The organism is Pseudomonas entomophila (genome assembly GCF_029478665.1).
Lineage (GTDB): Bacteria > Pseudomonadota > Gammaproteobacteria > Pseudomonadales > Pseudomonadaceae > Aquipseudomonas > Aquipseudomonas entomophila_F.
Window position 1 is genome coordinate 1 of record NZ_JARPQB010000046.1, and the last position, 43,420, is coordinate 43,420.

At 65.4% G+C, this 43,420-nt stretch carries 30 protein-coding genes; 19 read left to right on the top strand and 11 right to left on the bottom strand.

The window, feature by feature from the left end; translation table 11 throughout:
• Positions 1–153: 153 nt before the first annotated feature.
• From ccoP to ccoN, 4 genes are read right to left on the bottom strand one after another with little or no spacing between them, the layout of a single operon-like run.
• A complete protein-coding gene (gene ccoP, locus P5705_RS20670) occupies positions 154–1,095 on the bottom strand; it encodes a cytochrome-c oxidase, cbb3-type subunit III (RefSeq protein ID WP_277462773.1) in 942 nt (313 codons plus the stop codon).
• Positions 1,092–1,286, bottom strand: coding sequence for a cbb3-type cytochrome oxidase subunit 3 (locus tag P5705_RS20675; RefSeq protein ID WP_011533056.1), 195 nt, complete (start codon positions 1,284–1,286; stop codon positions 1,092–1,094). Before P5705_RS20675 ends, ccoP begins: the two co-directional genes overlap by 4 nt.
• Before the next feature lie 5 nt (positions 1,287–1,291).
• Entirely contained in the window at positions 1,292–1,900 is a 609-nt protein-coding gene (ccoO, locus tag P5705_RS20680) for a cytochrome-c oxidase, cbb3-type subunit II (protein WP_213660303.1), read from the bottom strand.
• Positions 1,901–1,913: 13 nt separating this feature from the next.
• The gene (gene ccoN, locus P5705_RS20685; RefSeq protein ID WP_011533058.1) at positions 1,914–3,338 is read right to left on the bottom strand and encodes a cytochrome-c oxidase, cbb3-type subunit I; all 1,425 of its coding nucleotides are present in this window, start codon (positions 3,336–3,338) and stop codon (positions 1,914–1,916) included.
• Positions 3,339–3,387: 49 nt separating this feature from the next.
• On the opposite strand from ccoN, the gene P5705_RS20690 reads away from it, so the two are divergent.
• A complete protein-coding gene (locus tag P5705_RS20690) occupies positions 3,388–4,077 on the top strand; it encodes an alpha/beta family hydrolase (protein ID WP_277462774.1) in 690 nt (229 codons plus the stop codon).
• 122 nt (positions 4,078–4,199) lie between these two features.
• Here the strand turns inward: P5705_RS20690 and P5705_RS20695 are convergent, their stop codons facing one another.
• Both P5705_RS20695 and P5705_RS20700 read right to left on the bottom strand, forming a co-directional pair.
• The gene (locus tag P5705_RS20695; RefSeq protein WP_011533060.1) at positions 4,200–4,484 is read right to left on the bottom strand and encodes a pyrimidine/purine nucleoside phosphorylase; all 285 of its coding nucleotides are present in this window, start codon (positions 4,482–4,484) and stop codon (positions 4,200–4,202) included.
• A 73-nt stretch (positions 4,485–4,557) separates the two neighbouring features.
• A complete protein-coding gene (locus P5705_RS20700; protein ID WP_277462775.1) occupies positions 4,558–5,109 on the bottom strand; it encodes an exonuclease domain-containing protein in 552 nt (183 codons plus the stop codon).
• Between the two features lie 191 nt (positions 5,110–5,300).
• On the opposite strand from P5705_RS20700, the gene P5705_RS20705 reads away from it, so the two are divergent.
• Positions 5,301–6,101, top strand: coding sequence for a substrate-binding periplasmic protein (locus P5705_RS20705; protein WP_277462776.1), 801 nt, complete (start codon positions 5,301–5,303; stop codon positions 6,099–6,101).
• 63 nt (positions 6,102–6,164) lie between these two features.
• Positions 6,165–7,178 carry a GNAT family N-acetyltransferase gene (locus P5705_RS20710; protein ID WP_277462777.1) on the top strand — a complete coding sequence of 338 codons (1,014 nt, stop codon included), beginning with the start codon at positions 6,165–6,167 and terminating at the stop codon, positions 7,176–7,178.
• A 90-nt stretch (positions 7,179–7,268) separates the two neighbouring features.
• On the opposite strand, the gene P5705_RS20715 is transcribed toward P5705_RS20710, so the two are convergent.
• A complete protein-coding gene (locus P5705_RS20715; protein ID WP_011533064.1) occupies positions 7,269–7,796 on the bottom strand; it encodes an RNA polymerase factor sigma-70 in 528 nt (175 codons plus the stop codon).
• Positions 7,797–8,115: 319 nt separating this feature from the next.
• Between P5705_RS20715 and P5705_RS20720 the strand changes: the two genes are divergently transcribed.
• Positions 8,116–21,063: a non-ribosomal peptide synthetase gene (locus P5705_RS20720; protein WP_277462778.1), complete on the top strand. Its 12,948-nt coding sequence runs from the start codon at positions 8,116–8,118 to the stop codon at positions 21,061–21,063.
• 79 nt (positions 21,064–21,142) lie between these two features.
• Here the strand turns inward: P5705_RS20720 and dsbG are convergent, their stop codons facing one another.
• Genes dsbG through dsbD form a run of 3 tightly spaced genes read right to left on the bottom strand, consistent with a single transcriptional unit; the run spans position 21,143 to position 24,448 of the window.
• Entirely contained in the window at positions 21,143–21,901 is a 759-nt protein-coding gene (dsbG, locus tag P5705_RS20725; protein ID WP_277462779.1) for a thiol:disulfide interchange protein DsbG, read from the bottom strand.
• A gap of 1 nt (position 21,902) precedes the next feature.
• Positions 21,903–22,733: a TlpA family protein disulfide reductase gene (locus tag P5705_RS20730; protein WP_277462780.1), complete on the bottom strand. Its 831-nt coding sequence runs from the start codon at positions 22,731–22,733 to the stop codon at positions 21,903–21,905.
• A complete protein-coding gene (gene dsbD / locus P5705_RS20735; RefSeq protein WP_277462781.1) occupies positions 22,733–24,448 on the bottom strand; it encodes a protein-disulfide reductase DsbD in 1,716 nt (571 codons plus the stop codon). Before dsbD ends, P5705_RS20730 begins: the two co-directional genes overlap by 1 nt.
• Before the next feature lie 415 nt (positions 24,449–24,863).
• Between dsbD and P5705_RS20740 the strand changes: the two genes are divergently transcribed.
• The 12 genes from P5705_RS20740 (at position 24,864) to P5705_RS20795 (ending at position 38,350) form a co-directional block, all read left to right on the top strand.
• Positions 24,864–25,478 (top strand): YjfI family protein, encoded by a 615-nt coding sequence (locus P5705_RS20740; protein WP_277462782.1) that lies wholly within the window; start codon positions 24,864–24,866, stop codon positions 25,476–25,478.
• Between the two features lie 17 nt (positions 25,479–25,495).
• Complete coding sequence (locus tag P5705_RS20745; RefSeq protein WP_277462783.1) at positions 25,496–26,194, top strand: PspA/IM30 family protein; 699 nt, start codon at positions 25,496–25,498, stop codon at positions 26,192–26,194.
• A gap of 338 nt (positions 26,195–26,532) precedes the next feature.
• Positions 26,533–27,192, top strand: coding sequence for a DUF2491 family protein (locus P5705_RS20750; RefSeq protein WP_277462784.1), 660 nt, complete (start codon positions 26,533–26,535; stop codon positions 27,190–27,192).
• 12 nt (positions 27,193–27,204) lie between these two features.
• The gene (locus P5705_RS20755) at positions 27,205–27,630 is read left to right on the top strand and encodes a DUF350 domain-containing protein (RefSeq protein WP_213660316.1); all 426 of its coding nucleotides are present in this window, start codon (positions 27,205–27,207) and stop codon (positions 27,628–27,630) included.
• 25 nt (positions 27,631–27,655) lie between these two features.
• Positions 27,656–28,405: a DUF1190 domain-containing protein gene (locus P5705_RS20760; RefSeq protein WP_277462785.1), complete on the top strand. Its 750-nt coding sequence runs from the start codon at positions 27,656–27,658 to the stop codon at positions 28,403–28,405.
• Positions 28,406–28,407: 2 nt separating this feature from the next.
• On the top strand, positions 28,408–29,565 hold the full coding sequence (locus tag P5705_RS20765; protein ID WP_277462786.1) for a glutathionylspermidine synthase family protein: 1,158 nt from the start codon (positions 28,408–28,410) through the stop codon (positions 29,563–29,565).
• Between the two features lie 84 nt (positions 29,566–29,649).
• Positions 29,650–30,312, top strand: a complete 663-nt coding sequence (locus P5705_RS20770) for a hypothetical protein (RefSeq protein WP_277462787.1) — start codon at positions 29,650–29,652, stop codon at positions 30,310–30,312.
• A gap of 1,466 nt (positions 30,313–31,778) precedes the next feature.
• Complete coding sequence (locus P5705_RS20775) at positions 31,779–32,930, top strand: JmjC domain-containing protein (RefSeq protein ID WP_277462788.1); 1,152 nt, start codon at positions 31,779–31,781, stop codon at positions 32,928–32,930.
• A 302-nt stretch (positions 32,931–33,232) separates the two neighbouring features.
• Entirely contained in the window at positions 33,233–33,718 is a 486-nt protein-coding gene (locus P5705_RS20780; RefSeq protein ID WP_277462789.1) for a formate dehydrogenase subunit gamma, read from the top strand.
• Entirely contained in the window at positions 33,712–35,265 is a 1,554-nt protein-coding gene (locus P5705_RS20785) for an NADH-ubiquinone oxidoreductase-F iron-sulfur binding region domain-containing protein (protein ID WP_277462790.1), read from the top strand. The genes P5705_RS20780 and P5705_RS20785 overlap by 7 nt, the downstream gene beginning before the upstream one ends.
• Entirely contained in the window at positions 35,262–38,141 is a 2,880-nt protein-coding gene (gene fdhF, locus P5705_RS20790; RefSeq protein WP_277462791.1) for a formate dehydrogenase subunit alpha, read from the top strand. The genes P5705_RS20785 and fdhF overlap by 4 nt, the downstream gene beginning before the upstream one ends.
• The gene (locus P5705_RS20795) at positions 38,138–38,350 is read left to right on the top strand and encodes a formate dehydrogenase subunit delta (RefSeq protein WP_277462792.1); all 213 of its coding nucleotides are present in this window, start codon (positions 38,138–38,140) and stop codon (positions 38,348–38,350) included. The genes fdhF and P5705_RS20795 overlap by 4 nt, the downstream gene beginning before the upstream one ends.
• A gap of 212 nt (positions 38,351–38,562) precedes the next feature.
• Here the strand turns inward: P5705_RS20795 and P5705_RS20800 are convergent, their stop codons facing one another.
• Positions 38,563–38,982, bottom strand: coding sequence for a GNAT family N-acetyltransferase (locus tag P5705_RS20800; RefSeq protein WP_277462793.1), 420 nt, complete (start codon positions 38,980–38,982; stop codon positions 38,563–38,565).
• 214 nt (positions 38,983–39,196) lie between these two features.
• Here P5705_RS20800 and P5705_RS20805 point away from each other — a divergent pair, with 214 nt between their 5' ends.
• The 3 genes from P5705_RS20805 to P5705_RS20815 all read left to right on the top strand — a co-directional run.
• On the top strand, positions 39,197–41,014 hold the full coding sequence (locus P5705_RS20805) for an ABC transporter ATP-binding protein/permease (RefSeq protein ID WP_277462794.1): 1,818 nt from the start codon (positions 39,197–39,199) through the stop codon (positions 41,012–41,014).
• Between the two features lie 458 nt (positions 41,015–41,472).
• Positions 41,473–42,180, top strand: a complete 708-nt coding sequence (locus P5705_RS20810) for a response regulator (RefSeq protein WP_277462796.1) — start codon at positions 41,473–41,475, stop codon at positions 42,178–42,180.
• The coding region (locus P5705_RS20815; RefSeq protein ID WP_277462795.1) for an ATP-binding protein at positions 42,181–43,420 on the top strand (1,240 nt) is incomplete at its 3' end.

Genomic DNA, 43,420 nt, shown 5'->3' on the forward strand with positions numbered 1-43,420 from the left:
AGGAGCGGCCTTGTGCCGCGAAAGGGCTGCGTAGCAGCCCCGGGATTTCAGTATTGAATGAAGATCGCCGGGGCCGCTTTGCGGCCCTTTCGCGGCACAAGGCCGCTCCTACAGGGTTCGCGCATGAAGTTAGTGCAGTCGCGTCACGAGGTGTTACTTGGCGGTTACGGTTTCCGCTGCTTGATCCTGCGACAGGCTATACACATAGGCCGCCAGCAGGTGGACCTTGTCGTTGCCCTGGATGTCATGCTGCGCCGGCATCTGGCCCTGACGGCCATAACGGATGGTCTGCTGCAGCTGGGCGAAGCTCGAACCGTAGATGAACGCCTGCGGGTGGGTCAGGTTGGGCGCGCCCATGGCTGGGGTGCCTTTGCCTTCAGGCCCATGGCAGGCCACGCAGTTGGTGGCGAACAGCTCCTTGCCCTTGGCCGGGTCGGCCTTGGCGTCCGCCGGCAGGGTGCGGCCGTCGAGGTTGGTCAGCACGAACGCTGCCACATCCGCCACGCCCTGCTCGCCGATCACCGTGGCCCAGCCGGGCATGATGCCGTGGCGGCCGTTCATGATCGAAGCCTTGATGGTCTCCGGCTCGCCGCCCCAGCGCCAGTCCTTGTCGGTCAGGTTGGGGAAACCGTAGGAGCCCTTGGCGTCCGAGCCGTGGCATACCGAGCAGTTGGAGGCGAACAGCCGGCTGCCCATCTTCAGCGCCTGCGGATCCTTGGCCACGTCCTCCACCGGCATGGCGGCGTACTTGGCGAAGATCGGCCCGAACTTGGCGTCGGCCTTGTCCATCTCCTTCTGCCACTCGTCCACCTGGGTCCAGCCATTCTCGTAGCCGGGCAGGATGCCTTTCCAGTTGCCCAGGCCCGGGTAGAGGATCAGGTAGCCCACCGAAAACACCAGGGTGCCGACGAACAGCCAGAACCACCATTTTGGCAACGGGTTGTCGTACTCCTCGATGCCATCGAAGCTGTGGCCCATGGTCTGGTCGGTGGTGTCGCTGCTCTGGCCCTTGCGGGTGGCGAGCAGCAGCCAGGTCAGGCCGATCAGGCTGCCGAGGGTCAGTACGCTGATGTACGTACTCCAGAAGGTGGTCATTGCCGAGTACTCCTCATGGCAGCAGGTTCCTGCCCGGCAGGGGGCAGGCGGTCGTCGACGAAGGGCAGCAGGCGCGCTTCGGCGAAATCACGGTCGCGGCGACGGTTGAACACCCAGAGCGAGAGGCCGATGAAGGCGATCATCACCACCAGGGTGCCCAGGCCGCGGATCATGCCGATGTCGATGTCCATCGCATTCACCTCTTGTTCTTGATCGCGGTGCCGAGCACCTGCAGGTAGGCCACGAGCGCGTCCATCTCGGTCTTGCCTTTGACCGCGTCCTTGGCACCGGCGATGTCGTCGTCGGTGTAAGGCACACCCAAGGTGCGCAGGGCGCGCATCTTGACGTCGGTGTGGCTGTTGTCGACCTGGCTGGCCACCAGCCACGGGTAGGACGGCATCTTCGACTCGGGCACCACGTTGCGCGGGTTGTACAGGTGCGCGCGGTGCCAGTCGTCCGAGTAGCGGCCGCCGACACGGGCCAGGTCCGGGCCGGTGCGCTTGGAGCCCCACAGGAACGGGTGGTCCCACACGCTCTCGCCGGCCACCGAGTAGTGGCCGTAGCGCTCGGTCTCGGCGCGGAATGGCCGGACCATCTGCGAGTGGCAGCCCACGCAGCCTTCGCGGATGTAGATGTCGCGGCCTTCGAGCTGCAGGGCGGTGTAGGGCTTCATGCCCTCGACCGGCTTGTTGGTGACGTCCTGGAAGAACAGCGGGACGATCTGCGTCAGGCCGCCGATGCTGACGGCGAACACCATCAGCAGGGCCATCAGGCCTATGTTTTTCTCAACGACTTCATGGTTCATCAGGCTCTACTCCTCAAGCCAGCTGGGCGTTGGCGGTGGCTTGCTCGGCGGCGGGGGCACGCACGGTGCGCCAGGTGTTCCAGGCCATCAGGAACATGCCGCTGAGGAAGATCGCGCCGCCGACGAAGCGCACGACGAAGCCGGGGTGGCTGGCCACCAGGGTTTCGACGAACGAGTAGGTCAGCGTGCCGTCGCTGTTGACCGCGCGCCACATCAGGCCCTGGGCGATACCGTTGACCCACATCGAGGCGATGTAGAGCACGGTGCCGATGGTGGCCAGCCAGAAGTGCGCGTTGATCAGCCCGAGGCTGTACATGCGCTCCTTGCCGAACACTTTCGGGATGGTGTGGTACAGCGCGCCGATCGAGATCATCGCCACCCAACCCAGGGCGCCGGCGTGGACGTGGCCGATGGTCCAGTCGGTGTAGTGGGACAGGGCGTTGACGGTCTTGATGGCCATCATCGGGCCTTCGAAGGTGGACATGCCGTAGAACGCCAGCGACACCACCAGGAAGCGCAGGATCGGGTCGCTGCGCAGCTTATGCCAGGCCCCCGACAGGGTCATCATGCCGTTGATCATGCCGCCCCAGCTCGGGGCCAGCAGCACCAGCGACATGATCATGCCCAGCGACTGCGCCCAGTCCGGCAGGGCGGTGTAGTGCAGGTGGTGGGGGCCGGCCCAGATGTACAGGGTGATCAGCGCCCAGAAGTGCACGATCGACAGGCGATACGAATACACCGGGCGTTCGGCCTGCTTGGGCACGTAGTAGTACATCATCCCCAGGAAGCCGGCGGTGAGGAAGAAGCCCACGGCGTTGTGGCCGTACCACCACTGCACCATGGCGTCGGTGGCACCGGCGTAGACCGAGTAGGACTTGGTCAGGCTGACCGGTATTTCCAGGTTGTTGACGATATGCAGGATCGCCACGGTCAGGATGAAGGCGCCAAAGAACCAGTTGCCCACATAGATGTGCTTGGTGTTGCGCTTCATCAGCGTGCCGAAGAACACCACGGCATAGGCCACCCAGACGATGGTGATCAGGATGTCGATCGGCCATTCCAGTTCGGCGTATTCCTTGGTGCTGGTGTAGCCCAGTGGCAGGCTGATCGCCGCCAGCAGGATCACCAGTTGCCAGCCCCAGAAGGTGAACGCGGCCAGGCGCGGCGCGAACAGGGTGGTCTGGCAGGTGCGTTGCACCGAATAATACGAGGTGGCGAACAGGGCACAGCCGCCGAAGGCGAAGATCACCGCGTTGGTGTGCAAGGGTCGCAGGCGGCCGAAGCTGGTCCACGGCAGGTCGAGGTTGAGGGCGGGCCAGGCGAGCTGGGCGGCAATGAAGACGCCGAGCCCCATCCCGACGATGCCCCACACCACCGTCATGATGGCGAATTGGCGGACCACCTGGTAGTTGTAGGCGGTACTGCTGGTTGTGTTCATGTATGGGTTCCCATCCACGGTTATAGGCAGGCTAAACAGCGAGGCAAGCATGAGTAATGGGCAAAGTGCCGGTATTGACGGGGATCAATGGGCGAAGATCGGAAATGTCCCAGGCTTGCGCTGCGATCCTCCACGAATCTCGGCCGATCGCGGTTACCGCGGTTGCCTGATCCTGGCCCACGGCGCGGGTGCGCCGATGGACAGCGGGTTCATGGAGGACATGGCGCAAAGGCTGGCGGGGCAAGGGGTAGGGGTGGTGCGCTTCGAGTTTCCGTACATGGCCCAGCGCCGTGTCGACGGCGGCAGGCGGCCGCCCAATCCGCAGAAGGTGTTGCTGGAATGCTGGCGCAATGTGTACGACCAGGTGCGACCATTGGTCGCAGGCCCGCTGGCCATTGGTGGCAAGTCCATGGGCGGGCGCATGGCCAGTCTTCTGGCCGATGAACTGGGGGCCGATGCCCTGGTGTGCCTGGGCTATCCGTTCTACGCGGTGGGCAAGCCGGAGAAACCGCGGGTCGAGCACCTGGCGGGGCTGCGCACGCGCACGCTGATCATCCAGGGGGAACGCGATGCCCTGGGCAATCGTGAGGCGGTGGAGGGGTACGTATTATCGCCAGCGATAGAGGTGAGCTGGCTGGCGGCGGCGGATCATGACCTGAAGCCGCTGAAGGTTTCCGGGTTCAGCCATGAGCAGCATCTGCAGGCCGCGGCGGAGCGGGTGGCGGGGTTCCTCTCATGAAGAGCACCGTATTGGCACCCCCCCTGTAGGAGCGGCTTCAGCCGCGATCACCCGCAAAGCGGGTGCCAGGCATCGTGTTGCCTGCATCGCGGCTAAAGCCTACCTGCCCGGAAATGGCTTGCTTAGTCGCGGTACTCGCACAGGTAGGCGGTATCCACAGCCACCTTCAGCTGGAACTTGCTGTCGGCCGGCACGTTGAACTGGCTGCCTGCCGCGAACTTCTCCCAGTTGTCGCTGCCCGGCAGCTTGACGGTCAGGGCACCGGAGACCACGTGCATGATCTCGCGCTTGGCGGTGCCGAACTCGTATTCGCCCGGGGCCATCACGCCCACGGTGGCCGGACCTTCCTGGCCTTCGAAGGCGATCGACTTGACGGTGCCATCGAAGTATTCATTGACCTTGAACATGGGGCGACTCCTGGAAAAGGGCTGAAAAAAGGGCTGGCCAGTATGCCCAAGGCCTGCCCGTGCGTCATCTGTTTCAGGCACCGCCCAGCGGCAGGCTCAGGGGCAGCAGGCGAGCCGTGTTGCGGGCATCCTCCAGGGCCCGATGCTGCTGCCCGGAGAACTGCAGCCCGGCCAGTTGCAGGGCGCTGTTCAGCCCCGCCGGGCGTTGCAGGTGGCGGGCCTTGGCGAAGCGCTGCTTGAGGTTGATGTGTGGCAGTTGCAGCAACAGGCTGTCGACATGGTGCAACTGCCATTCCTGCAGCAGTTGCTTGCGATCGTAGTCGCCCCAGCTCACCCAGGCTTGCAGTTGCGTCTGGTGGTTCTGCAACCAGCGCTCGAACTGCCCCCAGACCTCGCTGAACGGTGCGGCGTTGTCGACATCGGCCTGGCTGATATGGGTCAGCTCGCGGCAGAATGGCGTCAGCTGCGGCCGCCGCCTGGGCCGCACGAAGCGCTGGAAGTGGTCGACCTCGCGGCCTTCGCGGGTAACCAGGCTTGCGCCGATTTCTATGATTTCCATCTCCGTGACTGGCCAGCCGCCGTCATCGGTGGTGGCTTCCAGGTCGATCACCAACCAGTGGCCCATGCCAGGCTCCCTATCAATGCACAGTAGCCTGCGGCGTCTCGCAAGGACCCTTCACGCAGGCCCGTAGAGCGTAGCCAAAGTCGCGGTGAACGGCATCCCCTGGCACTTTGGCATATCCGGCGGTTGTGCCCGCCCGGGAAAACGCCTAGCTTAGGTGGATTAAGGCCACAACCCGTGATGAGTGTCTCGACTTGATCCCACTGCCCCGCCTCAAGGTGTCGTCCTCCCTGCTGCTGTTCGCCGCGTTGTTGCTCAGTGCCGTGGCCCGGGCCGACGAGGCGGTCGACGTGAAAATCGGCGCGGCGCATTTCCCGCCCTACACCGTGCGCCCGGAGCAGGGCGCCGACACGGGCCTGCTGCCGCAACTGGTCGAGGCACTGAACAAACTGCAACCCGGTTACCGCTTCGTGCTGGTGCCCACTTCGATTCCGCGGCGCTTCGGTGACTTCCAGCAGGGGCGCACCGACATGGCGATCTTCGAGAACCCACAGTGGGGCTGGCAGGGGATCGCCCACAAGGCGGTGGACATGGGGCTCGAGGATGCCGAGATCTTTGTCGCCCGGCCGCAGGCGGGGCGCGACCAGCACTATTTCGACGACCTGGAAGGCAAGCGCCTGGCGTTGTTCAACGGCTACCACTACGCCTTCGCCGATTTCAACGCCGACCCAGCGTATCTGAAGGAGCGCTACCGGGCGGCACTGACCTACTCCCACGACAGCAACCTGTCGATGGTCGAGCGTGGGCGTGCCGACATCGCCCTGGTCACCCGCTCGTATCTGAGCGACTTCCTCAAGCGCAACCCGCAGAGCAGCGGCCAGTTGATGGCCTCGCAGCGGGTCGACCAGGTCTACCATCACTACGCCTTGCTGCGCCCCGACGCGCCGATCAGCCCCGAAGCCTTTGCCGCGCTGATGCGTCGCCTGCGCGAGAACGGTGAATTGCTGCGCATCTTCCAGCCTTACCAGATCACCGTGGAAAAACCCCACGACTAAATTCCACGGGTGTGGCCACGTATTCAGGAGTGAGCCTTTATTTCATTCCCGTGAGCCATGACCATGCCGTTCGATGCCGCTTCGCAGCCTTCTTGTGCACCCCGCTGGCACAGCCTGCAGGCCGACGAGGGCGATTGCCGCCTGAGCCTGACCCTTGAAGGTCGCCCATTGATCCAGGTGCGTCTGGTGGCGGCAGCCCGACTTGAAGTCCACCTCGAGCAACTGTGCCCGGAACGCCCGGAGCAGGCATTGTGGGCCGCCTGCTACTGGTTGCTGTGCCGTGACCCGGCCTGCCCGCGACTGGCCTGGCAACTGCCGCAGCCGATACCGCAGGCGCTGGCCAGCGGGCTGTTGGTGGTCGGTGAACGGCCGGGCGAATATTTCTGTGAGCGTACCCTGTTCTGGCAATTGCCCCAGCCTTGGCTGGGCGAGTCCGTTGCCGGGGCCTACCCCCAGCTTATGCAGATCAGCAACGGCAAGCGCCACCCGCGGCGCGGGCCCAAGCCGCAGGGTGAGGTGTATCGGCGCTTCGATACGCGTCTCGGGGCCTGGGTGTCACTGCGTACCCTGGAAATCGACCAGGACCTTGAGCGGTTCAATCGCTGGCAGAACACCCCACGGGTCGCGCACTTCTGGCAGGAAGGCGGCTCCCTCGCCCAGCACCATGCGTACCTGGCCAAGCTGGAAGCCGATCCGCATACCCTGACCTTGATTGGCTGCTTCGATGACGAACCCTTTGCCTACTTCGAAGCCTACTGGGCCAAGGAGGACCGCATCGCGCCGTTCTATCCGGCCGACGATTACGACCGTGGCATTCACATGCTGGTGGGGGAGGAGGCGCACCGTGGCCCACACAAGGTGGCCAGCTGGTTGTCGGCGCTGGTTCACTACCTGTTCCTCGACGACCCGCGCACCCAGCGCGTGGTGGCCGAGCCGCGGGCCGACAACGGCAAGATGATCGGCTACATGCACGACCAGTGCTTCCACTGCGAGAAGGAGTTCGATTTCCCGCACAAGCGGGCGGCGCTGATGATTCTGGGGCGGGAGCGGTTCTTCGAACGCTGCAAATTGGTGTAAGACGCGTTCGCCAGCAAGGCTGGCTCCTACAGGTGGGTGAGATCCCTGTAGGAGCCAGCCTTGCTGGCGAAGCGATCGTGATGTTGGCAATCAGCCCAGGCGGCTGCTCTTGCGGCAATGGATCAGCGCATCGCGGATCATGAAGTTGACCAGCGTCGGCGACACCCCCAGCTCCTTGGCGATGTCCTTCTGCGGTACCCCGTGCAGGCGGTACATCTCGAAGGCGTAGCGGGTGCGCTGGGGCAGTTCGTTGAGGGCGTCGGCGATGTGCTCGAGGGTGGCGAGGTTGATATGGGTGGCTTCGGGCGAGGCATTCTGGATGACCACGTTCAGTCCTTCCTCTTCGCTGCCCGAGTACTTCAGCTCCATGGCCTGCTTGCGATAGTGATCGATGGCCAGGTTGCGCACGATCTGGAACAGGTAGCTGAGCTGGGCCTTGAACGACGAGGTGATCTGCGGGGCGGCGCTGAGCCGGAAGAAGGCGTCCTGCACCACATCCTCGGCGCGGGACCGGCAACCGGTGATGCGCGCGGCGATCTTGACCAGGATGCTGCGGTTGTCGACGAACGCCTGGAGCAGTGGTGAATCGCACTTACTTGTGGATAGTTGTTCCGCCATGGAAATCACCTTGTCTCTGTGGAAAAAGGGAGCACACCAAACTAGGAGGCTTCCTACGACGTGCGACAAGCTATTCAGAATGATAATGATTGTCAAATACGAAAGTTAATGATTTTGCATTGCGTTTGGTTCTAAGCCGCGGGCTGTGACGGCCTTCAACTTTTCCCGTCGGTCGCGTCCCGCCCTTCGGGCCGGCCAAGCTAATTTCTTCCCCGGGCCATCCGTTCCCCTGTGTACATCCGGCTGCCGAGCGCCGCCTGCCCTGATGGGCGGGGCGCCGCTCTGGCACGACTTACCCAGACACTGGCAGGAACATTCCATGACGGACGCCTTCGAACTCCCGCACTCGCTGGTCCAGGCCCTGGCGCAACGCGCCGCCCAGACCCCGGACCGGATCGCCTTGCGCTTCCTGGCCGACGCGCCCGGCGAGCAGGCCGTGCTCAGCTACCGGGACCTCGACCAGCGCGCACGGACCATCGCGGCCGCGTTGCAGGCCAGGGCAGGTTTCGGCGACCGTGCGGTGCTGCTGTTCCCCAGTGGGCCGGACTATGTCGCGGCGTTCTTCGGCTGCCTCTACGCCGGGGTCATCGCTGTGCCGGCCTATCCGCCGGAGTCGTCGCGCCAGCACCATCAGGAGCGGCTGCTGTCGATCATCGCCGACGCCGAACCGCGCCTGCTGCTGACAGTAGAAGCGCTGCGCGGCAGTTTGCAGGGGCTGGAAGCGCTCACCGGCAGCCAAGCCCCTGGCTTGCTGGCGGTGGACCGGCTGGACCCGGTGCTCGCGGACCAGTGGCGCGAGCCGGCGCTGGCGGGGGATGACATCGCCTTCCTGCAGTACACCTCCGGCTCCACCGCGCTACCCAAGGGCGTGCAGGTCAGCCACGGCAACCTGGTGGCCAACGAGCAGTTGATCCGTCACGGCTTCGGCATCGATGTGAACCCCGACGACGTCATCGTCAGCTGGTTGCCGCTGTATCACGACATGGGGCTGATCGGCGGCCTGCTGCAGCCGATCTTCAGTGGTGTGCCGTGCGTGCTGATGTCGCCGGGCTACTTCCTTGCCCGGCCGTTGCGCTGGTTGCAGGCGATCAGCGAGTACGGCGGCACCATCAGCGGCGGCCCGGACTTCGCCTACCGCCTGTGCAGCGAACGGGTCAGCGAGGCCGCGCTGGCCGGGCTCGACCTGAGCCGCTGGCGCGTGGCTTATTCCGGCTCCGAGCCGATCCGCCAGGACAGCCTCGAAACCTTTGCCGGGAAATTCGCCGCCTGTGGTTTCCAAGCCAGCAGCTTCTTCGCCAGCTACGGCCTGGCCGAGGCCACCCTGTTCGTCAGCGGCAGCCGTCGTGGCCAGGGCATCGGCGCCCTGGAACTGGATGCCGAGGCCTTCGCCGCCAACCGCGCCGAGCCAGGCCAGGGCAGTGTGCTGATGAGCTGCGGCTACCCGCAGCCGGGCCATGCGGTGCAAGTTGTCGAGCCTCAACGCCTGGAGGTGTTGGGCGACAACTGCGTCGGCGAGATCTGGGCCGGCGGCCCGAGCATCGCCCTTGGCTACTGGCGCAACCCCGAAGCCAGCGCCCGCACCTTCGTCGAGATGGACGGCCAGACCTGGCTGCGCACCGGCGACCTGGGCTTCATGCGTGACGGCGAAGTGTTCGTCACCGGGCGGCTGAAGGACATGCTCATCGTCCGTGGCCAGAACCTCTACCCGCAAGACCTGGAAAAGACCCTGGAGCGTGAGGTCGAGGTGCTGCGCAAGGGCCGTGTCGCGGTGTTCGCCGTCGACGATCAGGGCGAGGAGGGCATTGGCGTGGCGGTGGAGATCAGCCGCAACGTGCAGAAGTCGACACCGCCCGAGGCACTGATCAACACCCTGCGCCGGGTCATCGCCGATGCCTGCCGCCAGGCGCCGGCGGTGGTGCTGCTGCTCAACCCGGGCGCGTTGCCCAAGACCTCCAGCGGCAAACTGCAGCGCTCGGCCTGCCGCCTGCGCATGAACGACGGCGGCCTGGATTGCTATGCGCGCTTCCCGGCACAGGCCCAGGCATCGACCGGTGAAACCGAGGGTGACGACCTGCAGGCGTGCATCGCCGCAGTATGGCGCGACCTGCTCAAGGTCGAAGCCGTGGCGGCCGACGATCACTTCCTGCTGCTGGGCGGCAACTCCATCGCCGCGACCCAGGTGACCGCGCGCCTGTCCGATGAACTGGGCATGGCGCTGAGCCTGCGCACGCTGTTCGAGGCGCCGACCCTGGCCGAGTACTCGGCGGCGGTGGCGGCCATCCTCGCCGAAGGCGGCGAGGGTGTCGGGCGCATTGCCCTGCAAGGCCGCGGCCAGGCCTTGCCGCAATCGTTGGCACAGAATCGCCTGTGGCTGATGTGGCAACTGGAGCCGCAATCGGCCGCCTATAACATTCCTGCCGGCTTGCACCTGCGTGGCGAGTTGGACGAAGCCGCGCTTGAGGCGAGCTTCCAGGCCCTGGTTGCACGCCACGAGTCCCTGCGCACCGTGTTCGACGAGAGCGATGGCCAGGCACTGCAGCGTATCCTGCCGAGTTCGCCGCTCACCGTGACGAGGCTCGACCTGGAAGGGCTGGATGCCGAGGACGTGGCTGCCCGTCGCGAGCGTGAAGCGCAGCAACCGTTCGACCTGCGTGTCGGCCCGCTGCTGCGGGTCACCCTGGCGCGCCTGGACGACGAAACCCATCAACTGTGGGTGACCCTGCACCACATCGTCGCCGATGGCTGGTCGCTGAACATCCTGCTCGACGAGTTCGCCCGCCTGTATGCCGCGCAAGGCCAGGCCGCGAACCTGGCCGAGCTGCCCCTGGGCTACGCCGACTACGGCAACTGGCAGCGCCAGTGGCTGGCCGAGGGCGAGGCCGCCCGGCAACTGGCGTACTGGGCCGACACGCTGGGCGATGAACTGCCGGTGCTTGACCTGAGCACCGACCAGCCACGCGGCAACCAACGCAAGCACAGCGCGGCGCGCCTGAGCCTGAAGGTACCGGCCAAGCTCGGCGGCGCCCTGAAAGACCTGGCCCGCGACCAGCAGGCCAGCCTGTTCATGGTGCTGCTGGCCGGCTGGCAAGCGCTGCTGCACCGCTACACGGGCCAAGGCGATATCCGTGTCGGTGTGCCCAACGCCAACCGCCCGCGCCTGGAAACCCAGGGCCTGGTCGGCTTCTTCATCAACACCCAGGTACTGCGCGCCGAGCTCGAGGGGCGCCTGCCGTTCGAGCAGCTACTGGCCCAGGTGCGCCGAGCCACGCTCGAGGCCCAGGCCCACCAGGACCTGCCGTTCGAGCAATTGCTCGAAGCCTTGCCCCAGGCCCGTGAGCAGGGCCTGTTCCAGGTGATGTTCAACCACCAGCAACGTGACCTTTCGGCCCTGCGCCGCCTGCCCGGCCTGCTCGCCGAAGAGCTGCCGTGGCACAGCCGCGAGGCCAAGTTCGACCTGCAACTGCACAGCGAAGAGGATCATCAGGGCCGCCTGAGCCTGGCCTTCGACTATGCCGACGAACTGTTCGACGCCAGCACCATCAAGCGCCTGGCCAATCACCTGCTGGCCCTGCTGGAGCAAGTCTGCGCCCAGCCGGCGTTGGCCCTGGGCGACGTGCGCCTGCTGGACGAGGAGGGCCGCGCGCAGCTGCTGGCCTGGGGGCAGGCGCCGATGGCGGCCGCGCCACGCTTGCTGGTCGAGCAGCTCAACGAGCAGGCTCGCCTGACCCCTGAGCGCACCGCGCTGGTGTGGGAGGGTGGCCAGCTCGACTACGCCGAACTGCACCAGCAGGCCAACCGCCTGGCCCATTACCTGCGCGACAAGGGCGTCGGCCCGGACACCTGCGTGGCCATCGCCATCGAGCGTTCGCCGCAACTGCTGGTCGGTTTGCTGGCCATTCTCAAGGCCGGTGGCGCATACGTGCCGCTGGATGTCGACTACCCGGCCGAGCGCCTGGCGTACATGCTGGGCGACTGCCAGGCCAACCTGCTGCTCAGCCACAGCGGCCTGCTCGAGCGCCTGCCGCAGGTCGATGGTGTCAGCGCCATCGCCCTCGACCAGCTTCATCTGGACAGCTGGCCAAGCCAGGCCCCCGGCCTGCACCTGCACGGCGACAACCTCGCCTACGTGATCTACACCTCCGGCTCCACTGGCCAGCCCAAGGGCGTCGGCAATACCCATGCCGCATTGGCCGAGCGCCTGCACTGGATGCAGGCGACCTATGCGCTGGACACCACCGATGTGCTCATGCAGAAGGCGCCGATCAGCTTCGACGTCTCGGTGTGGGAATGCTTCTGGCCGCTGATCACTGGTTGCCAACTGGTGCTGGCCGGCCCCGGCGAGCACCGCGACCCGCAGCGCATCGCCCAGCTGATCCAGCAGCACCAGGTGACCACGCTGCACTTCGTGCCGCCGCTGTTGCAGGTGTTCGTCCAGGAACCGTTGGCCGCCGGCTGCACCAGCCTGCGCCGGCTGTTCTCTGGTGGCGAGGCACTGTCCGCCGCGCTGCGTGACCGTGTGCTGCAACTGTTGCCGCAGGCCCAGTTGCACAACCGCTATGGCCCGACCGAAACCGCGATCAACGTCACCCACTGGCATTGCCAGGGCAGCGATGGCGAACGTTCACCGATTGGCCGCCCACTGGGCAATGTGCTGTGCCGGGTGCTGGACGATGAATTCGAACTTGCCGCCCCCGGCGTGCCGGGTGAGCTGTGCCTGGGGGGCGTGGGCCTGGCCCGTGGCTACCTGGGCCGCCCAGGGCTGACCGCCGAGCGTTTCGTGCCCCAGCCCGACGGCGACGGCGCACGCCTGTACCGCAGTGGCGACCGTGCCCGCTGGCATGTGCCAGGTGAAGCCCTGGACTACCTCGGTCGTCTCGACCAGCAGGTCAAGGTGCGTGGCTTCCGCGTCGAACCGGAGGAGGTGCAGGCCGTGCTGCTGGCCCAGCCAGGGGTCGAGCAGGCCCTGGTGCTGATCCACCGGGACGCCGTTGGCGCCCAACTGGTTGGCTACTACAGCGGGGGCGCGCAGAACGACGGGTTGCTGGCTGCCCTGGCCGAGCGTCTGCCGGCGTACATGGTACCGGCACAACTGATCCACCTGGCGCGGATGCCCCTGGGCCCAAGTGGCAAGGTCGACCGCAAGGCTCTGCCGGCGCCGGTGTGGCAGCAGCGCGAGCATGTCGAGCCGCACAGTGAATTGCAGCGGCAGGTCGCGGCCATCTGGCGTGAGGTGCTGAACCTGCCGCAGGTCGGTTTGCAGGATGATTTCTTCGCCCTCGGCGGCCACTCGCTGCTGGCCACCCAGATCGTTTCGCGCACCCGTCAGGCGCTGGATGTCGAGCTGCCGCTCAAGGCGCTGTTCGAAACCCGCGAGCTGGGCGCCTTCTGCGCCGAGATCGCTCGCCTACAAGCCAGTGGCGAACGCAACCTGCAAGGCGCGATCGCCCGTGTCGACCGCCGCCAGGCCGTGCCACTTTCGTACTCGCAGCAGCGCATGTGGTTCCTCTGGCAGATGGAGCCGGGCAGCCCGGCGTACAACGTCGGCGGCATGGCACGGTTCAAGGGTGTGCTGCATGTGGACGCCTTCGAGCGCGCCCTGCAGGCCCTGATCGTGCGCCATGAAACCCTGCGCACCACCTTCCCGAGCATCGACGGCAAGCCTTACCAGTGCGTGGCGGGCGACAGCAATCTACAGCTGCACTGGCACGACTTCAGCAGCGACGCCGCCGAGGTTCGCCAGCAACGCCTGCAGCAATTGGCCGACGACCAGGCGCACCAGCCCTTCGACCTGGAGCGCGGCCCGCTGCTGCGCGCCTGCCTGGTCAAGGCCGACGAGCGCGAGCACTACTTCGTGCTCACCCTGCACCACATCGTCACCGAAGGCTGGGCCATGGACATCTTCGCCCGCGAGCTGGGCGAGCTGTACGAGGCCTTCGTCGACGAGCGCGAGTCGCCGCTGGCGCCGCTGCCGGTGCAGTACCTCGACTACAGCGTCTGGCAGCGCCAGTGGCTGGAGGGCGGCGAGGGCGCGCGCCAGCTGGCCTACTGGAAAGACCGCCTGGGCGACGAGCACCCCGTGCTGGCCTTGCCGGCCGACCGCCCGCGCCCAGTGGTGCAGAGCCACCGTGGCGAGCTGTACCGGTTCGACCTGGCCCCGGCACTGGTCGAACGCGTGCACGGGTTCAACAGCCAGCGCGGCCTGACCTTGTTCATGACCATGACCGCCACCCTGGCTGCGCTGCTGCACCGCTACAGCGGCCAGCGCGACCTGCGCATCGGCGCGCCGGTGGCCAACCGCATCCGCCCGGAAAGCGAAGGGCTGATCGGCGCCTTCCTCAACACCCAGGTACTGCGTTGCGAGGTGGATGGGCAGATGAGCGCCGACGCGCTGCTCGAACAGGTGCGCCAGGCCATCATCGACGGCCAGTCGCACCAGGACCTGCCGTTCGAACAACTGGTCGAAGCGCTGCAACCGCCGCGCTCCAGCGCTTACAACCCGCTGTTCCAGGTGATGTGCAACGTGCAGCGCTGGGCCTTCCAACAGAGCCGTGAGCTGGTGGGCATGCAGGTGGACTACCTGGTCAACGATGCCAGCGCCACCAAGTTCGACCTGTACCTGGAAGTCACCGACCTCGACGGCCGCCTGGGCTGCTGCTTCACCTACAGCCGCGACCTGTTCGACGAGCCGCGCATCGCGCGCATGGCCGAGCACTGGCAGCACTTGCTGGTGGCCTTGCTCGACAACCCTCGGCAGCGCCTGTGCGAGTTGCCAATGCTGGCCGAGGCCGAGCAGCAGGTGCTGGTCGGCCAGCTCCAGGGCGAGCAGGACTTCGAACTCACCCAGACGCTCCACGGCCTGTTCGCCGCCCAGGCCGAGCGCACGCCGCAGGCGCTGGCGCTGACCTTCGCCGGCACCCACCTGAGCTACGCCGAGCTCGACCAGCAGGCCAACCGCCTGGCCCGCGCCCTGCGCGAGCGCGGGGTCGGCCCGCAGGTGCGGGTGGGCCTGGCGCTGGAGCGTTCGCTGCAGATGGTGGTCGGCCTGCTGGCCATTCTCAAGGCCGGTGGCGCCTATGTGCCGCTGGACCCTGAGTACCCGCTCGATCGCCTGCGCTACATGATCGAGGACAGCCGCCTCGGGCTGTTGATCGGCCAGCGCGGGCTGCTCGACACTCTGGGCGAGCTGCCCGAGGGCGTCGCCCGCTGGAGCCTGGAGGACGATGCCGCCAGCCTGGCCGCCTACAGCGACGCGCCGCTGGACAACCTCAACCTGCCGCAGCACCAGGCCTACCTGATCTACACCTCCGGCTCCACCGGCAAGCCCAAGGGCGTGGTGGTCAGCCATGGCGAGATCGCCATGCACTGCCAGGCGGTCATCGCTGAATTCGGCATGCGCAGCGACGACTGCGAGCTGCACTTCTATTCGATCAACTTCGACGCCGCCAGCGAACGCTTGCTGACGCCGCTGCTGTGTGGCGCCCGTGTGGTGCTGCGGGCCCAGGGCCAGTGGGGCGCCGAAGAGATCTGCCAGCTGGTGCGCGAGCAGCAGGTGAGCATTCTCGGCTTCACCCCGAGCTACGGCAGCCAGCTGGCCCAGCATCTGGCCGGGCAGGGCGAGCAACTGCCGGTGCGTCTGGTGATCACCGGGGGCGAGGCGCTGACCGGCGAGCATCTGCAACGCATTCGCCAGGCCTTCGTGCCCCAGCAGTTCTTCAACGCCTACGGCCCGACCGAAACCGTGGTCATGCCGCTGGCGTGCCTGGCGCCGGACACGCTGCCCGTCGATGCCGGCAGCGTGCCGATCGGCCGGGTGATCGGTGCCCGCACCGCCTATATCCTCGACGAGGACCTGGCCCTGCTGCCGCAAGGTGGCATCGGTGAGCTGTATGTAGGCGGCGCGGGCCTGGCCCAGGGTTATCACGACCGCCCGGGGCTCAGCGCCGAGCGTTTCGTCGCCGACCCGTTCAGCCATGACGGTGGCCGCCTGTACCGCACTGGCGACCTGGTGCGCCTGCGCGCCGATGGCCTGGTGGAGTACGTCGGCCGTGCCGACCAGCAGGTGAAGATCCGCGGTTTCCGTATCGAGCTGGGCGAGATCGAAAGCCGCCTGCAGGAGCATGCCGATATCGAGGAGGCCGTGGTGCTGGCCCTCGACCTGCCAGGTGGCAAGCAACTGGTGGGTTACCTGGTCTGCCCGCAGGCCAGTGGCAACCCGGCTGCCCAGGCCGCGCTGCGCGAAGCGGTCAAGGCCGAGGCTCGCCTGCACCTGCCGGACTACATGGTGCCGGCGCACCTGGTGCTGCTCGAGCGCCTGCCGCTGATGGGCAACGGCAAGCTCGACCGCCGCGCGCTGCCGGCCCCGGACCTGGAGCAGGCGCGCCAGCACTACCAGGCCCCGGCCAACGAACTGGAAACCCAGCTGGCGCAGGTCTGGCGCGAAGTGCTCAACGTCTCGCGCATCGGTGTGCAGGACAACTTCTTCGAACTGGGCGGCGACTCGATCCTGTCGATCCAGGTGGTCAGCCGTGCTCGTCAGCTGGGGCTGCAGTTCACCCCGCGCGACCTGTTCCAGCACCAGACCATCCAGACCCTGGCCGCCGTGGTCACTCGCAGTGAGGCACCTGGCGATATCGAACAAGGCCAGCGCCAGGGGCGCACCGGCCTGACCCCGATCCAGCACTGGTTCTTCGACAGCGAAGTGCCGCAGCCGCAGCACTGGAACCAGGCTGTCTTGCTGCAGGTGCTTCAGCCCTTGCAAGCCGGGGTACTGGAGCAGGCCTTGAACGTGCTGGTGGCGCATCACGACAGCCTGCGCCTGCACTTCGAGCAGCACAATGGACGTTGGCTGGGCAGCTATGGCCAGCCGACGGCCCAACCGCTGTTGTGGACGGCCACGGTTGCCGACTTCGATGAGTGCCAGGCGCTCTGCACCGATGTGCAGCGCAGCCTCGACCTGGCACAGGGACCGCTGCTGCGCGCGCTGCTGGTGACCGACGGGCAGGGCGCGCAACGCCTGTTGCTGGCGATCCACCACCTGGTGGTCGACGGTGTGTCCTGGCGTGTGCTGCTGGAAGACTTGCAGGCGCTGTATCGCGGCGAAACCCTCGCGGCCAAGACCCACGCCATGGGCGACTGGGCCGCGCGCCTGGCCAGCTATGCTGGCAGCGACTCGCTGTGTGACGAGTTGGCTTGGTGGGAAGGCCAGTTGGGCTGTGCCCGCCATGAACTGCCGTGCGATCACCCGCAAGGCGAGAACCTGAATCGTCATGCGCGCAGCGTGGCCATCGATCTGGATGTAGAGCAGACCCGTCAGTTGCTGCAACAGGCCCCGGCGGCCTATCACACCCAGGTCAACGACCTGCTGCTGACCGCCCTGGCCCGTACGCTGTGCCGCTGGAGTGGCGATGAACAAGTGCTGGTGCAGTTGGAAGGCCATGGCCGTGACGGGCTGTTCGAGGACATGGACCTGACCCGCAGTGTCGGCTGGTTCACCAACGCCTACCCGCTGAGCCTGACCCCCGCCGTGGGCGAGGACGAGCCGGCCCGCGCGGCGTCGATCAAACGCATCAAGGAGCAACTGCGCCAGGTGCCGCACAAAGGGCAGGGCTACGGCGTGCTGCGCTACCTGGCCGATGACGCCGACCGTGAGCGCATGGCCGCGCTGCCCCAGGCGCGCATCACCTTCAACTACCTCGGTCAGTTCGACCAGCAGTTCGATACGGCCGCGCTGTTCCAGCCGCTCGACGCCCCGGCCGGCCTGGCCCATGACCTGGATGCGCCGCTGCCCAACTGGCTCAGTGTCGACGGCCAGGTCTACGGCGGCGCCCTGCAACTGCGCTGGAGCTTCAGCGCCGAGCGTTACGACGAGGCAACCATCGCCGCCCTGGCCGAGGCCTATCGCCAGGAACTGCTGGCCCTGATTGCTCACTGCCTGGTGGATGGCAATGGCAGCTTCACGCCATCGGACTTCCCGCTGGCGCAACTGAGCCAGGAGCAGATCGACGGGTTGCCGGTACCGGCCGCCGAGATCGAGGACGTCTACCCGCTGACGCCGATGCAGGAAGGCCTGCTGCTGCACACCCTGCTGGAGCCGGGCACCGGCCTGTACTACATGCAGGACCGCTATCGCATCAACAGCGCCCTGGACCCCGAGCGCTTCGCCCAGGCCTGGCAGGCCGTGGTGGCGCGCCACGAAGCCCTGCGCGCGTCGTTCAGCTGGAACGCCGGCGAAGCGATGCTGCAGATCATCCACAAGCCGGGCCACACGCCGGTGGACTACCAGGACTGGCGCGGCCTCGACGAGGCCACCCAGGAGGCGCGCCTGCAGGCCCTGCACAAGCAGGAGCGCGAGGCCGGCTTCGAGCTGCTGCGCGAGGCACCGTTCCACCTGCGCCTGGTGCGGGTGGGCGACGCGCGCTATTGGTTCATGATGAGCAACCACCACATCCTCATCGATGCCTGGTGCCGTTCGCTGCTGATGAACGACTTCTTCGAGCTCTACCAGGCCCTCGGCGAAGGCCGCCAGGCGCAACTGCCGGTGCCGCCGCGCTACCGCGACTATATCGGTTGGTTGCAGCGCCAGGACCTGGGCGAGGCGCGCCAGTGGTGGCAGGACAACCTGGCCGGTTTCGAACGCGCCACGGCAATCCCCAGCGACCGCCCGCTGCGCCATGACCATGCCGGCGATGGCATGGTGGTCGGCGATTGCTACACCCGCCTCGACGTTGCCGAGGGTGCCCGCCTGCGCGAGCTGGCCCAGGCCCACCAGTTGACCGTCAACACCTTCGCCCAGGCGGCCTGGGCCTTGACCCTGGCACGCTACAGCGGCGAGCGCGACGTGGTGTTCGGCGTCACCGTGGCCGGGCGCCCGGTGAGCCTGCCGCAGATGCAGCGCACGGTCGGCCTGTTCATCAACAGCATCGCCCTGCGCGTGCAGTTGCCGCAGCCCGGCGAGCGCGCCAGCGTGCGCCAGTGGCTGCAAGGTTTGCTGGACCGCAACATGCAGCTGCGCGAGTACGAGTACCTGCCGCTGGTGGCGATCCAGGAGTGCAGCGAGCTGCCCAAGGGCCAGCCGCTGTTCGACAGCCTGTTCGTGTTCGAGAACGCCCCGGTGGAAACCGCCGTGCTCGACCACGCCCAGCACCTGAACGCCAGCTCCGATTCGGGCCGCACCCACACCAATTTCCCGCTGACTGCGGTGTGCTACCCGGGCGACGACCTGGGCCTGCACCTGTCGTTCGACCAGCGCTACTTCGATTACCCGACTGTCGAGCGCCTGCTGGCCGAGTTCAAGCGCCTGTTGCTGGCGCTGGTCGAGGGCTTCGAAGGGGAGGTGGGCGAGCTGCCGCTGCTGGGTGCCGAAGAGCAGCGTTTCCTGCTCGACGACTGCAACCGCACCGAGCATGCCTATCAGCTGGAGCAGAGCTATGTCGAGCTGTTCGAGGCGCGGGTCGCCGCCCATCCGCAACGCACCGTTGCCCGTTGCCTGGACGCCGCGTTCGACTATGCCGGGCTTAACCTGGCGGCCAACCGCCTGGGCCATGCCCTGGTCGCGGCAGGTGTGGCCGTCGACCAGCCGGTGGCGCTGCTGGCCGAGCGGGGCTTGGCATTGCTGGGCATGATCGTCGGCAGCTTCAAGGCGGGCGCTGGCTACCTGCCGCTGGATCCAGGCTTGCCGTCGGCGCGCCTGCAACGCATCGTCGAGCTGAGCCGCACGCCGGTACTGGTGTGCAGCGCCGCCTGCGCCGAGCAGGCACGACTACTGCTCGATGAAGTGGCCGGGGCGGTGCGGCCCAAGCTGCTGGTGTGGGAAGAGGTGCAGGCGAGCAACGTCGCCAGCCACAACCCAGGCATTCACAGCGGCCCGGATAACCTCGCCTACGTGATCTACACCTCGGGCTCCACCGGCTTGCCCAAGGGCGTGATGGTCGAGCAGCGCGGCATGCTCAACAACCAGTTGAGCAAGGTGCCATACCTGGCCCTCGACGAGCAGGATGTGATCGCCCAGACCGCCTCGCAAAGCTTCGACATCTCGGTGTGGCAGTTCCTCGCCGCGCCGCTGTTCGGGGCCAAGGTGGAGATCGTGCCGAACGCCATCGCCCATGATCCGCAAGGCTTGCTGGCTCACGTACAGGCCACCGGCATCACTGTGCTGGAAAGCGTGCCGTCGCTGATCCAGGGCATGTTGGCCAACGACCACCAGGCCCTTGACGGCCTGCGCTGGATGCTGCCGACCGGCGAGGCGATGCCACCGGAACTGGCCGCGCAATGGCTGCAGCGGTATCCGGCCATCGGCCTGGTCAACGCCTATGGCCCGGCGGAGTGCTCGGACGATGTGGCGTTCTTCCGCGTGGACCTTGAGTCGACCCAGGGCAGCTACCTGCCGATCGGCATGCCGACCGACAACAATCGCCTTTACCTGCTGGGCGAGGATCAGGCCCTGGTACCGCTGGGCGCGGTGGGCGAGCTGTGCGTCGCCGGCACTGGCGTGGGCCGAGGTTATGTCGGCGACCCGGTGCGCACCGCGCAGGCCTTCATCCCGCATCCCTACGGTGCGCCGGGTGAGCGCCTGTACCGCACTGGCGACCTGGCCCGCCGCCGTCCGGATGGCGTGCTGGAGTATGTCGGCCGTATCGACCATCAGGTGAAGATTCGCGGCTACCGCATCGAGCTGGGCGAGATCGAGGCGCGCCTGCACGAACAGCCGGAACTGCGCGATGCCGCCGTGGGCGTGCAGGAGGGCGCCAACGGCAAGCACCTGGTCGGCTACCTGGTGGCGCACCAGGGGGTCGAGGCCGATGCTTCGTTGCTCGATCAGCTCAAGCAACGGCTGCGTGCCGAGTTGCCGGAATACATGGTGCCGCTGCACTGGGGCTGGTTCGACAGCCTGCCGCACAACGCCAACGGCAAGCTCGACCGCAAGGCGTTGCCGGCCATCGACATCGGTGGCCAGCACAGCCAGGCCTACCTGGCGCCGCGCAACGAACTGGAGGAGACCCTTGCCGGTATCTGGGCCGATGTGCTCAAGGCCGAGCGGGTAGGGGTGCGCGACAACTTCTTCGAGCTGGGCGGGCATTCGCTGCTGGCCACGCAGATCGCCTCGCGGGTGCAGAAGGCATTGAGTTTGAACGTGCCGTTGCGGGCGATGTTCGAGTGCAGCACGGTGGAAGAGTTGGCCGCCTATGTGCAGGGGCTGCAGGGCAGTGCGCTGGACGATGACAAGGTCGATCGCTTGAGTGACCTGATGGCGGAGCTGGAAGCGCTCTGACGGGTTCGCCGGCAAGCCGGCTCCTACGGGTATCGCATCCTGTAGGAGCCGGCTTGCCGGCGAAAGGGCCGGAACAGGCTCAGCGCTTGCCGAGAATCTTGCCCAGCATCTCCGGTCGCGGCGCCCCTTGCTGGCTCTGCAACTGGCCCTTCTCATCCTGGTAGAAGATCGCCGGCGTCGCCGCCAGCCCCAGCTCTTCCATCAGCGCCATGTTGCCTTCGAGCTTCTTCTGCACTGCCTCGGGCACCTTCTCCAGGGCTTTCAGGGTACTGGCCTTGCCAGCCTTCTCGTGGGTTTGCAACGCCTTGGCCGGGTCCTTGGCGGCCAGCAGGGCGGCGGACTTGCCCGGGCTGTCCTCGCGGATGATGCCGACCATGATGTGGCGCAACTGCACCTTGCCCGATTCCACCCACGGCCGCGCCTGCTCCCAGAACATGTTGCAGTACGGGCAGTTGGGGTCGCTGAACAGGTAGACGATACGCGGCGCATCGACCTTGCCGTCCTGGATCCAGGCGGCCTTTTCCATCTTCGCCCAGATCGCCTTGCTCATGGGCGCGTACACCAGCTTCTCCAGCGGCTCGGCGCTGAGGTCCTTGCCTTGCTCGTCGAACAGGCTGCCCACCAGCACATGCTTGCCGTCTGGCGTGAGGTACAGGGCGATGCCGTTGTTGTGGTACTCGGCGGCATAGCCGCGCAGGCCGTTGGGGGCGTCGAAGCTGCCCTTGATCACGGCGCCCTTGGCCTGCAGTTGCTGGATCGGCTTGGGCAGCTCTTCCGCTTGCAGCACGGGGGCGGCGAGCAGGGCGAGGGTCAGGGGCAGCAGCGCATTCAATCGCATGTCAGTTTCCTTGTGGGGCGGGCGCGTCGGCGCGTTCGAAGGGTTCCAGGGCGTGGCGCAGGCTGGCGCGCGACAGTTCGCCCAGGTGGCTGCCGACCAGCCGGCCATCGGCGTTGTAGAACAGGGTGGTGGGCAGGGCCATGGAGCCGACCCGGCGGGCCAGCTCGCCGGTGCCGTCGAACAGCACATGGGACAGCATCAGGCCGGTGGTGGCCATGAAGGTGCTGACGTTTTCCGGGGTTTCGCCCTGGTTGACGAACAGGAAGGTCACATGGGGGTAGTCGTCCTCGGCCTGTTGCAGCACCGGCATCTCGCGGCGGCAGGGTGGGCACCAGGTGGCCCAGATGTTGATCACCAGCGGCTTGCCACGGTAGTGGTGCAGGGCCACGGCCTGGCCGCGGCTGTCGCGCAGGGTCATCTGCGGCAGTTCGGTGCCCTTGCTGTAGAGGTGGCTGGCCAGGCTGCCAAGCCCCCAGAACAGCGCGCCGCTGAACAACGCCCAGCCCAGTGGCCTGCGCAGGCCCGGGCGGCGCCATGCCTGCCAGGCGGTGCCCAGCACCACGCCCAGCAGGCCGCCCCAGAGCAGGAAGCCGCCATCGCGGATGTCGATGATCTGCAGCGGGTCGTCGCGGTACATCGGCCAGTAGGCCAGCACGAAGCCCAGGCGGGCGAACAGCAGGCCCAGCAGGAACAGGTTGAACAGCGCCGACTCGGGGTTCTCGCCGCCGCGCCTGGCCACGCGCCAGCCCACCAGGCTGGCGATACCCAGGGCCGCGAGCAGCAGCAGGTGGTTCAGGGCCATGGTCAATGGCCCGAGAGTAACGGTCAGCATCAGCCTTGACTCCTGGTCTGGGCCCAGTGCTTCAGGAAACCGGCGGCGTCGACTTCGCCGGTGATGCGCTGGGCACGGCGTTCCTCGCCTTCGGGGCCGATCCAGATCAGGCTGGGCGGGCCGGGGACCTGGTAGCGCTGCAGCAGTTCGCGGCTGGCCGGTGTGTCGGCGGTCACGTCCAGGCGGACCAGGTGAACGCCGGCCAGGCTGGCGAGTACGTCAGGGCGGGCGAATACCTGCTTTTCCATCACCTTGCACGACACGCACCAGTCGGCATAGTAGTCCAGCATCACCCACTGGCCACGGGCCTCGGCGGCATCGAGTTCGCGTTGCAGGTCGGCGGGCGCGCTGACGGTGACGAAGGTATCGTGGGCATCGACCCTTGCCGGGCCGCCAGCTTGGCCGGTGAATGGCTGCAGCGGTTGCCACAGGTCATTGCCACCAGCCGCGGCACCGACCAGCAGCAGGCCCCCCCACAATGCACCCAGCAGCGGCACCGCGCGCAGGGCCGGTAATGCGTGCAGGGCCGGCCAGGTCGCCCAGCCCAGGGCGATCAGCCAGCCCCCGGCCAGGGCCAGCAGCAGCGGTTCGGGCAGCAGGGTGCGCACGGTGTACAGGGCCATGGCCAGGAACACGAAGCCGAACACCCCCTTGACCCGGTTCATCCAGGCGCCCGGGCGTGGCAGGTAGCGGTTGCCCAGGGTCACCAGCAACAGCAGCGGCACGCCCATGCCCAGCCCCAGGCTGAACAGCACCAGCGCGCCTTGCAGCATGTCGCCGCTCTGGGCGATGTAGAGCAGGGCGCCGGCCAGCGGGGCGGTCATGCAGGGGCCGAGCAACAGGCCCGACAGGGCGCCGAGCAGCGCCGCGCCATACAGGTTGCCGCCCCGGGTGCCTTGCCCGGCGCGGTCCAGGCGGTCGCGCAGGGCGGCGGGCAGTTGCAGTTCGAAGGCGCCGAACATCGGCAGGGCGAGCAGCACGAACAGCGCCGCCAGGCTGCCCAGCAGCCAGGGTTGCTGCAACCAGGCCTGCAGGCTGGCGCCCAGCAGTGCGGCGACCACCCCCAAGGCGGCGTACACCAGCGCCATGCTCAGTACGTAGACCCCGGCCAGCAGCCAGCCGCGCCGGGCGCTGGCGCCGTTGCCCAGGACCAGCCCGGCGAGGATCGGCAGCATGGGCAGCGAGCAGGGGGTGAAGGCCAGCAGCAGGCCCAGGCCGAAGAACGCCAGCAGGCTCCAGGCCAGGGTGGACTGTTGCAGGCCGCTGGCCAGGGCCTGGTCGCTGGCCTGCGCCGTGTCCGCTGCCGGCGTCGCGCCGCCAAGCGGGATGGGCGTGGTCTGCGGTGGGTAGCACAGGCCGGCGTCGGCGCAGCCCTGCCAGCCCAGGCGCAGTTCGCCGCTGGCGCTGGCCGGCAGCAGGAGTTCCAGCTGCTCGCGGTAGACCGCGCTGTCGCCGAAGAACTCGTCGTGGTGGTTGAGGGCCGGCGGCAGCGCGGGGTGCTGGTCGGCAGGCAGGCCATCGAACTTCAGGCGCTTTTGATAGAGGTAGTAGCCGTCCTTGATCTGGAAGTGCAGGCGCATCTGGCCGTCTGGCAGGCGGTCGTGGGTCAGCACGAAGGCCTGGTCGACCGGCAGGAAGTCCGGCTTGACGGCGAAGGGATTGGCCTGGAGCGGGCCGGCGAGCAGGAATGTCAGGAACAGCAGGAGCACACGCATGTCGAGGCCTTGGCAGCGCATTGAAGGGGACCATGCTGGCCGTGGTTCATTAACCCAGGGTTAACCCGGTCCTACGGGACGGTGTTTTCTGGGGCTTTGGGTGCCTGTCTCGGGATTTGCAGTGTTCTCGAGATCGAGCGCCGCCCGCGCGGCGCATCGCGGATGAATCCGCTCCTACATTTGTTGCAACGTGCCTATGCCTGATAGGCCATGGTTGTCCGCTTTGTTGGCACGACGCGATTTTTCGGGCTGCACCTGTGTAGGAGCGGATTCATCCGCGATGCGCCGCGCGGGCGGCGCTCGATCTCATGGGCACTGCAACTCCAACGACGAACACCTCGAAAGCGCAACCCCCACTTGATACCGTCACAAAGCAGGCGTACCGTTCCTCACATGTGAGAAAAGGATACCCTCGATGGCAGGCAAGAAAAGCTCCACCGACTATATGCGAGACATGCGTGCCCGGCTCAAGGCCGCAGGCTACGTCAAGCGCGAGTTGTGGATCCTGCCCGAGCACGCCGCCGCCTTGCGCGGCATCGAGAAGGCATTACGCCAGCCCCTCGCGGGCAAACAGGTCAGAACGGAGGATTTCATGACCGAGCACAGCAACTGGACGATCGATACGCTGCACAGCGCCCTGCGCGAGTTGGACGAAGTGCGTACAGGTGCGATCGGCCTGTCCCTGCAGCAGGGTGCCGAGCCCAGCCTGAAACTGGAGATACACGAGCTGGACGGCCTGCCGCTCTACATCGCCGTGGCCGGTGAGCAGATCCTGGTCGACACGCTGCTGGTGGCGGCGAGCCAGGTCAAGGACCGTGCCGCATTCAACGACGCGGTGCTGCGTACCCGCGACGTGTTCCCGCTGTCGTCGATCGGCCTGCACACGCTGCCTTCGGGCGAGTCGGTGTACACCATGTTCGGCGCCCTGAGCGCCGCCTCGTCGCTGGACAACATCGTCCAGGAAATCCAGACCCTGGCGGAAAATGTCATCACCGCCGCCGACGATTTCGACGTCTACTTCACCCACTGATTTTCCGGAGATTCCCCATGAGCCTGTTGAAAAAGATCGTCACCGCCCTGCGTGGCGGCGCTTCGGAAGTCGGTGAGGCAATTGTCGACTCCCAAGCCCTGCGCATCCTCGACCAGGAGATCCGCGACGCCGACAACAACCTGATCGATGCGCGCAACCAGCTGGTCAAGATCATGGCCAAGCACAAGACCGCGCAGCAGCGCATCGAAGAGTTCAACAAGACCATCGGCGACTGGGAGCAGAAAGCCATCGCCGCCCTGGACAAGGGCGAGGAAGGCCTGGCCCACGAATGCGCGGCGCGCATCGCCGACCTGACCAACCAGCGCGATTCCGAACAGGCGCTGGCCGACCAGTTCGGCGCTTCGGTGAAGACCCTGAGCGACACGGTCAACAAGACCGAAGGCCAGATCAAGGGCCTCAAGCAGCAGGTGGACCTGATCAAGGCCCGCGAAAGCGTGCAGCGCGCCCAAGTGAGCGCGGCCTCGGCCACCGGTGGCGCCAACGGCAGCCTGGAAACGGCGGTGGGTTCGCTGGATCGCATCAAGAAGCGCCAGAGCGAGCGCGCCGCCGAGCTGGAAGCGGCGGCGGAGCTGGCGGGCAAGGCCGATGGCAGTGACTTGGAAGCGCGCCTGAAGGCAGCCGGCATCGGGGCCAGCAACAGCGGCGCTGACGATGTGCTGGCGCGTTTGAAGGCCAAGGCGGCGAAGCCGGAGTGATCAAGGGTGCGTGAGGCCAGCAGTGTTGTGCTGGCCTCACTGGCCTGTTCGCTCAGTAGAAGCGGCTTTAGCCGCGATCACCCGCGAAGCGGGTGCCAGATACCGCGTTGCCTGCATCGCGGCTAAAGCCGCTCCTACAGTGCATGTTGTTCCCTGTATGTCAGTAAGCGCGCACCATTGGCGCGGCCAGTGAAAACCAGTATCGTGGCGCCCCCGCCAAAGGACTGCCGCGACCCCAAGGGATTTTCCATGTCGCCCTCATCACACAGGCCCTGCCTGTTCGCGTCACCTCTGGCCTGCGTCCACGCTCCGTCACAACTTCACCAAGGAGACACCCCGTGGGTTGGTTGAAACGCTTCATGGGCTTCGAGGCGCCCAAGCCCGCAGCCACTTCCGCCAAAGCCTCCGGCAACCTGCCGTTCGGCCTGGCCAGCGGCCGCCTGATCAAGCTCGACAGCTCGCTCAAGCTGCTGCTCGACGGCCACAGCGAACTGGACGTTCCCGACCAGGAAGTGGTCTGGGCCGTCGGCGAGGTTGACCTCGGCCAGTCGATGCGCCTGGCGCGCTTCTACATGGAGGACGAGGACTACTGGCTGCAGGTGGTGATGAATGGCGCGTCGACCGACGATGTGCGCGACATCATCCTGTTCGGCTACTACAGCGCGGTGCCCATCAATAGCGACGCCGAACTCAAGCGCCTGGTCGGCCCGGACTCGAGCATCGGCCTGCCGTACTACGAGCACGAAGGTTACGAATTCGTCCGCCAGTGGGGCAGCGAGGAAGGGCAGACCGAGCTGACGCCCATCAGCGAGTGGGTGACCAGCCCCGAAACCAGCTACCGCATCCAGCACCTGTCCATGCTGTATGCCCGCGAGACCGGCCTGACCGATCGCCGCGAATTCCTCCTGCTGTCGGTGGAGGAAGACGAAGAAGGGAATGTCAGCCTCACCACCTCGGTGGGCGTCACCCTGCAATCAACGGACTTTCACGTCATCTGACAAGGATCCACCATGCTCGAAGCACTTCGCATGTCGCTCAACGCCGAGGCGGTGATCGGCTTCATCCTCTATATCAGCGTGGCGCTGGTGCTGTTCTGGGTGTTCCAGTTCATCTACACCCACCTCACCCCGCACCGCGAGTTCGCGCTGATTCGCGACAACAACAGCGCCGCCGCCATCGCCCTGGGCGGCGCGTTGATCGGCTTCTCGCTGCCGGCCAGCAACATCATCGCCTACAGTGTCAGCCTGCTCGACTTCGTGGTCTGGGTGGTGATCGCCGCGGCGGTCCAACTGCTGGCCTTCGGCATCACCAGCCTGGTGCTCAAGGGCCTGGCCAACCGTATCGCCAAAGGCGAGATGGCTGCCGCGATCTACGCCGCCGCCGTGGCGATCAGCGTGGGCTTCCTCAACTCGGCCTGCATGACCCCGTCGGTCTGACTCGTTCGCGCGCAAGGAGCCCTTCATGAGACGCAGTTCCGTCAAGCTGGTATTGGCCAGCTCCCTGCCGCTGGCGCTCAGCGCGTGCAGCGCGCCAGAGGAAACCTACACGGTCAGCAAGCGCACCAACTACACCACCGTGCAGGCTTGTGTCGACGACAAGGTGCCGGTGGACGTGTGTTCCGACGCCTACATGCAGGCGTTGGCCGACCACCGCCGCATCGCCCCCACTTACGGCGACAAGGCCGCCTGCGAGGCCGACTTCGTGCCGGACTATTGCCAGGTGGCCAGCGATGGCCGCTACATGCCGCGCCTGGGTGGCTTCGAACTGGCGGTGTCGGGCGAAGTCAGTCAGTCGCAGGTCGACGCGGCCCGCGCCCAGATCGAGAACAGCGGCCAGGGCGGCAGCGGTGGCAGCAATGTCAACGGTCTGCTCACCGGCCTGCTGCTGGGCCAGGTGCTCAGCGGCGGCAATCGCCAGTACTATTCGCAACCGGTCTACCAGTACCGTGACAGCCGTGGCGACTACCGCAACTCGACGCTGGGGCAGCAGGTCGACCAGGGCAAGCGTTTCGAGCGCTCCGACCAGGCCCAGAGCAGCAGCACTGGCAGCTACACCTACTCGGGCGGCTCCTCCAGCCGCAGCTACACCTCCAAATCGTCCACCCGCTCCAGCGTCTCCTCGTCGATCTCCCGTGGCGGCTTCGGCAGCCAGGCTACCGCGCGCAGCGGCTGGGGCGGCAAGAGCAGCGGCGGCTTCAGCTTCGGCGGTTGAGCATGCGCAGGATCAGCATCGAAGAACGCCCGGACTGGCGCGCCACCGCCGAGCGTGAGGGGTTCACCTTCCACACCATCGACGGCGAGCGCTACTGGGACGAGCGCGGCTACTACCAGTTCAGCGAAGCCCAGGTCAGTCGTGACCTGGAGGCGCCGACCCAGGCGTTGCACGCCATGTGCCTGGACGCCGTCGAGCGCATCATCGACAGCGAGGCACTGATGACGCGCCTGGCCATCCCGCCGGCGTTCTTCGACCTGGTACGCCGTTCGTGGAAGGAGGGGCAGCGCCACCTGTACGGGCGCTTCGACTTCAGCTACGACGGCAGCGGCCCGGCCAAGCTGATCGAGGCCAATTACGACACGCCGACCTCGCTCTACGAGGCAGCGGCATTCCAGTTGATCTGGCTGGAGGAGCAGATCCAGCGCGGTGTGCTGGCGCCGCACACCAGCCAGTTCAACACCCTGGCCGAGGACCTGGTGAAGGCCTTCGCCGCGTTCGAACGCGAGGGTACGTTCTACTTCTCCGCCATCGGTGGCTCGGCGGAGGACCGCGGTACCACCGACTTCCTGCGCAAGATGGCCGAGCACGTGGGGATCGCCACCCGGCACATCGATCTGGAGGATATCGGCCTGGACGGTGCGGGGCGCTTCGTCGACCTGGAAGGCCGGCCGATCCCCCGGCTGTTCAAGCTGCATGCCTGGGAGCACATCTTCCACGAGGACTTCGGCCGCGCCATCGCGGCGAGCGACACCCAGTTCATCGAGCCAGCCTGGAAGTCGCTGATCTCCAACAAGGGCATCCTGCCGCTGTTGTGGGAGTGGCACGAGGGGCATCCCAACCTGTTGCCGGCATACCTCGACCAGGACCCGCGCAGCCCGGTGCCCAAGGGCTGGGTGCGCAAGCCGTACTTCTCCCGCGAGGGCGCCAACGTCGACATCCGCACGCCCGACGACCAGCGGGTGTTCGAGGATGGGCCCTACGACGATGCGCCCTACATCCTGCAGGAATTCGCGCCGCTGCCGAAGTTCGGTGACAGTTACACCCTGATCGGTTCGTGGGTGATCGGTGACCTGGCTTCGGGCATTGGCATTCGCGAAGACGATTCGCTGATCACCAAGGACAGCTCGCGCTTCCTGCCCCATGTGGTGCTGGACTGAGCGGTATGGCAGACGTCCACGGCATTCGCTGGTAGCATCTGGCTACCATTGCTTTGCGGTATTGCCTCACACAAGGAGTGTTGGATGTTCAAGCAGCTCGCGATTGCCGGTTTCACCCTGGCCGTGGCCACCGGCGCCTCGGCCCAGGCCCAGCCGAAACTGTTCAAGGACTATGCCTACGACTCGCCACAAAGTGCCTACACCCAGGCCCAGGGCTTCGAGGATTGCAGTGACTGGGTGGGCAAGCCGGCGCTGTGCCGGGACGGGGCGACCTTCCTGGGTGAGGACTTCAGCGAGGCGCTGATCTTCACCAATGGCAAGCTGCGCATGGTGACGTTGTATACGCACGAAACCGATGGCCTGGTGGACAAGGTCGTCACGGCGATGAGCAAATCCTTCGTCATGACCATCTTTGCCGATGGCAAGACCGAAATGGACCTGATCAAGCTGGCCCGCGGCGCGAAGAACCGTGAAGAGGTGGTCAACACTCTCACGAACTTCCAGTCCAAGGCCGTCGCCAATGGCAACTATTCGGCGACGTTCATCGAAACCTTCGAGCTGCCGAAGAAGAAGCCGGCCGATGTCATCCAACTGATGATGGCCGCCCCGGAGAACGTGCGGATCGCCCAGTTGCAGGTGATGGGTGACGCGGATGACGAGTCCACGGTGATGGTGCGGTTCGCCTATCCGAAACTGGACAGCAAGGCTGCGGCCAAGCAGGTCAAGGCGGCCGACGAGGCGTTCTGAGCTAGATTGCAGGACCTCTGTAGGAGCGGCTTCAGCCGCGATCATCCGCGAAGCGGGTGCCAGGCACCGCGTTGCCAGCATCGCGGCTGAAGCCGCTCCTACAGAGGACTCTGTTCCCTGCTCGGCAACGCAGCCCAAAGGGCCAGGCGATCTCCTGCAGGGATCGAGCAAGGCTTGAGCCTGGCAAGCTTGCTCCCACGTCTGTGCCGTGATATCGGCGCCAGCCCGGCTATTGGGTTGCAAAGGTTGTGGCGCCCGATGGTCGGTTTCAGGCCGCGCCGGGTCCTCCTTGCACAATCCACTGGCCGTACACCATTGTGATGTGGTTGCCGTGCCGCAGTTGAACACTTCCAAGCACCCGCCTGGCACATAGATCGCTTGAGATGTAGATCTGTCACCTATCCTGATTGAATTCGGACGCTCTCTTGGTTCTACCCAGGTGGCTGTTAAGTGGATTGCTCAAGGCAAGCCGATTGTCTACTTACAGGCATCCACTGGGTAGATGGTTGAAAGTAACAATGTGCTGGCTTTTTGCTGTTGTGAAGTCTTTCGTACGGGTGTTGGTTATATCTATGGGTGTGAGTTTTTTCGGAATTGCGCGTGAGGCATTTGTTGTGGGGTGTGTCGAATGTATGGAATGAGTTTTGGAAAAACAAAGTAACAAGAAGCTATTTGAATGGGTGTTGCTGGTGCCGTAGTTTAGTTTGTCTCGATACGTGGTGTTGAGAGGCTTCATGGGTATTTTGCAGTCTAGAGTGGATTGTGGGGTGGTCTCGTGCTGGCGGAGTCTTGTTTTTTTAATGATGTTGCTGAAGTGTTAATTCATGCGACTGTTGGTTTTATGGTGTTTTCGTCCTTGTATTTTATTTGTGTGGGGTTTTGCAGGGGAGGGAGGAGCGGGAAGGGTTTAAGTGTCGCGACCTTTGTTTTGTTTATTCTGCTGTCCATCATTGTGGGTGGCAAATTAAAAAAAATGCTGTGTTTCTAAATTATGGATTTCTAGGCGGCGGGGTAGGTGTATGCGTGAGTTGACGTTATGCGATATTGAATTGGTGGCTGGAGGTGTAGGCCTGGTGGGGGCGGGAGTGGGCGCAGTGAGTGGAGCTGCTGGTTATGTGGGGTATGCATCTACATCCGGGGATGGAAGCCTACAGGGACTGGTCGGTGCAACCGTCATGGGGGCGGCGGCCGGCTTCATTGCGGGACCTGCTGGTGCGACGGCAATGCAGAGTGGAGCACATACCATTCTAGGCGTCCAAGGGGCATTTTACGGAGGTATGGTGGGAGGCTTGGCAGAGCGCGCGATAGATGCCGCAGGCACTAATTACAATAATGCAGCGGGTACTAATTATAACTGATGAAGGCAGTCGTGCCATTGATAGGTGTGCTGCCGTTGCAAAGAGAAGGTGTCGGTCAGGCGGGCGAGAGGTTTGTACCTGTTTGAATGCTATTGGAAAGGACTTCCGATGAAGATTGAATTTACGGTAGGCGCCACGGAGTTTGCGGAGCGTTATCAAGAAAAAAGGCCGATTCTGCTCAAGAAGGCTGTGTCGCCGAATATGTTTTCTTGGCGGGATGTTAATGCGATTTATGAACGCAGTGATGTCGCATCGGATGATTTTAAGCTTGCTTTCGATGGTGTTCGCCCCAAGGAAGAGTATGTCGAGCGTTATTGGGATATCGGCACGCTTCGGTGTCGCCTGATTAAGCCGGTTGTCTATGAGTACTTGCGCAAAGGGGCAACGTTGATCGTCAATAAAATTGCCAGCGAACCTAAGGTCGAGTCATTGGCCAGGTGTGTATCTGAGTATACCGGTAGACAGGTTGTAAGCAGTGCTTATGTTGCATTCGGTACGCGTGATTCGTTTCGTAGCCACTGGGACACTCGAGATGTATTTGCGATCCAGCTGATCGGTCGAAAGCGCTGGGTTGTGCATGAGCCGTCTTTTGAGTCACCACTCTATATGCAACAAAGCAAAGACTACGAGCACCTCCATCCTCGCCCGGAAACGCCTTATATGGATGTCATTCTGGAGCCCGGTGATGTGATGTATCTGCCGCGAGGCTGGTGGCACAATCCGTCACCTATCGGAGAGGCGACGTTTCACCTGGCGTTGGGCACCTTTCCAGCTTATGCCATGGACTACCTCGGGTGGTCGATGAAGCATATGCATGAACACCTGGCCACCCGTTGTTCTCTACAGGATTGGCAGAGCGATCAAGCAACGATTTCCCAGATGACACACCACTTAAGTGCTTTCCTCAACAACAAGCAAACCTATGATCAGTTCATGGACGACTTTGTCGGGGCGACACGCATGCGCTCTTCGCTCGCATTGGAAGTGTTTGGTGACTCTGCTGTAAACAGTGTCACCGAGGATGCGAGGATTCGCCTGAGCAGCAGCCTGCATCGTCTGAATGAGCGTCATGTGATTGTCAATGGAGTACGTCTGAATCTGGATGAACCTGGTGCGCAGTTGCTGAGCCACATTGCCCGGTGTCCTGGTATATCTCTCTCGAAATTGGCGAACTGCCATGTCGGTTGGACAGTCGAGCACCTGAGGCATCTGGTTTTCGACATGTGCTGCCAGGACGTCCTCGAATGGGTGCGTACTTGAAAGCGCCAGTTTCCTGGAACTGAAAGCGATTTGGGGTGGGTGCACTGTGCAGGCTCCGAGCTTTGCACGGCACCCGCTCAAAGGTCGGTTTCAGGACGCGCCAAGTCGCCCGCGCACATCTCACCCTCGCCAGACCTGCCATGCTCTCAGGATGCCCACGGACCGAGTGCGCCAAGACACCCGGCCACGGACAAGGAGGGCGCCCGCCCCACGTTACCGTGACGTGGCCGACGCGCCGCAGCTGAACACCGCCGGACACCTGCCCGCCACTCGGGCCGCTCCGGGCTGACGAGGTTTGCTGTATGCCTGACGAGTCGAACCACCTGCCCCTGATCCAGCGCGTCCTGGCGCGCGAAAAGCACACCCCCGGCGCCTTGCTGCCGATCCTCCACGCCATCCAGGCCGGCATCGGCCATATCCCGGATGCCGCCGTCGGCGAAATCGCCCATGCCCTGAACCTCAGCCTGGCCGAGGTGCGCGGGGTGATCAGCTTCTATCACGATTTCCGCACCACGCCACCGGCCCGTCACACCTTGCGTTTGTGCCGTGCCGAGTCATGCCAGAGCCGCGGCGCCGAGGCACTGGCCGCGCAGTTGCGCGAGCAACTGGGGCTGGATGACCACGGCACCAGCGAGGACGGTGCGCTGAGCCTGCGACCGGTGTATTGCCTGGGGGCCTGCGCCTGCTCACCGGCCCTGGAACTCGATGGCCAGTTGCATGCCCGGGTCACGCCGGAGCGCCTGCGGGCGCTGGTCGCCGGCTGCCGCGAGGAGGTGAAGGCATGCTGAACCTGTGCATTTCCTGCGATTCCGTGGCCCGCGCGGTCGGTGCGGACGCCGTGGCCGACGCCCTGGTGCTAGAAGCCGAACGCCGCCAGGTGCCGTTGCGCATCAAGCGCACCAGTGCCCGTGGCCTGTACTGGCTGGAGCCGTTGCTGGAGCTGGAAACCGAAGCGGGCCGCCTGGGCTTAGGGCGGGTCACCGTCGAGGACGTTCCTGGCCTGCTTGACGCGTTGGCCAGCGACCCTGGCAGCCATGCGCTGGCGCTGGGGCCGGTGGAGCAGATCCCTTACCTCAAGACCCAGCAACGCCTGCTGTTCGCCCGTGCCGGCATCACCCGGCCATTGTCGCTGGACGACTACCACGCCAACGGCGGCTTCGAGGGGCTGCGCCAGGCCACGCTGATGGAGGGCGACGAAGTGGTCGCCGCCGTGCTCGATTCGGGGCTGCGCGGGCGTGGCGGCGCGGCCTTCCCGGCGGGCATCAAGTGGCGCACCGTGCGCCAGGCCCAGGCGGCGCGCAAGTATGTGGTGTGCAATGCCGACGAGGGCGATTCCGGCACTTTCGCCGACCGCATGCTGATGGAGGGCGACCCGTTCCTGCTGATCGAAGGCATGATCATCGCCGGGCTGGCGGTGGGCGCCAGCCATGGCTACATCTATGTGCGCTCGGAATACCCGGACGCCATCCGTGTGCTGAACGAAGCCATCCTGCTGGCCCGCGAAGCGGGCTATCTGGATGTCGCCGGCAACGGCCTGGCCTTCCACCTGGAGGTGCGGGTGGGGGCGGGGGCCTACATCTGCGGCGAGGAAACCGCGCTGCTCGAGTCGATCGAGGGCAAGCGTGGCATCGTCCGGGCCAAGCCACCGCTGCCCGCGCTGGAAGGACTGTTTGGTCAACCGACCCTGGTGCACAACGTGCTCACCCTGGCCTCGGTGCCGATCATCCTGGCCAAGGGGGCTGCCTTCTACCGTGATTTCGGCATAGGGCGTTCGTTGGGGACCTTGCCATTCCAACTGGCCGGCAATGTCCTTCGCGGTGGGCTGGTGGAGCGTGCGTTTGGCCTGACCTTGCGCGAGCTGGTGGAGGGTTACGGCGGTGGTACTGCCAGTGGCCGGCCGCTCAAGGCGGCGCAGGTCGGCGGCCCGCTGGGTGCCTGGGTGCCGCCCGCGCAGTTCGACACGCCGTTGGACTACGAAGCGTTCGCCGCGATGGGCGCGATGCTCGGCCACGGTGGCGTGGCGGTGGCCGACGACACCCTGGACATGGCCGGCATGGCCCGATTCGCCCTGCAGTTCTGCGCCGAGGAGTCCTGCGGCAAGTGCACCCCGTGCCGGATCGGCTCGACCCGTGGCGTGGAGGTGATCGACAGGTTGATCGCCAGCACCGACCCGGCCTATCGACAAAGCCAGGCCGGACTGCTGCGCGACCTGTGCGACACGATGCAGTACGGCTCGTTGTGCGCCATGGGCGGGATGACCCCCTATCCGGTGGTCAGCGCCCTCGAACACTTCCCCGCCGATTTTGGTCTGGCCACTGCGGAGGCTGAGCGATGATCCACTACTTCGACCCCAGCAACGACATCGACCTGGGCACCCCCGCGCGCGCCAGCGAGACGCAGGTCAGCCTGTCCATCGACGGCCGGGCGATCAGCGTGCCGGCCGGCATCTCGGTGATGCGCGCCGCCGCGCTGCTTGGCACCACGATCCCGAAACTGTGCGCCACCGACAGCCTCGAAGCCTTCGGTTCATGCCGCATGTGCATGGTCGAGATCGACGGCATGCGCGGTTATCCGGCGTCCTGCACCACGCCGGTCAGCGAAGGCATGGTGGTCCGCACGCAGACCCCGCGCCTGGCCGACCTGCGGCGCAACGTGATGGAGCTGTATATCTCCGATCACCCGCTGGATTGCCTCACCTGTTCGGCCAACGGCAACTGCGAGCTGCAGACCGTCGCCGGCCAGGTCGGCCTGCGCGAGGTGCGTTATGGCTACGAGGGCGCCAACCATCTGACCGAACAGAAGGATGTGTCCAACCCGTACTTCGACTACGAGCCCAGCAAATGCATCGTCTGCAACCGCTGCGTGCGTGCCTGCGAGGAGATCCAGGGCACCTTTGCCCTGACCATCACCGGGCGTGGCTTCGAGTCGCGGGTGGTGGCGGCGGGCGGCGACGACTTCCTCGCTTCTGAATGCGTGTCGTGCGGTGCCTGCGTGCAGGCATGCCCCACCGCCACCTTGAGCGAAAAGAGCCTGGTGCAGATGGGCCAGCCCGAACGCGCAGTGATCACCACCTGCGCCTACTGCGGCGTGGGCTGCTCGTTCCGCGCCGAAATGAAAGGCGACCAGCTGGTGCGCATGGTCCCGGACAAGCAGGGCGGCGCCAACCATGGCCACGCCTGCGTCAAGGGCCGCTTCGCCTGGGGCTATGCGACCCACCCGGACCGCATCACCAAACCGATGATCCGCAAGCGCTTGCAAGACCCCTGGCAAGAGGTCAGCTGGGATGAAGCGGTAACCTACGCCGCCAGCGAGTTCCGGCGCATCCAGCTCAAGTACGGGCGCGACTCCATCGGTGGTATCACTTCCAGCCGTTGCACCAACGAAGAGGCGTACCTGGTCCAGAAACTGGTGCGCACGGCCTTTGGCAACAACAACGTCGACACCTGCGCACGCGTCTGCCACTCACCCACCGGCTATGGCTTGAAGCAGACCCTGGGCGAGTCCGCCGGTACCCAGAGCTTCGACTCGGTGATGCAAGCCGACGTGGTGCTGGTGATCGGCGCCAACCCCACCGACGCCCACCCGGTATTTGGCTCGCAACTCAAGCGCCGCCTGCGCCAGGGCGCGCGGTTGATCGTCATCGACCCGCGGCGCATCGACCTGGTCGACTCGCCCCATGCCCGCGCCGAACTGCACCTGCAGCTGCGCCCGGGCACCAACGTGGCCATGCTCAACGCCCTGGCCCATGTGATCGTCACCGAAGGCCTGCTCGACCAGCGTTTCATCGACGCCCGCTGCGAAACCGAAGACTTCGCCCGCTGGCGCGACTTCGTCGCCCATGCCGACAACGCCCCCGAAGTGCTTGGCCCAGTGTGCGGCGTGCCCGCCGAGCAGATCCGCGCCGCCGCCTGGCTGTACGCCACCGGCGGCAACGCGGCGATCTACTACGGCCTGGGCGTCACCGAGCACAGCCAGGGCAGTACGGCGGTGATGGGCATCGCCAACCTGGCCATGGCCACCGGCAATATCGGCCGCGAAGGAGTAGGGGTGAACCCGCTGCGCGGGCAGAACAACGTGCAGGGCTCGTGCGACATGGGCTCGTTCCCCCATGAGCTGCCCGGCTACCGGCATATTTCCAACGAAAACGTGCGCGCCGAGTTCGAGCAGGCCTGGGGCGTGACCTTGCAACCCGACCCGGGCCTGCGCATTCCCAACATGTTCGAGGCGGCGCTGGACGGCAGCTTCAAGGCGCTGTACTGCCAGGGCGAGGACATCGCCCAGAGCGACCCCAACACCCAGCACGTCACCGCCGCCTTGCTGGCCATGGAGTGCGTGGTGGTGCAGGACATCTTCCTCAACGAGACGGCCAAGTTCGCCCATGTGTTCCTGCCGGGCAGCTCGTTCCTGGAGAAGGACGGTACCTTCACCAACGCCGAGCGGCGTATCTCGCGCGTGCGCAAGGTGATGGAGCCGCTGGCCGGCAAGGCCGACTGGGAGGCGACCGTGGCCCTGGCCGGCGCCTTGGGCTACGCCATGGACTACCAGCACCCGTCGCAGATCATGGACGAGATCGCCCGCCTGACCCCGACGTTCCGCCGGGTCAGCTACGCCGAGCTCGACCGCCACGGCAGCCTGCAATGGCCATGCAACGACGCCGCGCCCGATGGCACGCCGACCATGCACATCGACCAGTTCGTGCGCGGCAAGGGGCGCTTCATGCTCACCGGCTACGTACCCACCGACGAGAAGGTCAATACCCGCTACCCACTTCTGCTGACCACTGGACGCATCCTCAGCCAGTACAACGTCGGCGCGCAGACGCGGCGCACCGGCAATATTGCCTGGCACGACGAGGACCGCCTGGAAATCCATCCCACCGACGCCGAAAGCCGGGGCATCAGCGAGGGTGACTGGGTTGGTATCGGTAGTCGCTCGGGGCAAAGCGTGCTGCGCGCCAAGGTCAGTGGTCGGGTGGCGCCGGGGGTGGTGTACACCACCTTCCACTTCCCCGAGTCCGGCGCCAACGTGATCACCACCGACAACTCCGACTGGGCCACCAACTGCCCGGAATACAAGGTCACCGCAGTGGAGGTGGTGAAGGTGTTCCAGCCGTCGGAATGGCAGAAGCGCTACCAGAGCTTCAGTGACGAGCAGCGGCGCTTGCTCAAGGAGCGGCGTCAGGCCGAGGCGAAGGAGGAGGTGCGCCGATGAGCAACGACAACCTGGTGAAGATGGCCAACCAGATCGCTCACTACTTCGACAGCGAGCCGGATCATGCGAAGGCGGTGCAGGGTGTGCGTCAGCACCTGCAGAGCTTCTGGACGCCGGCGATGCGCCGGCATTTGAGCGAGCGGTTGCAGGCCGAGGGAGGCGAGGGGTTGGATGTGTTGGTGCGCGAGGCGCTTCAGCCGGTGGTTTGATTGCCTTGCAGGGTGTTCGCCATTCACGCCTGCCCCTGTAGGAGCGGCCTTGTGCCGCGAAAGGGCCGCAAAGCGGCCCCGGCGATCTTTCTTCGACAGTGAAATCCTGGGCCGCTACGCAGCCCTTTCGTGGCACAAGGCCGCTCCTACAGGGGGTGCGTAAGGCTGAAGGGAGTGGGTTTTGTCCCGCGATAGGGCGCTAGAATTCCGGCTCAATCGCATCGCCAGAAATAGACTTGCTCCGGGTCCCCTTCGTCGAGGTGCTCGACAACCCCGCTCTCGACAAACCCCTGGCGCGCCAGCAGCCGGCGCATCGGCGCGTTGGAGCGATTGGTCGAGGTGAACAGTTTCTGCCCCCTGCATTCGGCCTGTATGCGAGCCACCAGCGCTACCCCCAGCCCGCTGCGCCGATGGTTTTCGCCAACCATCAGCATCTCGATGAACGCACAGCCGAAAAAGTGCCGGTGCATCACCGTATACGCGGCTACCGCGCCGCCAACCTCGGCTATCAGGCAAAGGTACTGCCCGATCCAGGCGGCGATCTGTCCAGCGCGCCGCGGATCTTGGCGGGCAACGCTGTCGATGGCGATCAGGGCCGGGAGGTCCTTGGGTTCGGCAAGGCGAATGTGCATGGTTCGGCTCTTGGCTGGAGATTTTGCAATTATTGGCGTGCAAGGCTCATGGTTGTATCTGCGGAACGTCGGCGATGTTGCTGGCACTACTCCTGTAGGAGCCGGCTTGCCGGCGAAGCGGCCGGAACAGGCAAAGATGAAATGTCCGTCATGAATGCAAGGGTGATTCTGTGCCAATGCTACGCTCGCGGAAATACCTCGACGGACATCCACCATGGACATGAACTGGCACCAGGCCCTGCAAGAGAGCCTGAGCTGGCTGGCAATCGCCTCTTTGATCACCCTCGTCGGCTTCACCACCGCTGCCGCACTGGCCGTGCGCTGTACCCGTTGGGGCAGCCAGTTCTGGCAGCTCGCCGGCCCCTATTTCAGTTTCAGGCGCAGCTGGCGACCGTTGCTGGCCTTCGCCCTGCTGCTGGCGCTGACGCTGTTCTCGGTGCGCCTGAACGTGCTGTTCTCGTTCTGGTACAACGGCTTCTACAGCGCCCTGCAGGGGTTGGACCAGACCGCCTTCTGGTACCTGCTCGGGGTGTTCGCGGTGCTGGCCACCATCCATGTGCTGCGTTCGCTGTTCACCTTCTACGTGACCCAGGCCTTCAACATCCACTGGCGAGTGTGGCTGACCGAACGCCTGAGCGCCGACTGGATGCGCGGCGACGCCTACTACCGCGGGCAGTTCCTTGCGGAACCGGTGGACAACCCCGACCAGCGTATCGAGCTGGACATCAACGCCTTCGTCTCCGGCTCTGTGGGCCTGGCACTGGGGGCGGTGAGCGCGCTGGTCTCGCTGGTGGCCTTTACCGGTATTCTCTGGGGCCTGTCGGCGCCGTTGACGGTGGCCGGCATCGAAGTGCCACGGGCGATGGTGTTCGCCGTGTATGTCTATGTGCTGATCGCCACTTGGATCGCCTTCCGCCTCGGCAAGCCGCTGATCCGCCTTAATTTCCTCAACGAGAAACTCACCGCCAACTTCCGTTACGCGCTGATGCGCTTGCGCGAGAACGCCGAGAACATTGCCTTCTACCAAGGTGGGCAGGTGGAGCGCGGCACCTTGCTGACGCGCTTCTTCGCCCTGATCGGCAATGCCTGGGCGCTGGTGTTCCGGAACCTGAAGTTCAGCGGCTTCAACCTGGGCATCAGCCAGGTCGCCGTGGTGTTCCCGTTCATCCTCCAGGCACCGCGTTTCTTCAGCGGCGCGATCAAGCTCGGCGATGTGATGCAGACCTCCCAGGCTTTCGGCCAGGTGCAGGATTCGCTGTCGTTCTTCCGTGAGTCCTACGACACCTTCGCCCAGTACCGCGCAACCCTCGACCGTCTGACCGGCTTCCTCGATGCCAACCAGCAGGCCAGCGCCTTGCCCCGGGTGTTCAGTGAAGACCAGCCGCATGCCCTTGATATCAGCGGGCTGCAGGTGATGCGCCCCGATGGCCATGCCCTGATCGCCGACCTCGACCTGAGCCTGCAGGCCGGCCAGGCCCTGCTGATCAAGGGGCCGTCGGGCAGTGGCAAGACCACATTGCTGCGTGCCCTGGCGGGGCTGTGGCCCTATGCCGAGGGCGAGGTGCGACGGCCCATGGGCAAGCAGGCGCTGTTCCTGTCCCAGCGCCCATACCTGCCCCTGGGTGACCTGCGCACCGCCATCGCCTACCCGGCGGACGCCACGCCCGCGGATGATGCGCGCATGCAGCAGGCCCTGCGCCAGGTCAACCTGGCGCACCTGGCCGAGCGCCTGGATACCCCCAACGACTGGGCGCATATCCTCTCGGTGGGCGAGCAGCAGCGCCTGGCGTTCGCCCGGGTGCTGTTCAACCAGCCGCAGGTGGTGTTCCTCGATGAGTCCACCTCGGCGATGGATGAGGGGTTGGAGCACGCGCTGTATTCACTGCTGCGCACGGAGATGCCGGCGACATTGCTGGTCAGTGTCGGCCATCGTAGTACGTTGTCCGGGTTCCATACGCACCGCCTGGATGTGGACGGGCAGGGGGGGTGGTCGCTGCTGGAGCAGCAACCTGCGGTCGGGACGCCTGCCTGACCCCGCGTTGTCGGTGTTCGCCAGCAAGGCTGGCTCCTACGGGTGTGGCGAGGTCAACCGATCCCTCGTAGGAGCCGGCTTGCCGGCGAACCAAACGATACGCTGAATGGCACCGTCAACACCGGTGATCGCGGGGCACGCCCGCTCCCACGGCATTCTGTCGAATCCAAGAATTACATTTTGCCATCGGGGCTGCCTTGTGCCGCGAAAGGGCGCAAGGTACACCGCTGGATGGCTCGGTTATCACCGCGCACGGCAAGGAGGTATGGGCGTTCCAGGCGACGGCCGAGCAGCAGGTGGATAGCCAGTTGTTTGCCGGCAATGGCAGCGGCAGCTTCGGGCCCATCGGCGGGTGGCGGGTGAGGGGTTGTACGGAAGTCGCCAAGCGCCGACATGGTAGTGACACTGGCCTGAAGGCATAATGCGTGGCTCTGTACTAAGGACTGGAACGCGTGATGATGGAAGGCTCTGGGCCAGGCAAGGTGCTGTTGGTGGAAGACGACGAGAAGCTCTCGGGGCTGATCGCGCATTTCCTGTCGCAACATGGTTTCGAGGTGCGCGAGGTTCACCGCGGCGATCTGGCACGGCAGGCCTTTGTCGAGTTCCAGCCATCGATGGTGGTACTCGACCTGATGCTGCCCGGGCAGGACGGCTTGCAGGTATGCCGGGAAATCCGCGCGCTCAGCGATACGCCGATCGTGATCCTCACGGCGCGCGAGGACGACCTGGACCATATCCTCGGCCTTGAATCGGGGGCCGACGACTACGTGATCAAACCGATCAAGCCACCTGTGTTGCTGGCCCGCCTGCGTGCGTTGCAGCGGCGTCATGTGCCGCAGGCCAGCCCGGGCGGCGCGCTGCTGTTCGGCGAGCTGAAGATCGACCCGGTGTGCCGCGAAGTGACGCTGGAGGGCGAGGTGCTCGAGTTCACCACCATGGAGTTCGACCTGCTCCAGCTGCTGGCCGACAACGCCGGGGTGATCCTGTCCCGCGATGACATCCTCAACAAGATGCGCGGCATCGACTTCGACGGCATGAACCGCAGCGTCGATGTGTATATCAGCAAGCTGCGCAACAAACTCAATGACACGCCGCGCGAGCCGGTGCGGATCAAGACCGTGTGGGGCAAGGGCTACCTGTTCAACCCGTTCGCCTGGGAGCGCTAGATGCTGCGCCTGTTTCTGGGCCTGTACCTGATACTGGCGGTGGGGCTGGTGCTGGCGTTGCAGGCCGTCGAGCATACGCTCGACGCGCTGCTCGCCCCGCAGATGGAGGCCGCCAGCCGCGAAACCTTCCGTGGCACGGTGCACGCACTGGTCTCGCAGTTGCGCGACGTACAGGGCGAACAACGCGCCCAGCGCCTGGCGCGTCTGCGCCCCGACTATGGCCTGGGCCTGGAGCTGGTGCGACGTGACCAGTTGGCGCTGAGCGAGCGTGAAAATGCGCAGTTGGCCCAAGGCCAGCTGGTGCTGCGCGAGCAGTACACGCAGCTGTTCAGCCGCATCGATGACGGCGAGCAACTGCTGAGCGTCAAGCTGCCCCGCGAACCCAATTTCATGCCGGTCTACATCATCACGGCCTACCTGATGCTGGCGCTGCTGCTGGGGGTGGTGCTGTTCTTCTGGGTGCGCCCGCACTGGCGGGACCTGGAGAAGCTGCGCATGGCCGCCCAGCGCTTCGGCGACAACGATCTGTCGGCGCGGGTGCGCATGCCGCGGCGTTCGAGCATCAGCGACGTGGCAGGGCATTTCGACCTGATGGCGGCGCGTATCGAGGGGTTGATCGCCAACCAGCGCGAGCTGACCAACGCGGTATCACACGAGTTGCGCACGCCCATCGCGCGCCTGAACTTCGAACTCGATCAACTCAGGAAACAACAGGACCCGGTCAAGGCACGTCAGTTGATCAGCGACATGTATGCCGACCTGGGCGAGTTGGAAGACATGGTGTCCGAGTTACTCACCTACGCCAGCCTGGAGCACGGCGCGACCGCCATCAGCCTGCAACCGATCGAGGCCGGCAGCTGGCTGGACAGCGTGGTCGCCAGCGTGACCCTGGAGGCCGAGGCCAATGGTGTTGAGATTCACCTGGCGCCGAGCCCGGTCGAGACGTTCAGTATCGAACCGCGGTTCATGGCCAGGGCGGTGATCAATTTGCTGCGCAACGCGATCCGCTACGCCGAAGGGCACATCCACGTTTCGCTGTCGTGCAGTGACGGCCAGTACCAGCTGCAGGTCGACGATGACGGGCCGGGGGTGCCGGTGGCGGGACGTGACCGGATCTTCGAGCCCTTTTCGCGGCTCGACGGCAGCCGCGACCGGCGCACCGGTGGCTTCGGCCTGGGGCTGGCCTTGGTGCGGCGGGTGGCGCAGTCCCATGGCGGGGAGGCACAGGTGGGGGATGCGG

What these genes read in the sequence shown, in the direction of transcription:
- ccoP (WP_277462773.1), bottom strand. Translation starts at nt 1,095, where the DNA reads ATGACCACCTTCTGGAGTACGTACATCAGCGTACTGACCCTCGGCAGC.
- P5705_RS20675 (WP_011533056.1), bottom strand. Translation starts at nt 1,286, where the DNA reads ATGGACATCGACATCGGCATGATCCGCGGCCTGGGCACCCTGGTGGTG.
- ccoO (WP_213660303.1), bottom strand. Translation starts at nt 1,900, where the DNA reads ATGAACCATGAAGTCGTTGAGAAAAACATAGGCCTGATGGCCCTGCTG.
- ccoN (WP_011533058.1), bottom strand. Translation starts at nt 3,338, where the DNA reads ATGAACACAACCAGCAGTACCGCCTACAACTACCAGGTGGTCCGCCAA.
- P5705_RS20690 (WP_277462774.1), top strand. Translation starts at nt 3,388, where the DNA reads ATGAGTAATGGGCAAAGTGCCGGTATTGACGGGGATCAATGGGCGAAG.
- P5705_RS20695 (WP_011533060.1), bottom strand. Translation starts at nt 4,484, where the DNA reads ATGTTCAAGGTCAATGAATACTTCGATGGCACCGTCAAGTCGATCGCC.
- P5705_RS20700 (WP_277462775.1), bottom strand. Translation starts at nt 5,109, where the DNA reads ATGGGCCACTGGTTGGTGATCGACCTGGAAGCCACCACCGATGACGGC.
- P5705_RS20710 (WP_277462777.1), top strand. Translation starts at nt 6,165, where the DNA reads ATGCCGTTCGATGCCGCTTCGCAGCCTTCTTGTGCACCCCGCTGGCAC.
- P5705_RS20715 (WP_011533064.1), bottom strand. Translation starts at nt 7,796, where the DNA reads ATGGCGGAACAACTATCCACAAGTAAGTGCGATTCACCACTGCTCCAG.
- P5705_RS20720 (WP_277462778.1), top strand. Translation starts at nt 8,116, where the DNA reads ATGACGGACGCCTTCGAACTCCCGCACTCGCTGGTCCAGGCCCTGGCG.
- dsbG (WP_277462779.1), bottom strand. Translation starts at nt 21,901, where the DNA reads ATGCGATTGAATGCGCTGCTGCCCCTGACCCTCGCCCTGCTCGCCGCC.
- P5705_RS20730 (WP_277462780.1), bottom strand. Translation starts at nt 22,733, where the DNA reads ATGCTGACCGTTACTCTCGGGCCATTGACCATGGCCCTGAACCACCTG.
- dsbD (WP_277462781.1), bottom strand. Translation starts at nt 24,448, where the DNA reads ATGCGTGTGCTCCTGCTGTTCCTGACATTCCTGCTCGCCGGCCCGCTC.
- P5705_RS20740 (WP_277462782.1), top strand. Translation starts at nt 24,864, where the DNA reads ATGGCAGGCAAGAAAAGCTCCACCGACTATATGCGAGACATGCGTGCC.
- P5705_RS20745 (WP_277462783.1), top strand. Translation starts at nt 25,496, where the DNA reads ATGAGCCTGTTGAAAAAGATCGTCACCGCCCTGCGTGGCGGCGCTTCG.
- P5705_RS20755 (WP_213660316.1), top strand. Translation starts at nt 27,205, where the DNA reads ATGCTCGAAGCACTTCGCATGTCGCTCAACGCCGAGGCGGTGATCGGC.
- P5705_RS20760 (WP_277462785.1), top strand. Translation starts at nt 27,656, where the DNA reads ATGAGACGCAGTTCCGTCAAGCTGGTATTGGCCAGCTCCCTGCCGCTG.
- P5705_RS20765 (WP_277462786.1), top strand. Translation starts at nt 28,408, where the DNA reads ATGCGCAGGATCAGCATCGAAGAACGCCCGGACTGGCGCGCCACCGCC.
- P5705_RS20770 (WP_277462787.1), top strand. Translation starts at nt 29,650, where the DNA reads ATGTTCAAGCAGCTCGCGATTGCCGGTTTCACCCTGGCCGTGGCCACC.
- P5705_RS20775 (WP_277462788.1), top strand. Translation starts at nt 31,779, where the DNA reads ATGAAGATTGAATTTACGGTAGGCGCCACGGAGTTTGCGGAGCGTTAT.
- P5705_RS20780 (WP_277462789.1), top strand. Translation starts at nt 33,233, where the DNA reads ATGCCTGACGAGTCGAACCACCTGCCCCTGATCCAGCGCGTCCTGGCG.
- P5705_RS20785 (WP_277462790.1), top strand. Translation starts at nt 33,712, where the DNA reads ATGCTGAACCTGTGCATTTCCTGCGATTCCGTGGCCCGCGCGGTCGGT.
- fdhF (WP_277462791.1), top strand. Translation starts at nt 35,262, where the DNA reads ATGATCCACTACTTCGACCCCAGCAACGACATCGACCTGGGCACCCCC.
- P5705_RS20795 (WP_277462792.1), top strand. Translation starts at nt 38,138, where the DNA reads ATGAGCAACGACAACCTGGTGAAGATGGCCAACCAGATCGCTCACTAC.
- P5705_RS20800 (WP_277462793.1), bottom strand. Translation starts at nt 38,982, where the DNA reads ATGCACATTCGCCTTGCCGAACCCAAGGACCTCCCGGCCCTGATCGCC.
- P5705_RS20805 (WP_277462794.1), top strand. Translation starts at nt 39,197, where the DNA reads ATGGACATGAACTGGCACCAGGCCCTGCAAGAGAGCCTGAGCTGGCTG.
- P5705_RS20810 (WP_277462796.1), top strand. Translation starts at nt 41,473, where the DNA reads ATGGAAGGCTCTGGGCCAGGCAAGGTGCTGTTGGTGGAAGACGACGAG.